This window comes from Serratia nevei, from assembly GCF_024160145.1.
Lineage (GTDB): Bacteria > Pseudomonadota > Gammaproteobacteria > Enterobacterales > Enterobacteriaceae > Serratia > Serratia nevei_A.
On sequence record NZ_JAMYWQ010000027.1, the window covers coordinates 1 to 56803 of the forward strand.

The window sequence follows — 56803 nt, forward strand, 5'->3', positions numbered from 1 at the left end:
GGTGTGGTGAAATTGATAATGCCAAGAGCCTGGGAAAGTTCCATTTTAAGGGTCCATGACGATGCCATGGACCCTTTGTACAGCAACCACAGGATCGGTCAATTGATCCTTAAACGATCGGCATTACCCCCTGGGGTGCTTTTTTTTTGCCCGGCAGAAGCGGATCAGCCTTTCAGGGCGGCAATACAGGCATCGCGCGGCGCGCTGAGATCGCCTACGCGCACGGTGGACAAGGCGTGGGTTGCGCGCTGGCGGAAGCTGGTGATGGCGGTGTCGCCTTGCACTTCCGGCGGCGCGGTGCAGATGTCATTGAGCGGCAGATTGTTGCCTTGGTTGAGCGCGTGCAACACCGCCGCCGGGTTGTAGATCAGGGCCGCGGAGAGAGCCGATTTGATGCCGGCGGTAAATCCGGCGTTGCCGCCGCCGGCCAGCTTGGGCGCCAGGGCAATCCAGCTGTCGTCCCCCAGCCGGATGCTGTTTTCCACCGCGCTGAACTGCCCGGCCTTGCCCAGCTGCGCCACCACCGGCCGCGCGCCGCGCGCTTCGATATTGTAACCAACCTCCTGTGAATCCAGCGCCATGGCTGAAGCGCTGAAACTGACGGCCAGCAGTACGCCGGCCAACAGGGAAATGGAGCATTTCATGTTCGCTATCCTTATCTCGGTGTCAGGCGCAGCCGCGCCCCGCAATGGTGCTGACTCACTACTATAGCGCGTTGAGGCGGTGAGGAGGGGGGAGGTTGTTACAAAGCGTGGCAGGCTAAAACAGAGGCCCGGCAATCTGCCGGGCCTCTGCTGGTACGGAAGGTTTACACTTCCAGGTAGTTCATGATGCCGTCTGCCGCCTTGCGGCCTTCGGCGATCGCCGTCACCACCAGGTCGGAGCCGCGCACCGCGTCGCCGCCGGCGAAGATTTTCGGGTTGCTGGTCTGGAACGCGTTGTCGCTGCCTTCCGGTGCCAGGATGCGGCCCTGCTTATCGAGCTGCACGTCGTGCGCCGCCAGCCAATCCATGCGGTGCGGGCGGAAACCGAACGCCATCACCACCGCGTCGGCGTCGATCACGTGTTCGGAACCCGGTACCTGCTTCGCCGCCTGACGGCCGTTGGCATCCGGTGCGCCCAGCTGGGTGCGTACCATCTTCACCCCGGCCACGCGGCCGGCGCTGTTCAGTTCGATGCTCAGCGGCTGCAGGTTGAACTGGAAGTCTACCCCTTCTTCCCGAGCGTTCTTCACTTCGCGCTTGGAGCCCGGCATGTTGGCTTCGTCGCGGCGGTAGGCGCAGGTGACCTGCGTCGCGCCCTGGCGCACCGAGGTGCGCACGCAGTCCATGGCGGTATCGCCGCCGCCCAACACCACCACGCGCTTGCCTTCCATGCTGACGTAAGGCTCGTGCTGCTCGGTTTCATACCCCATCAGCTGCTTGGTGTTGGCGATCAGGAACGGCAGCGCGTCGTACACGCCCTGCGCGTCCTCGTTCTCCAGGCCGCCGCGCATTGACTGATAGGTGCCGACGCCGAGGAACACCGCATCGTATTCGTTCAGCAAGGTGTCCATGCTGACGTCTTTGCCCACTTCGGTGTTCAGCTGGAACTCGATGCCCATCTCGCTGAAGATGCCGCGGCGTTTGACCATCACTTCCTTTTCCAGCTTGAAGGCCGGGATACCGAAGGTCAGCAGGCCGCCGATCTCCGGATGACGGTCATATACCACCGCCTTGACGCCGTTGCGGGTCAGCACGTCGGCGCAGGCCAGCCCGGCAGGGCCGGCACCGACGATTGCCACGCGCTTGCCGGTCGGCTGCACGTGCGACATGTCCGGCTTCCAGCCCATCTCGATGGCCTTATCGCTGATGTAGCGCTCGATATTGCCGATGGTGACCGCGCCGAACTCGTCGTTCAGGGTGCAGGAGCCTTCGCACAGGCGATCCTGCGGGCACACGCGGCCGCACACTTCCGGCAGGCTGTTGGTCTGATGCGCCAGGTCTGCCGCTTCCATGATGCGGCCTTCGTTGGCCAGCTTCAGCCAGTTCGGGATGTAGTTGTGCACCGGGCACTTCCACTCGCAATACGGGTTGCCGCAGGACAGACAGCGGTCCGCCTGGGCCTTGGCCTGGGTTTCCGAAAACGGTTCGTAGATCTCGACGAACTCGATTTTGCGGATCTTCAGCGGTTTCTTTGGCGGATCAACACGCTGCAGGTCGATAAATTGATAAACGTTCTGGCTCATTAATGACCTACCTCTTACTGCGCCTGCACCCGCAGCTCGGCTGCGGAACGGCTACGGTGACCCAACAGCGCTTTGACATCGCTGGACTTCGGTTTGACCAGGGCGAACTTCGGTGCCCACTCCGGCCAATTGGCCAGGATCTCTTCCGCGCGGGAAGAGCCGGTCGCCTGCACGTGTTCGGTGATCAGGCCGCGCAGGTGCTCCTCGTGGATCGCCAGCTGATCGACATCCAGCACTTCCACCAGCTCCGGGTTCACGCGTTTGCGGAACTCACCGTCTTCGTCCAGCACGTAGGCGAAGCCGCCGGTCATGCCGGCACCGAAGTTGATGCCGGTTTTACCCAGCACGCAGACGATGCCGCCGGTCATGTATTCGCAGCCGTTGTCGCCGATGCCTTCCACCACGGTGATGGCGCCGGAGTTACGCACCGCGAAGCGTTCGCCCGCGCGGCCGGCGGCGAACAGCTTGCCGCCGGTGGCGCCGTACAGGCAGGTGTTGCCGACGATGCTGGCTTCATGGCTGCGGAAGGCGGAGCCGATCGGCGGACGCACCGCGATGCTGCCGCCGGCCATGCCTTTGCCGACATAGTCGTTGGCGTCGCCGGTCAGGGTCAGCTCGACGCCGCCGGCGTTCCAGACGCCGAAGCTCTGCCCGGCGGTGCCGGAGAAGTGCGCCTTGATCGGATCGGCCGCCATGCCCTGATCGCCGTGCACGTTGGCGATAGCGCCGGACAGCATGGCGCCCACGGAGCGGTCGGTGTTGCGAATGTCGAAGTAGAAGGTTTTACCCTGCTTCGCTTCGATATGCGGCTGCGCCTGCGCCAGCAGCTCTTTGTTCAGCAGGCCCTTGTCGAACGCCGGGTTGCTGCTTTCGGTGCAGTACACCGCTTTGCCCGGGTGCGGCGTGGCGGTTTCCAGCAGCGGCGACAGATCCAGCTTGTTCTGCTTGGCAGAGATGCCGTCCAGCTCGGTCAGGAACTCGGTGCGGCCGATCAGATCCACCAGCTGGCTCACGCCCAGCTGCGCCATGATCTCGCGGGTTTCACGCGCGATAAACTGGAAGTAATTCGTCACGCGTTCCGGCAGGCCGTGGTAGTGATCGCGGCGCAGCTTGTCGTCCTGAGTCGCGACGCCGGTCGCGCAGTTGTTGAGGTGGCAGATACGCAGGTATTTACAGCCCAGCGCCACCATCGGCCCGGTGCCGAAGCCGAAGCTTTCCGCGCCCAGGATCGCCGCCTTGACGATGTCCACGCCGGTTTTCAGGCCGCCGTCCACCTGCAGGCGGATCTTGTGGCGCAGGCCGTTGGCCACCAGCGCCTGCTGGGTTTCCACCAGGCCCAGCTCCCACGGACAGCCGGCGTATTTCACCGAGGAGAGCGGGCTGGCGCCGGTGCCGCCGTCGTAACCGGCGATGGTGATGAGATCGGCATAGGCTTTCGCCACGCCGGTGGCGATGGTGCCGACGCCCGGTTCGGACACCAGTTTCACCGAGATCACCGCCTTCGGGTTGACCTGCTTCAGGTCGAAGATCAGCTGTGCCAGATCTTCGATCGAGTAGATGTCGTGGTGCGGCGGCGGGGAGATCAGGGTCACGCCCGGCACCGAGTAACGCAGTCTGGCGATGTACGGGGTGACCTTGTCGCCCGGCAACTGGCCGCCTTCGCCCGGCTTGGCGCCCTGCGCCACCTTAATCTGGATCACGTCGGCGTTCACCAGGTAGGCCGGCGTCACGCCGAAGCGGCCAGAGGCCACCTGTTTGATGCGCGACACCTTGTTGGTGCGGTAGCGCGCCGGATCTTCGCCGCCTTCGCCGGAGTTGGAGAAGCCGCCGAGGCCGTTCATGGCGATTGCCAGCGACTCGTGCGCTTCCGGGCTCAGGGCGCCGATCGACATCGCCGCGGTGTCGAAGCGTTTGAACAGCGACTCCGCCGGTTCAACCTGATCGACCGGGATCGGTTCACCTTGTGGCGTGATGGCCAGCAGATCGCGCAGCATGGCGACCGGCCGCTCGTTCACCAGCTTGGCGTAGGCCTGATAGTCGCGGTATTCCCCGCTGTGCACCGCTTTTTGCAGCGAGTTCACCACGTCCGGGTTATAGGCGTGGTATTCACCGCCGTGCACGAACTTCAGCAGGCCGCCTTGCTCCAGCGGCTTGCGTTTCAGCCAGGCGCGCTTGGAAAGGTTCTGCAGATCCTGCTGGAAATCGCTGAAGCTGGCGCCGCCGATGCGGCTGACCACGCCCTGGAAGCACAGATCCGCCAGATCGCGGTGCAGGCCGACCGCTTCGAACAGCTTGGAGCAGCGGTAGGAGGCGATGGTCGAGATGCCCATTTTGGACATGATCTTGTACAGGCCTTTGTTGATGCCGTTGCGGTAGTTCAGCATCACGTCGCGGTATTTCTTGTCGATCGCCTGGCTGTCCACCAGCTTGGCCAGGGTTTCATAGGCCAGGTACGGGTAGATGGCGGTCGCGCCGAAGCCGAGCAGCACGGCGAAGTGGTGCGGATCGCGGGCGCTGGCGGTTTCAACGATCAGGTTGGCGTCGCAGCGCAGGCTTTTCTCAACCAGGCGGGTTTGCACGGCGCCAACCGCCATCGGGGCCGGTACCGGCAGGCGGCCGGGCGCGATGGCGCGGTCGGACAGCACCAGCAGCACCGCACCTTCGCGCACCTTGCGTTCCGCTTCGTCGCACAGGGCGCGAATGGTCTGCTCCAGATCCTGTTGTTGCGGGTCGAAGGTCAGATCGAGCGTCTCGGCGCGATAGTATTCGCCTTCCAGCGTGGTGAGCTGTTTGAAATCGGAGTACAGCAGGATCGGCGATTTGAAGCTCAGGCGGTGCGCCTGGCCTTCGGCTTCGCAGAACACGTTCATTTCACGGCCGATGCTGGTGGCCAGCGACATGACGTGCGCTTCGCGCAGCGGATCGATGGGCGGGTTGGTGACCTGCGCGAACTGCTGGCGGAAATAGTCGTAAACGATGCGCGGCCGGCTGGAGAGCACGGCGAACGGGGTATCGTCACCCATCGAACCGGTAGCTTCCTGGCCAATCTCGCCCAGCACGCGGATCACCTGATCCAGCTCTTCGCTGCTGTAGCCGAACTGTTTCTGGTAGGTTTCGAGCTGCGCGTCGTCGAGCTCGCGGCTGCCGACCTGATCGTCCGGCAGATCTTCGAACGGCACCAGGCGTTTGACGTTTTTCTCCATCCACTCTTTATACGGATGGCGGCTTTTCAGATCGTTGTCGGTCTCCGCCGAGTGCAGGATGCGGCCGCTGCGGGTGTCGATCACCATCAGCTCGCCGGGGCCGACGCGGCCTTTTTCCACCACTTCATCCGGCTGATAATCCCAGATGCCGACTTCGGAGGCGCAGGTGATCAGCTTGTCTTTGGTGATCACATAGCGCGCCGGGCGCAGGCCGTTGCGATCGAGGTTACAGGCGGCGTAGCGGCCGTCGGACATCACGATGCCGGCCGGGCCGTCCCACGGCTCCATGTGCATCGAGTTGAAGTCGAAGAAGGCGCGCAGATCGCCGTCCATGTCCGGGTTGTTCTGCCAGGCCGGCGGCACCAGCAGACGCATGGCGCGGATCAGATCCATCCCGCCCGCCAGCAGCAGCTCCAGCATGTTGTCCAGCGAGCTGGAGTCGGAGCCGGTTTCGTTGACGAACGGCGCGGCGGCCTGCAGATCCGGGATCAGCGGCGTTTGGAATTTGTAGGTACGGGCACGCGCCCACTGGCGGTTACCGGTGATGGTGTTGATTTCGCCGTTGTGCGCCAGGTAGCGGAACGGCTGCGCCAGCGGCCAGCGCGGCACGGTGTTGGTGGAGAAGCGCTGGTGGAACAGGCAAATGGCCGATTCCAGGCGCAGGTCCGCCAGATCGAGATAGAAGCGCGGCAGATCCGCAGGCATGCAAAGGCCTTTATAGATCGTCACCAGGTTAGAGAAGCTGCAGACGTAGAAGCTGTTGTCCTGCACGCGTTTCTCGATGCGGCGGCGCGCCACGAACAGGCGGCGTTCCATATCGCGCGGGCGCCAGCCGGCCGGGGCGTTGACGAAGATTTGCTCGATGCGCGGCAGGGAGGAGAGGGCGATTTCACCCAGCACGTCCGGGTTGGTCGGCACTTCACGCCAGCCGACGATCGACAGCGTTTCGTTTTGCAGCTCTTCTTCCACGATACGGCGGCTGAGGCGCGCTTCCTCTTCATCCTGGCTAAGGAACATCATGCCGACGGCGTAGTTCTTGGCCAAACGCCAGCCGCGCTCTTCCGCCACCATGCGGAAGAAGCGATCGGGTTTTTGCAGCAACAGGCCGCAGCCGTCGCCGGTCTTGCCGTCGGCCAGGATCGCGCCGCGGTGCTGCATGCGGGCCAGCGCGTGAATGGCGGTGCGCACCACCTTGTGGCTAGGTTCGCCTTCTATGTGGGCGATCAGGCCGAAACCACAGTTGTCCCTCTCTTGGGATTTATCGTACAACATATCAGTGAACCTCCCCAGGCTCTGCGTGACTCTCACAACCTACTGCGAGGGGGCTTCCCAATTTCAGGCAGAAGTCCAATCAGCAAGTTAACCCCGCCAATCTGCTTTTCCGCCCTCCATCAATGGCCTCTCGTGACGGTCTCACAAGTGGTATAGGACTTGTTTTAAGAGGGAGTCTTAATTACTGCATAAATATGACGAGACGTTTGCCCGTCCAGAAAGCTTCCAGCGGACTTCCAACTTAGCGAGAAAGAATTCGCAGGTCAAATGTGGGCTTAAGATAGATTGTTATCGAATTGATGATGTTTATTTATTTGATAAATAAGTATTTTAATCCATTTTTGCACTATCGTGGGGCAACGACGATCCTCACAGAAGTGTGAGCTGTCTCACTATAGTGCAACCCCTTAATCTCTGCACCATGCTAGTGCGGGGGTTAATGGCGGAGTTTTATTCTATAAGATATTGCTTGCGTAATGTTTATGACTATTTTTCACCGTGTTGTCATATTGCCGCTAACGGTTGCGCGACGATTAGAATAATTCATCAGAATTATACTGAATTGATTTGCATTTATGATGAATAGTTATGCCTGGTGGCGCCTTGCGGGGAAAGCGTTGATCTCTGTCATCGCGGGAAAAGCCGTTTCTTATTAGCATCGCGGCTTTGAACACAGAGAATCACCAAGATTATGCAGTTGCCGCAATTAGTCAATATGTTTGGCACAGATCTCCAGCGCCGCTATGGCGAAAAGATCCATAAACTCACGCTGCACGGCGGATTCAACTGCCCTAACCGCGACGGCACGTTGGGGCGCGGCGGCTGTACGTTCTGCAACGTCGCTTCGTTCGCCGATGAGGCGATGCAGCGGCAAAGTATCGCCGAACAGCTGGCCCAGCAGGCCGCGCGGGTCGACCGGGCGCGGCGCTATCTGGCCTATTTCCAGGCCTATACCAGCACCTATGCGGAGGTCGAACTGTTGGCGTCGATGTATCGGCAGGCGCTTTCGCAGAGCGAGATGGTTGGCCTGTGCGTCGGGACCCGGCCGGACTGCGTGCCGCCCGCCGCGCTGGATCTGCTGACGGGGTATCGCGAGGAGGGTTATGAAGTGTGGCTGGAGCTGGGGCTGCAGACGGCGCACGATAAAACGCTCAAACGCATCAACCGCGGCCATGACTTCCGCTGCTATCAGCAGACCGCACGGCTGGCGCGACAGCGCGGTCTGAAGGTGTGCTGCCATCTGATCGTCGGGCTGCCGGGGGAAACTCAGCGCGATCATCTGCTCACGCTACAGCGGGTGGCTGAGGGCGGCGTAGACGGCATCAAGCTGCATCCGCTGCACGTCGTCACCGGCAGCACCCTGGCGCGGGCGTGGCGCGCCGGGCGTTTGCCCGAACTGGCGCTGGAGGATTACGCCGCCAGCGCCGGGGAGATGATCCGCCACACGCCGGGCGAGGTGGTGTATCACCGCCTGTCCGCCAGCGCCCGCCGGCCCACGCTGCTGGCGCCGCTGTGGTGCGAAAATCGCTGGCGCGGCATGCAGGCGGTGGGCGCTTATCTGCAGCAATACGGCGGGCAGGGCAGCGCGCTGGATGAAAAGCGGCACTACCGCCCTGGAATGCCGCTCTGAAGTGCAATCTTTGCCACACTTCGGCGTTTGCCGCCTTATCTCACCGCTGTTTTACGGTATGATTCAAAAGATTGTGTCTGATGGGAGCCGCTATGAAGCAAATCCGGGTGTTGGCCCAGTACTACGTCGATTTAATGGTGAAACTGGGGTTGGTGCGCTTCTCGCTGCTGCTGGCCTCGGCGCTGGTGGTGCTGGCGATGGTGGTGCAGATGGCGGTGACCATGCTGCTGCGTGGCGAAGTGGAAAGCATCGACGTGGTGCGTTCGATCTTCTTCGGCCTGTTAATCACCCCGTGGGCGGTCTATTTCCTCTCGGTGGTGGTGGAGCAGCTGGAGGAGTCGCGCCAGCGGCTGGCGCGCCTGGTGGACAAGCTGGAGGAGATGCGCCACCGCGATTTGGAGCTCAATCAGCAGCTCAAAGACAATATCAGCCAGCTGAACCAGGAGATCGCCGACCGCATCAAGGCGGAAGAAGAGCGCCTGCAGGTGATGGAAAAGCTGACGGAAGAGATGGAACAGCGTGAACTGGCGCAGATTGAGCTGGGCCAGCAATCGGCGCTGCTGCGCTCCTTCCTCGATGCCTCGCCGGATCTGGTCTACTACCGCAACGAAGACAAAGAGTTTTCCGGCTGCAACCGCGCGATGGAGCTGCTGACCGGCAAGAGCGAGAAGCAGCTGATCGGCCTGACGCCGTACGACGTCTACGGCCGGGAGATTGCCGAAAAGGTCATTGAGACCGACGAGAAGGTGTTCCGTCACAATGTCTCGCTGACCTACGAACAGTGGCTGGTGTATCCCGACGGCCGCAAGGCCTGTTTCGAACTGCGCAAGGTCCCGTTTTACGACCGGGTGGGCAAACGCCACGGGCTGATGGGCTTCGGACGCGATATTACCGAGCGTAAGCGTTACCAGGACGCGCTGGAGAACGCCAGCAGGGAGAAGACCACCTTTATCTCTACCATCAGCCATGAGCTGCGTACGCCGCTTAACGGCATCGTCGGCCTGAGCCGCATCCTGCTCGATACCGAGCTGAACGACGAGCAGCTGAAATACCTGAAGACCATTCACGTCAGCGCCATCACCCTCGGCAATATCTTCAATGACATTATCGAAATGGATAAGCTTGAGCGGCGCAAGGTGCAGCTCGACAACCAGCCGGTGGACTTCACCGGCTTCCTGGCGGATCTGGAAAACCTCTCCGGCCTGTTGGCGCAGCCGAAAGGGCTGCAGTTCATCATGGAGCCGCAAACGCCGCTGCCGCAGCAGATCGTGACCGACGGCACGCGCCTGCGGCAGATTTTGTGGAATCTCATCGGTAACGCGGTGAAATTCACCCAGCAGGGGCAAATCGTGGTGCGCGTGCGGCGCGAGGCGCAGGAGAAGCTGGTGTTCGAGGTGGAAGACTCGGGCATGGGCATTCCGCAGGACGAGCAGGACAAGATCTTCGCCATGTATTACCAGGTGAAAGATCAGCGCGGCGGCCGCCCGGCCACCGGCACCGGCATCGGGCTGGCGGTCTCCAAGCGGCTGGCGCAGAGCATGGGCGGCGACATCACCGTGCGCAGCGAACAGGGGCACGGTTCTTGCTTCACCCTGACCATCCAGGCGCCGGCGGTGCAGGAAGCCGTCAGCGCGGCGCCGGAGGAAGAGGAGCTGCCGTTGCCGGCGCTGCATATCCTGCTGGTGGAGGATATCGAGCTGAACGTGATCGTGGCGCGCTCGGTGCTGGAGAAGTTGGGCAACAGCGTCGAGGTAGCGATGAACGGCCACGACGCGCTGGCGATGTTCAGCCCGGACGATTTCGATCTGGTGCTGCTGGACATCCAGCTGCCGGACATGACCGGGCTGGATATCGCCCGGGCGCTGCGCGAGCGCTACGCCGGGCAGGCGCTGCCGCCGCTGGTGGCCCTGACCGCCAACGTGCTGAAAGACAAAAAAGAGTACCTCGAGGCGGGCATGGACGATGTGCTGAGCAAGCCACTGTCGGTGCCGGCGCTGACCCAGGTCATCAAACACTATTGGGATCATCAACCTTCTCACACTTCAAAGAAAACGGAGCACAAGGCGATGCAGATTAATGAGTCGTTACTCGATACCGCGATGCTGGAACAGTACATGGATCTGGTTGGCCCGCAGCTGATCCACCAGAGCCTGGAGATGTTCGAACAGATGATGCCGGGCTACCTGGCGGTGCTGGACTCCAACATGACGGCGCGCGATCAGAAAGGCATCACCGAGGAAGGGCACAAGATCAAGGGTGCCGCCGGTTCGGTCGGTCTGCGTCACCTGCAGCAGCTGGCGCAACAGATTCAAACGCCGACGCTGCCGGCCTGGTGGGATAACGTGCAGGATTGGGTGGATGAGTTGAAACAAGAGTGGCGCAACGACGTTCAGGTACTGCGGGCTTGGGTAGAGAACGCTGAAAAAAAATGACCCCGACCTAAGCCGGGGTGCGCGAATATTGCGCCAACACCAGGGAAATTGTGAACCTGCGTATTGGTTTCAGTGTTCTGGTCGAGCAGGTTGTAGCGAATTCCTAAACATCATACAGCCAACAACATAGCAAATGTAAGCGCTCTTGTTAGAAGATTCATTAAAATGTGTGATGTAGATTAGTGTTTGTCAACTCCGAGCACGAACCAGTTGACAGCAGCGACGGGAGTAAGAGTGATGAAAAAGGTGGGTGTCGTCCTCAGCGGCAGCGGCGTTTATGACGGTTCGGAGATCCATGAAGCGGTGCTGACGCTGCTGGCGTTGGGCCGTGCCGGCGCGCAGGCGGTGTGCTTTGCGCCCGATAAACCACAATGCCATGTTATTAATCACTTATCAGGTGAGGAGATGGCGGAGTCGCGTAATGTTCTGATCGAATCGGCGCGCATTGCCCGCGGTGCGGTGCAGCCGCTGGCGCTGGCACAGGCCGCGCAGCTGGATGCGCTGATCGTGCCCGGCGGCTTTGGCGCCGCCAAGAACCTCAGCAATTTCGCCGAAGCCGGTGCGGAATGTTGGGTCGATGAAGATTTGGCGCGTCTGACGCGCGAGATGCATAAGGCCAACAAACCAATTGGCCTGATGTGCATCGCGCCGGCGCTGTTGCCGAAGCTGTTGGATCAACAAGCGCGGCTGACCATTGGCAACGATCCGGATCTGGGGGAAGTGATTGACGCCATGGGCGGCGAACCGGTGATTTGCCCGGTGGACGACATCGTGGTGGACAGCGAACACAAGATCGTGACCACGCCGGCCTATATGCTGGCGCCGTCGATCGCGCAGGCGGCCCTCGGCATCGACAAGCTGGTGGCGCGGGTGCTGGAACTGGCTGAATGAGAAAATCGCTCGGCGGATGGCGGCGGCTGCGCCCGTGGTATTGGCTCAAACGCGGTGTCATCGGGGTTATCGGTCTGTGGGTGTTGGGCATTGTGGCCTTCGCCTTCCTGCCGGTGCCGTTTTCCGCCGTGATGGTGGAGCGGCAAGTCAGCGCCTGGCTGCGCGGCGACTTCGGCTACGTCGCCCATTCGGACTGGGTGTCGATGGACGACATCTCGCCGCAAATGGCGCTGGCGGTGATGGCGGCGGAGGATCAGAAGTTTCCCGATCATTGGGGCTTCGACGTGGCGGCCATTGAAAAGGCGCTCAGCCACAACGAGAAGCGCCCGACGCGCATCCGCGGCGCGTCCACGCTGTCGCAGCAAACCGCCAAGAACCTGTTTCTGTGGGATGGCCGCAGCTGGCTACGCAAAGGGCTGGAGGCCGGATTGACGTCGGGCATCGAGCTGGTATGGACCAAGCGGCGCATTCTGACGGTGTATCTGAACATCGTCGAGTTCGGCGACGGGGTGTTCGGCGTGGAAGAGGCTTCACAACGCTTTTTCCATAAGCCGGCCAAACGGCTGAGCGCGGCCGAAGCGGCGATGTTGGCGGCGGTATTGCCGAATCCGCATCGCTTCAGGGCCGATGCGCCGTCCGGCTATGTGATACAGCGACAGCAGTGGATCATGCGCCAGATGCGGCAGCTGGGCGGGGAAGCGTTTTTAAGCGAGAACAAGCTGGACTAAGCGGGCGGGAACGGCAGGGTGCCGCTCCCGCCGAGCGGATTACTTCACATAGGTAAAGGCGGTGGTGACGTGTTTCACGCCGCTGACCTGGCTGGCGATCTGCGCCGCCGACTGCCCTTCCTGCTGCGTGACCAGGCCCAGCAAGAACACTTCGCCGTTTTCGGTGGTGACCTTCACGTTGGACGATTTCACCGTATCGCTGGTGAGCAGCTGCGAACGCACCTTGGTGGTGATCCAGGTGTCGGAGGACGCGGTGCTCAGGCTGACCGGCGTGCCCTGACGGATTTCGTTATACACTTCGGTGGTGCCTTCCACGCCCATGGCGATCTGCTTGGCGCGCGCAGTGAGATCGGCATTAGGCGACTGGCCGGTCAACAGCACTTTGCCCTGATAGGCGGTGGCGACCACCCGGGCATCTTTCTTCAACTGCTGGTCTTTGCTCAGGGCGTTTTCTACCCTGGCTTCCAGCGTGCCGTCATCGACCTGGGTTCCTACGCTGCGCGGGTCGGTGGCGGTTTTGGTGGCGACGGCCGCACTGCCGACGACGACGCCGGCGATACAGCCTTGCAACAGCAGGGCGCTGGACAGCACTGCAAATGTGGCTTTCAGCTTCATCTCAGTTCCTTAATCGTCCTGGTGGGGGAATAACGTATTGTCTATCAGGTCGCACAGGCAGTTTACGGTCAGCATATGCATTTCCTGAATGCGCGAGCTGCGGTGCGACGGGATGCGGATCTCGACATCCTGCTGGCCAAGCAACCCGGCCAACTCGCCGCCGTCGTAGCCGGTGAGTGCGACGATGGTCATATCGCGCGTCACGGCTGCCTCGACCGCCTTCACAATATCACGGCTATTGCCGCGGGTGGAAATCGCCAGCAGCACGTCGCCGGTGTGCCCGAGCGCGCGCACCTGCTTGGCGTACACTTCATCGTGCAGCCGATCGTTGCTGATCGCCGTCAGCACCACGTTGTCGGCGTTGAGGGCGATGGCCGGCAGGCTGGGGCGCTCGGTTTCAAAGCGGTTGATCATGCTGGCGGCAAAGTGCTGCGCGTTGGCCGCCGAGGTGCCGTTGCCGCAGCACAGGATTTTGTTGCCGTTGAGTAAGGATTGAACCAGCGTCATCGCAGCGCGGGAAATGGCGTCAGGCAACGCTTCCGCCGCCGCGATCTGGGTTTGGATGCTTTCGGTAAAACAGACTTTAATTCTATCCAGCACGTTGTATTAATCCACTAAGTCAAAGGGCCGGTCTGCGCCGCAAAACCCCGATTAATCCGCATTGAAGGCGTTGGGTATCCATTCTAACTGGCTACCGGTAATGGCCAAAACATCAAAACGGCAAGATGATGTGTCAAAACTGGCGCCGCGCCCCGCCAGCCAGACGGCGGCGGCGTGCAGCAGCCGCTGTTGCTTGCGAGCGGTGACGCTGGCGGCCGCGCTGCCGAAGGCGTCGTTGCGGCGGTAGCGCACTTCGACGAACACCCAGGTGGCGCCGTCGCGCATGATGAGGTCGAGCTCACCGCCGCGCACCGCGACGTTGGCGGCGCAGAAGGTGAGCCCGGCGTGTTCCAGGTGACGGCGGGCCAGCAACTCATAGCCCGCCCCGGAGGCGCGTGGGTTCAAGAGACCGGAACGACCGTACCCTGACGGTATTGCAGCCAAGGCAGCTTGCGGTTGATCACGCAGTTCGGCGACGCGCTCAGCGTGCCGGTGGTGCCGGAAACCTGGAAGCCCGGCAGCTGACGCATTTCAGCAAAGTGGTTGGCCAATGTCCAGGCATCCATCCCCATCGCATACAGGCGTACCAGCGAGTAGTCGTTGCGGAAACGCGCGCTGGCCTGCTGCAACAGCTGAGGGTTTGCGCCCGCCAGCAGCGGGATATCGCTGAACTGCAGGCCTTCCATTTCCAGACGGAAGTCCGGGCCGGCGCCGGCCTGGTAGCTACGCGAGCTGGCGTACATCGCCGGCTTGCCGCGCGAGCTGGTGGCCATGTCGATCATCGGTTTGATCAGCGTCAGCTGAGACTGGGTGGCGACGATATACACCGCGTCGACGCTGCCGCCGGTTGCGGCGGGCACGTCGCTCGGTGGCGCCGGAATGGTCAGCCCGGCGATGGTCACGCTCTGCGGCGCCGGGGCGCTCGATAGCGGCGTGCCGGTCATGCGGATGCCGCCGCTGTTGACCATCTGGCGCAGTTCGCCGGCGGAGCCGATGTCCTGACGCAGCACGGTTTGCCCGCCTTGCTTCTGCCATTCCTGGTTAAAGGCCTTGGCGACGCGATCGCCGAAGGCGCCGCGCGGCACCAGCAGCAGCGGTTGACGCTTCTGCTGTTCCCAGATGTGGCGGGCGGCGTCGCGCGCTTCATCTTCCGGCGACAGGGCGAAGTAACAGATGTTCAGGTTGTCCTTCGGCGTTTCCGGCTGGTTGAGCGCCAGCACGTTCAGCGTGGTGGTGCTGGCGGACAGCTGATCGACGTTCTCTTTCAGCAGCGGGCCGACCACCAGGGTGGCGCCATCCTGCTGCGCCTGGCTCAGCAAGGCGGCCAGCGGCTGGCTGGTGGTGTCGTACACTTTGACCTGCGCGTTGGCGGCCTGCAGCGGCGTTACCGGCGCGCTGGACGGCGCGGCCGGCTGCGCGGCGGTCACGGCAGGCTGGCTCTCTTGCGCCGAAGGGCTGACCGCGCCGTTGGCGTTGATGTCACCCGCGGCGGCCTGATCGGCCGGCGCCGTTGGGGCCGGCGCGCTGGCCGGTTGCGCGGCTTGCGGCTGCGGTGCCGGTGCGTAGCCGCCGTTTTTCGCCGCTTCGAATCCTTGCTGGATAGCGTCGGCGAACACTTTCGCCTGGCCGTTCAACGGCAGCAGCAGGGCAATTTTCGAGGTGGAGGCCTGGGTGAAGTTCAGCACCTGATTCAGGCGAGCGGGCAGCGTTTTGGCCGCCGGGTTTTTCGGATACCGGTTCTGCCAGTCTTTGATGCCGGCCTTCAGCAGATCGGGATCCTGCTTGTTGTCCTGATAGACGCGCAGCAGATCCAGCCAACCTTGCAGCACGTTCTCGTCGGCGTTGATCACCAGGCTGTTCATCTCCTGCGGCGACAGCTGCAGCAGCGCCTGCCAGGTCTGGTCGAGGTTGTCCTGGTGCGGTTTGCCGGTCAGCAACGGCTCCTGAGCGATATAGGCGCGGATCAAGGGCAGCGACGCTTTGCCCTGATTGGCGGCGATCTGCGCCTGGTAATAGCGCACCTTCTGATTCGGCGACAGCGAACCGCTGTCCAGCTGGCCCAGCGTGCTGCGGGCGCTGACGTAGCTCTTGTTGGCGATCTGCAGCTCGGCGGTCAGCAGCTGGCGTTCCGTCTGCAGCACGCCGCTGAGGTTTTTCGGCAGCTGGTTCAACTGGTCGCCGGCCTGCGGCAGTTTTCCTTCACGCAGCAAGGCGCGAATAGCAAGTAATTGCCAGTCAGCCTTGTTATCATCGCTGCTTTGCTGCAACTGCTGCAGGTAGTAATCGGAGCTGGCGCTCGCTTCGTCCTGTATATTGGCGGGCGGCGTTTGCGGGGCCTGACTTGGACAGCCTGCCAGGAAAAGGGCGGCCGCGATGACTGCGGTAAGCCGGACAGGCTTGGAACGCCCTGCTTTGGTACGAACGAATGTTGAGGAAAGCATACTGTATCCAGTGATGTTTTTTTCAAGATGCTCAATATTAAATCGGCAACCCGGATGAAACAATGAATCAACACCAACAATCAGTCATTTCTGCATCAACGCTGTATGTGGTGCCCACTCCCATCGGCAATCTGGGCGATATCACCCACCGCGCGTTAGAGGTACTGAAAAGCGTTGATCTGATCGCGGCGGAAGACACGCGCCATACCGGATTGCTGCTGCAACACTTCGCGATCAACGCGCGTCTGTTCGCGCTGCACGATCACAACGAACAGCAAAAGGCCGATCAGCTGCTGGCGAAACTGCAGGAAGGCCAGAGCATCGCGCTGGTGTCTGACGCCGGCACGCCGCTGATCAACGATCCCGGTTATCACCTGGTGCGCCGCTGCCGCGAGGCCGGCATTCGCGTGGTGCCGCTGCCGGGCGCCTGCGCCGCCACCACCGCGCTGTGCGCCGCGGGCGTCGCTTCCGACCGCTTCTGCTACGAAGGCTTCCTGCCGGCGAAAACCAAGGGGCGCAAGGATACGCTGATGGCGCTGGCGGAGGAACCGCGCACGCTGATTTTCTACGAATCCACTCACCGCCTGCTGGAAAGCCTGCAGGACATGGTCACCGTCTGGGGCCCGCAGCGCTATGTGGTGCTGGCGCGCGAGCTGACTAAAACCTGGGAGTCCATCCACGGCGCGCCGGTGGGGGAGCTGCTGGCGTGGGTGCAGGAAGATGAGGTGCGCCGCCGCGGCGAGATGGTGCTGATCGTCGAAGGCCACAAGGCGCAGGAGGATGCGCTGCCGCTCGAGGCGCTGCGCACGCTGGCGCTGCTGCAAAAAGAGCTGCCGCTGAAAAAGGCGGCGGCGCTGGCGGCGGAGATCCACGGCGTGAAGAAAAATGCGCTGTATAAGCACGCGCTGGAGCAACAACAGCCGTAAAGCGGTTGACCTGCCGCCGCCGCAACGCTACTATCCGCGCCGGAGTTGACCAGACAGTCGCCGCTTCATTGCCGTCCTCTTCGGGGAGACAGATGGAGGGGAGGAAAGTCCGGGCTCCATAGGGCAGGGTGCCAGGTAACGCCTGGGAGGCGCAAGCCTACGACTAGTGCAACAGAGAGCAAACCGCCGATGGCCCGCGCAAGCGGGATCAGGTAAGGGTGAAAGGGTGCGGTAAGAGCGCACCGCGCGGCTGGCAACAGTTCGTGGCACGGTAAACTCCACCCGGAGCAAGGCCAAATAGGGGTTCACATGGTACGGCCCGTACTGAACCCGGGTAGGCTGCTTGAGCCAGTGAGCGATTGCTGGCCTAGAGGAATGACTGTCCACGACAGAACCCGGCTTACCGGTCAACTCCCTCGACAAAAGAAAACCCCGCGCAACGTCAGTTGCGCGGGGTTTTTCGTTTTCCGGCCGACTTACACCGGCAGATCGATCAGCAGCGCGCGCAGCGGCGTCTCGGCGCGGATCGTCAGGCGATTCTCCTCGCGCACGAAGGCGCCGTCGCCGCAGATCAGGCGTTGCTCTTCGTGGCGCTCGCCGGTGGCGGCGAGGGTGCCGTGAATCGACTGCAGATAGGCGCGCGGCCCGTTAATCGTCAGCGTCAGCTGTTCACCCGCTTGCAGGTCGAGATGATGGATCCACACCTGCTGGCGCAGCTGCAGGCTGCCCTGCGCGCCGTCCGGCGAGGCCAGCAGCAGGTTGCCTGCCGTCGGCAGCGTCAGGCGCTGCACCCGCTCGTTGTTGCGTTCCGGGCAGGCATCCAGCCACAGCTGCAGGCGGGTCAGCGGCGTGTCGCTGCTGACGTTCTGCTCGCTGTAGCTCAGGCCCGGCTGGGTGGCCAACAGCAGCGCTTCGCCGGCTTTGGCGCGCGCGGTGTTGCCGTCGCTGTCGCGGTATTCCGCCTCGCCCTGCAGGATCAGGTTCAGGATATCCACGCTGGGATAGGTGCGCGGCTGGAACGACGCGCCCGGCGCCAGCACCTCCTGATTCAGCACCCGCAGCGACGCGTAGCCCATCAGTTTGGGATCGAAGTAGTGACCAAAGGAAAAGGTGTAGCGAGCCTGCAGCCAACCAAAGTCAGCTTGCCCGCATTGTTGTGCTGTTCTGCATGTAATCATGGCAATCGGCTCTCTAAATTCATTATCCAAATGGTAAGCATCTGGACGTCGGATTGTTAGCCAGTTAATCTGGTCGGCATATTCAAATTTCCTGACAGAGGGATGCGATGGCCAGAGATCGGGCGCTCACGCTTGAGGCACTGAGAGTCATGGACGCGATCGACCGGCGCGGCAGCTTCGCCGCGGCCGCCGACGAATTGGGCCGGGTGCCGTCGGCGCTCAGCTACACCATGCAAAAATTGGAAGAAGAATTGGACGTGGTGCTGTTCGACCGTTCGGGCCACCGCACCAAGTTCACCAACGTGGGGCGTATGTTGCTGGAGCGCGGGCGGGTGCTGCTGGAAGCGGCCGACAAGCTGACCACCGACGCCGAGGCGCTGGCGCGCGGTTGGGAAACCCACCTGACTATCGTCAGCGAAGCGCTGTCGCCGCCGAGCCTGCTGTTCCCGCTGGTCGACAAGCTGGCGCTGAAGGCCAACACCCAGGTGTCGATTTTCACCGAGGTGCTGGCGGGCGCCTGGGAGCGGCTGGAACAGGGGCGAGCCGACATCGTGATCGCACCGGACATGCATTTCCGCGCGTCGTCGGAGATCAACACCCGCAAACTGTACAAGGTGATGAGCGTTTACGTCGCCGCGCCGGATCACCCGATCCACCTGGAGCCGGAGCCGCTGTCCGAGGTGACCCGCGTGAAGTACCGCGGCATTGCGGTGGCGGATACCGCCCGCGAGCGCCCGGTGTTGACCGTGCAGCTGCTGGATAAGCAGCAGCGTCTGACGGTGAGCACCATCGAAGACAAGCGTCTGGCGCTGTTGGCCGGGCTGGGGGTGGCGACCATGCCGTATCCGATGGTGGAGAAAGATATCGAGGCCGGGCGGCTGCGCGTGGTGGGGCCGGAATACAGCCGCGAAGCCGATATCATCATGGCCTGGCGGCGCGACAGCATGGGGGAGGCGAAAGCCTGGTTCCTGCGCGAAATTCCGCGCCTGTTCGCGCAGCGTTAACGTCGGTTGGATGACATCCCCTTGCCGGGCGGCAAGGGGATTTTTTTTGCCTTAGCCGAAGCGCCGGTCGCGGCCGTGCGGCTCGTCCAGATCCTGCGCCGGCCCGACGGAAATGATGCCGTACGGGTTGATGGTGGCGTGGCTGCGGTAGTAGTGGTTGCGAATGTGCGGCAGGCTGACCGTCTCGGCGATGCCCGGCATCTGGTAGATGTCGCGCAGGAAGCCGTACAGGTTGAGGTAGTCGCTGATGCGGTGTTTGTCGCACTTGAAGTGGGTGACGTACACCGGATCGAAGCGCACCAGCGTGGTCCACAGACGCAGGTCGGCCTCGGTCAGCCGATCGCCGGTCAGGTAGCGGTGCTGCCCCAGGATTTGTTCCAGGCGCTCCAGCGCGCTAAATACTCCGCTGACCGCTTCGTCATACGCTTCCTGGCTGGTGGCGAAACCGGCTTTGTACACGCCGTTGTTTACCCGATCGTAAATCCACCCGTTCAGCTCATCGATTTTGCCGCGCAGCTCGGCCGGATAATAATCGCCCGCGCGGGCGCCCACGCCGTCAAACGCGCTGTTGAACATGCGGATGATATCGGCGGATTCATTGCTGACGATGGTTTGCCGCTGTTTATCCCACAGCACCGGCACGGTCACGCGCCCGCTGTAGTGCGGATCGGCGCGCAGATAGATCTGGTACAGGAAATCGGCGTGATACAACGGATCGCCGGTGGTTTCAGGAAAATCCTGGCCGAAGGTCCAGCCGTTTTCCAACATCAGCGGGTGCACCACCGAAACCGGGATGATTTGCTCCAGCCCTTTGAGTTTGCGCATCAGCAGCGTGCGGTGTGCCCAGGGGCAGGCGAGGGAAACGTACAGGTGATAACGGCCCGCTTCGGCCTGGAAGCCGCCCGCGCCATGTTCGCCCGGCTGACCGTCGGCGGTCACCCAATTGCGAAACTGAGCGGTTGAACGCTTGAAACGGCCGCCGGTAGATTTCGTGTCATACCAGATGTCTTGCCAAACGCCATCGACGAGTTGTCCCATGGGAATCTCCTTGGTGTCCGAGTGAAAAGCGACAGGGCCCGGCATGCCGGGCCCTGAATGACAGTTTAGATTACCATTTCTTGTTCAGAAGACGGTCGATGCTGAAGCCGCCCGGGCCTGCGACCGCCAGTACGATGAAACCGCCGGCGATGGTCAGGTTTTTCATGAACATCAGCTGGTTTACACCTTCCGCAAAGTCAGTGTGGAACAGCAGTGCGGTCAGGATGGTGAAACCGGCAGTGAACAGCGCCACGGTGCGGGTCAGGAAACCGAACAGGATCGCCAGACCGCCGCCAAACTCCAGCAGGATGGTCAGCGGCAGCAAGAAGCCAGGCACGCCCATCGATTGCATGTACTGTTGGGTACCGGCATAGGCGTCACCCATTTTGCCGTAGCCTGCCACGATAAACAGGATTGGCATCAGAATACGAGCAACCAGCAAACCTGTATCTTCTAATTTTTTCATCATCTACTCCAAAGTGTTTTTGTGCGCCTGTTCGGCGGTAGTCATATCAACGGGCGGAATAACGGGGCTTCTCACCCGGTTCGGCCCATATCGTATTGATGGAGTGAATGTTAAGCGGGAAGTGCTCAGGTTGTTAGCAAGTAATACTGTCGTATTTTTTCAAAAAATATGAACGTTTAGCCTGCTAATAAATTGACCGAAGTCAGCAGGTTGCCCGGCCCCTGGCATTTGAAGCGGGGTTTTGCGGTAAAAACGAGGGCCGAGCAACAGGATGTTTGAAGGAAAAACGCGGGGCTTACTTGGCGGAGAAGGTCTTTTTAAACAGACGGATAGCGCTCCAGGCGCCGAAAGCGCGGCGCGACCAGCGGATCATCTTGCTGGGGTGGCGAATGCCGTACAGCGCCATGACGCTGGAACCGAGCACCAGATAGCGGCGCAGGCCAAACACCGTCTGCCAGCCGCGGTCGATGCGTTCGGTCTTCTCCAGCCACAGAGACTTGTGTTCGGCCAGATCCACGCGCTGTTGCTGGATCTGGCGAATCAGCCTCTCTTTTTTCCATGCCAGGTAGCGGCGGCGGCTCATGGCTCGCGCTCCAGTTCGGCGCGGTCGAGTTCCAGCTGCTTGCGCGTGGCGCCCAGCAACGTGGTGCGGCGGGCCTTGACCAGCGTCCAGATGGTGCCGACCACGGCCAGGAACAGCAGCACGCCGGTGGTGGCGCCCAGCGCCACCAGCCGGTAGACCGGATCGATGGCCCAGAAGATCAGGATCAGCAGGCTCATCAAACCGAAGGCGGTGAACAGCAGCGTCATACCGGCCATGATCAGCAGCTGAATGAGGTTGGCTTTCTCCTCTTCCAGCTCGACCACCGCCAGCCGGACACGGGTTTCCACCATGCCGACCAGGATCGTGATGATGCGCTGACCGATATCCAGGACCCCTTTAGCGGGGCCCTGCGCGCGCACTTGCGGTTGTTCAGCCATGATTAGCGACGCGCGAGCAGCACGCCCAGCACGACGCCGACTGCTGCGCCGATACCGATGCCGGTCCACGGGTTGTCGCGCACGTAGTCGTCGGCCTGGCCGGCGATCTGTTTGGTTTGCGAAGCCAGCTTGTCACCGGCGTCGCTCAGGCGAGCGCGGGTGTCTTTCAGCGCGCCTTCCGCTTTCGAACGCAGCTTCTCCAGCTCGGCTTTCGGCTTGTCGGTGGAGGAGTTCAGCACTTCCTCCAGCGTATCGGCTAAGGACTTCAGTTCAGCGCGTAAGTTTTCTGCATTTGAATCATGTGCCATGTGATTATTCCTTAACGTTTATTTCGACAGACTTTTAACATAGCGGATTTTTTCGCCGGAGCAAAGGGGTGATGACCAGCAGATAACACCAGACATCAATTCCATATGCTTAAGAAATCCCGTGTGATGGGGCTCTCATCGATAAATCCGCTGGTGTAAAAAAATTATTCCGCCTGGGCGCGTTTCAGCTCAGCCTGCGCTTCCGCCAGCTTTTGCTGCTTCTTGGCGACCTTGTCCAGCTTGCCGGTTTGCTGCGCATCTTTCAGCTCCTGCCGGCGCTCGTCGACCTTGCGCTGTTTCTCGGCGATATTTTTCTGGCGTTCGGCCTGCAGGCCGGCTTCGGTACAGTGAGTCTGCACTTCGCTCAGCGCTTTTTTCAGCCCGTCCACACGCTGGGTGTTGCCGTGTTGGGTGGCATAGTCGATTTGCTGTTGGATCTCTTGCGCTTTGGCGGCGCAGCCGCCCTCAGCGGCCGAAGCGAGCGCCGGCAGCGTGCAGAGTGGCAACAGCAGTAACAGTGAGTGGCGTAATTTCATCTTTCAGTTCCTTTTCATGGGATGCCTGAACGGGCATCCGCTTTCCTGACTGCCGAAGGCGGCAGCGCGAGAGGAGGGCGTTCGTCGCCGGCTGAAGTTATCCTTCAGCATAGTCATGAAACTGGCGCGCCCCCAAAGAATCAGCCGTGATTCAGTGCCGGTTGATTGATTATTGAGCTAAGCGATGCGAATGAAAATGAAGATAATGGCAATGAAAGGAAACCCCTTCATCTGAAGGGGGATTATCCCAGATTGAGTGGGGAACGCGCAAATTCGCGTACCCAATGCGATGGTACGGGGGATTCGCTCAACGCGATGTGGTAGCCGGGCGGCAGAATGGTTTGCAGCGCTTCGCGCGCCAGCAACTGCTGCTCCGGTGAATCCAGACGGATGACCAGGCCATCGCCTTCCGGCGTAATGCTTTTGATGCGGATGCCGCGCTCATCCAGGCGCTGGTAGACGTAAAAACCGTCGGGCAGCGACAGCCCTTGCTGGCCGGCGCGAATGCGCAGCTCGCTCTCGGTGCGCACCATGCAGGGCACCAACAGCGTCGCCAACGCCAGCAGGGCGAGCGCGATCATCAGGACGTATTGCCAGCGCGGGCGCTTTGCCGTCACGCCCCTTTCCCCGGGTTCTGGCCGCCGGCGCGTTTCTTGCGCCACAGCACGATCAGCGAGCCGACCAGCCCGACCACCAGCAACACCAGTGGCAACATCATCAGGCAGAACATCAGCTGATCTTCATACTTGCGGAACACCGGGGTTTTCCCCAGCGCGAAGCCCAGCGTCGTCAGGATCAAGACCCACAGCAGGCCGCTCATCCAGTTGAAGAACTGGAAGCGCGCGTTGCTCAGGCCGGACAGGCCGGCGATGGTCGGCAGCAGGGTGCGCACGAAGGCCAGGAAGCGGCCGACCAGCAGGGCGGAAAGCCCGTGGCGGTGGAACAGGTTGTGAGCGCGCTGGTGGTAATGGGCGGGCAGATGAGAAAGCCAGCCTTGCACCGTTCGCGTATTGCCGAGCCATCGGCCCTGGATATAGCTGACCCAGCACCCCAGGCTGGCGGCGACGGTCAGGATAACGATGGTCAATGGGAAGCCCATGGTGCCTTTGGCGATCAGCACGCCGACCAGGATCAGCAGGCTGTCGCCCGGCAGGAAAGCGGCCGGCAACAGGCCGTTTTCCAAAAACAGGATCATGAACAGCAGGATGTAGAGGGTCCACACCAACGAAGGGTTCGCCAGCGTCTCAAAATCCTGCTGCCACAAGGCATGTATCAGTTCTTTAATGATGTCCATCCGGTGTTCCTAAAACGTCATTGTTTATTTTTATCTCAGCGGTGGAGCGGGCGTGGGCTGAAAGCGCGCGGCGATCCTCTGTGCTGATAACGATGAAACGGCGTTGCTTTAAGGTTTCTAAGCGGTGCGACACCGGTCATAGGTGGTAAGTCAGCGTGCCACGGTACTGCATGTTACTTTCTTTCCAGCCGGCCTGTCGGCTCTGTTGCCTGGAGGCGTCCAGCCTCCAGTCGACCTGGGCAAGCCGGTTGCGGGCCGGGGTGTCCTGGCGGGGGAATCGAATTCGGTAGCCCGGCTCTGCGGCCAGGCTATAGACCGGCGCCGGCAGGGAGGACGCGAGCAGCGAACCGGGGAAAGAGTGCGCTCTGGGCAGCAGCAGCGGCAACTTGCCGGGGGCTTTGCGGCGCGCTTCGGCCGGCGCCCGATAGACATGATCATAGGGGGAAAGCGCCGGCTCCGCCAGCAGCGGCAGGCTGCTCAGCACGCTGGGGGTTGGCTTGGGGGACGCCACGCATAGCTGTTGGCCGGAGACCGAACCGGTCCAGCAGAAAACAGCAATCAGCATGGCAAACAACCAGCGCATTTATTCGCGTCCCGCCCCCGTAGCAATGGGTAAAAAAGTGGGCTAACTCTACCAAAATAGCACGATTGGCAACAGGGAAATCTACGTTGCCGACGGTGAAATAGTACACGGCAAACGGCGGTGACGGCATCGATTCAGCGGATTTTACATTACCTGACATAAGCCGACGGTTTTTGACCGCCGTGGCTATTTCGGCTCGTGGCTCACGCCATCCAGATGCACCACCGGGTTTTCGGCGAACAGGTAGCGATCGGCGTTGTATTCGAAGTCGTCGCTGGTGGCGTTGAACAGCATCTGCTTGGTGTTTTCCAGGTGCTGCCACATCGCCAGTTTGGCGGCGTAAGGATCTTTGCGCATCAGCGCCTTGAGGATCTGATCGTGATCGTCGCACCAGCTGGCGATCGAGCGCTCGTCGATATGCTCGTGCAGTTTCTTCCAGTAGGGGTTGTTGACCCGCTGCACCCACATTTTCTCCACGATGGTGGCCATGGCGGTGTTCTGGGTGGCCAGCGCCACCTGCACGTGGAACTTCAGATCCCACTGCGAGTCGCGGAAGCGATCCTCCTTGCGGGCGTGCTCCTGGATCTCCATCAGCTGCACGATATCCTGCTTGGTCACCTGGGTGGCGGCGAATTCGGCGATGTTGCTTTCGATCAGCTGGCGCGCCTGCAGCAGCTCGAACGGGCCGGCGGTGGCGAACTCGATGCTGTCGCCCGGCACCACCAGATGTTTTTGCTGGTTGGACACCACGTGGATCCCGGAGCCCTTGCGTACGTCCACATAGCCTTCCACTTCCAGCATGATGATCGCTTCGCGCACCACGGTGCGGCTGACGTTCATCTCTTCGGCGATGTATCGCTCGGCCGGCAGCTTGTCGCCAACCGGGTAGCGGCCGCTTTCGATACGTTGCTTAAGCTCGGCGGCCAGTTGCTGATACAGGCGTAGGGTTTCAGTGAATTCCATAGTGAATGCTCTATACGGTGCGGTGGGAAGGGGCGCGTGGCCATCGGATTTGTTATACCACTTATTCGGCACCGCTGCCAGAGGAGCAAAAGGCCCGGCGCGGCGGCCGGGCGGCGGGATCAGCTGCGCGCCGGGGCCGGCTGCAGCGCGGCCGGCTGCGCTTCGGCGGCCGGGCGGTTTTGCAGCACCGTCCAGATGACGATGGCGCCGAGAATGTCGAACACCGACAGCGCGGCGAACAGCGGGCTGAAACCGAGGGTGTCCGCCAGGGCGCCGACCACCAGGGCGAACAGCGTGCTGGCGGTCCAGGCCGCCATGCCGGTCAGGCCGTTGGCGGTCGCCACCTCATTGCGGCCAAACACGTCGGAAGAGAGGGTGATCAGTGCGCCGGACAGTGCCTGATGGGCGAAACCGCCGACGCACAGCAGCGCGATAGCCGCGTAAGGGCTGGTGAACAGGCCGATCATGCCGGGGCCAATCATCAACACCGCCCCCATCGTCACCACCAGCTTGCGCGAGACGATCAGATTGACCTTGAAATACTTCTGGAACAGCGGCGGCAGGTAGCCGCCGACGATGCAGCCGAGATCGGCGAACAGCATCGGCATCCAGGCGAACATGGCGATCTCTTTCAGATTAAAGCCGTAGGCCTTGAACATGAACAGTGGGATCCAGGCGTTGAAGGTGCCCCAGGCCGGTTCCGCCAGAAAGCGCGGCAGCGCGATGCCCCAGAACTGGCGGTTGCGCACGATCTGCCAGGCGGACATCTTTTTGGCGTTTGAGGTCTGGTGCTGCGCTTCCTGGCCTTCGAGGATGTAACGGCGCTCTTCCTGGCTCAGTTTCTTCTGATCTTTCGGGTGTTTGTAGAACAGCAGCCAGCAGATGGCCCAGATCAGGCTCAGCACGCCGGTGATGATGAACGCCATTTCCCAGCTGTGCGCCACGATGGCCCATACCACCAGCGGCGGGGCGATCATGCCGCCGATCGACGAACCGACGTTGAAATAGCCGACGGCGATCGAACGTTCTTTGGCCGGAAACCACTCGCTGCTGGCCTTCAGCCCGGCGGGGATCATCGCCGCCTCGGCCATGCCGACCGCGCCGCGCGCCAGCGCCAGGCCGCCCCAGCTGTTGGCCAGCGCGGTGCCCATGCAGAACAGCGCCCACAGAATGGCGAACATGGCGTAGCCGACCTTGGTGCCCAGCACGTCCAGCACATAGCCCGCCACCGGCTGCATCACGGTGTAGCAGGCGGAATAGGCGGCGACGATATAGGAATACTGTTGGGTGGTGATGTGCAGCGTATCTTCCAGCGTCGGCGCCGCCACGGCGATGGCGTTGCGGGTCAGGTAACCCAGCACGGTGCCGACGGTCACCAGCCCGATCATGTACCAGCGTAACCCTTTAATTTTACGCATCCGAAATGTCTCCCCGTTTGAAGGTATGGCCGGCGATGCGGCTGGCGAGACAATAACCTGTCATACAGGTTTAAAAGTTGAGTGATATCACAAAAGGAATTATTCGCCTGAGCGATACTGTCGCCAGTGAAATAGGGCGTTTATGCCGCACATCTGTCGTAAAAACGAGCGAAAAAGGGATTGGAGGACAGCAAAACGGCAGATGGCGGGAAAAATTTGCTGGACGCTTGCTAAAATTGGTGTGATAACTTTTGTGATTCTATCCCTGTGCCGCACGGCAAGTAAGGAGCCCGAGATGGCGACGTTTTTGAGCGAAGATTTCCTGCTGGACAGCGAATTTGCCCGGCGTTTGTACCATGACTACGCGGCGCACCAGCCGATTTTCGATTACCACTGCCATTTGCCGCCGCAGCAGATCGCGGAGAATACCCGTTTCAGCAACCTGTACGATATCTGGCTGCGGGGCGATCACTACAAATGGCGGGCGATGCGCACCAACGGCGTGGCAGAGCGGCTGTGCACCGGCGATGCGGGCGATCGCGAGAAATTCGACGCCTGGGCCGCCACGGTGCCGCACACCATCGGCAACCCGCTCTATCACTGGACGCACCTGGAGCTGCGTCGGCCGTTCGGCATCACGGGAACGCTGCTGTCGCCGAGCACGGCGGATGAGATCTGGCAGCGCGGCAATGCGCTGCTGGCGCAGGATGAGTTTCGCGCGCGCGGCATCATGCGGCAGATGAAGGTGAAAATGGTCGGCACCACCGACGATCCGATTGACGATCTGCGCCACCATCGGGCGATCGCCGACGATCATAGCTTCGATATCAAGGTGTTGCCGAGCTGGCGGCCGGACAAGGCCTTCGCCATCGATGCGCCCGGCTTCAACGACTATCTGCGGCAGCTGGAAGCGGCGGCGGACACCGCCATCGGCCGCTTCAGCACGCTGTGCGACGCCCTGTACAAGCGCATGGATCACTTCGCCGCCCACGGCTGCAAGGTGGCCGACCACGCGCTGGACGTAGTGGTGTTCGGCGAGGCCGATGAAGCGACGCTGGATGCGATCCTGCTGCGTCGCCTGAACGGCGAGCTGCCGACGTGGGAACAGAGCGCGCAGTTCAAAAGCGCGGTGCTGCTGTTCCTGGCCGGCGAATACCGGCGCCGCGGCTGGGTGCAGCAGTATCACATCGGCGCGCTGCGCAATAACAACAGCCGCATGCTGGCCGCCATCGGGCCGGATATTGGCTTCGACTCGATCAACGATCGGCCGCTGGCGGAGCCGCTTTCGCGGCTGCTGGATGCCCAGACGCGGCAGGGCGGCCTGCCGAAAACCATTCTCTATTGCCTCAACCCGCGTGATAACGAAGTGATCGGCACCATGATCGGCAATTTCCAGGGGGAAGGCACACCGGGCAAGATGCAGTTCGGCTCCGGCTGGTGGTTCAACGATCAGAAGGACGGCATGCAGCGCCAAATGACGCAGCTGGCGCAGCTCGGGCTGCTGAGCCGCTTCGTCGGCATGCTGACCGACAGCCGCAGCTTCCTGTCGTATACGCGTCATGAGTACTTCCGTCGCATTCTTTGCCGGATGATCGGCCGCTGGGTGACGGACGGCGAAGCGCCGGCTGATATCGCGCTGCTGGGCGAGATGGTGAAAAACATCTGCTTCGACAACGCCAAAGACTATTTCGCCATTGACCTGGCGTAGCCGTTATCCGGAACCGTTTATGCAAAGTACGATAAAGATTCACGCGCAGGATAACGTGGCGGTGGCGCTGCGCGACCTGGCCGCCGGAGAAACGGTTGAGCTGGCAGGCGCGGCCGTTCCGCTGGCGCAGCCGGTGGCGCGCGGGCACAAGTTTGCGCTCGGCCCGATCGCCGAAGGCGAGGACATCATCAAATATGGCCAGCCGATCGGCCACGCGCTGGTGGCTATCGGCCCCGGGGAGCATATTCATTCGCAAAACGCCAAAACCAACCTGAACGATCTGGACAGCTACCGTTACCAGCCGCAGTTCCCGACGTTGCCGCCGCAGGCGGCGGATCGCGAGGTGCAGCTGTACCGCCGGGCAGGCGGCGACGTGGGGATCCGCAACGAACTGTGGATCGTGCCGACCGTCGGCTGCGTCAACGGTATCGCCCGCCAGATCCAGCAGCGCTTTTTGCAGCAAACGCAGGCGGAGGGGATCGACGGCGTGTATCTGTTCAGCCATCCGTTCGGCTGCTCGCAGCTGGGGCAGGATCATGCCAACACCCGCATCATGCTGCAAAACATGGCGCGCCATCCCAACGCCGGCGCGGTGCTGGTGATTGGGCTGGGCTGCGAGAACAATCAGGTGGATGCCTTTCGCGCCACGCTGGGGATGGCGGACGAGCGACGGCTGCGTTTTATGGTGTGCCAACAGCAGGACGACGAGGTGGAAGCCGGGCTGGCGCTGTTGCACGAGCTGTACCGGGAGATGCGCCACGATCGCCGCGAGCCGGGCCGCCTGAGCGAGCTGAAGTTCGGCCTGGAGTGCGGCGGTTCGGACGGATTGTCGGGCATCACCGCCAACCCGCTGCTGGGGCGCTTTTCCGACTATGTGATCGCCAACGGCGGCACCACGGTGCTGACCGAAGTGCCGGAGATGTTCGGCGCCGAGCGCATTCTGATGAGCCGCTGCCGCGATGGGGAGACCTTCGGCAAAACCGTCGATATGATCAACGATTTCAAACGCTATTTCATCGCCCATCAACAGCCGATATACGAGAATCCGTCGCCGGGCAACAAGGCCGGCGGCATTACCACGCTGGAAGAGAAATCGCTCGGCTGCACCCAGAAAGCGGGCCTGAGCCCGGTGGTGGACGTGTTGAAGTACGGTGAGCGGCTGCACGTGCCGGGGCTGAATCTGCTCAGCGCGCCGGGCAACGATGCGGTGGCGACCAGCGCGCTGGCCGGTGCCGGCTGCCATATGGTGCTGTTCAGCACCGGGCGCGGCACGCCGTACGGCGGCTTTGTACCGACGGTGAAGCTGGCCACCAACAGCGAGCTGGCGGCGAAGAAACCCCATTGGATCGATTTCGACGCCGGCAGCCTGATCCACGGCGTGGCGATGGAGACCTTGCTCGGCCGCTTCGTCGATCTGATCGTCGAGATCGCCAACGGCCGCCCGGCGCGCAATGAAGCCAACGATTTCCGCGAGCTGGCGATCTTCAAAAGCGGGGTGACGCTGTAAGGCTGACAAAAAAGGCGCTCGAAAGAGCGCCTTATCGATGCCGCCAGGTGGGATTAACGCACCTTCAGCGGGTCCTCGTCCGCCAGCCGTTGATCTTCCGCCTGGCAGGCCGCGGCGGTGAACAGCACGTCGGTGGAGGAGTTGAGGGCGGTTTCCGCCGAATCCTGCAGCACGCCGATGATAAAGCCCACCGCCACCACCTGCATCGCCACGTCGTTCGGGATGCCGAACATGTTGCACGCCAGCGGGATCAGCAGCAGTGAGCCGCCGGCCACGCCGGAGGCGCCGCAGGCGCACAGGGCGGCCACCACGCTCAGCAGCAGGGCGGTCGGGACGTCCACCGCGATGCCCAGGGTGTTCACCGCCGCCAGCGTCAGTACGGTGATGGTGATCGCTGCACCGGCCATGTTGATGGTGGCGCCCAGCGGGATGGAAACGGAGTAGGTGTCCTCATTCAGGTTCAGCTTCTTGCACAGCTCCATGTTCACCGGGATGTTGGCGGCGGAGCTGCGGGTGAAGAAGGCGGTCACGCCGCTCTCGCGCAGGCAGGCGAACACCAGCGGATACGGATTGCGGCGGATCTTCCAGTAAACGATCAGCGGGTTGAGCACCAGCGCCACCAGCAGCATGCAGCCGAGCAGCACCATCAGCAGCTGGGCGTAGCCCCACAGCACGCCGAAGCCGGTTTCCGCCAGCGTGGAGGCCACCAGGCCGAAGATGCCGAGCGGCGCACAGCGGATCACCGCACGCACCACCAGCGTAACCGCATGGGACATGTCGTTGATCAGCCCCTTGGTGGTTTCGGAAGCGTGGCGCAGCGCCAGCCCCAGCCCGACGGCCCAAGCCAGAATGCCGATGTAGTTGGCGTTAATCAGCGCATGGAACGGGTTAGCCACCACGCTCAGCAGCAGACCCTTCATCACGTCTACGATGCCGCCCGGCGGGGTGATGTCGGTCGCGCCGGTGGTCAGCGCCAGCGTGGAAGGGAAGATAAAGCTGACGATGACCGCCACCAGCGCCGCGGCGAAGGTGCCCAGCAGGTAGAGGAACAGGATCGGGCGAATGTTGGTTTTCTGCCCCTGTTTATGGTTGGCGATCGAGGCCATCACCAGAATCAGCACCAGCAGCGGCGCAACCGCTTTCAGCGCGCCGACGAACAGGGTGCCGAGCAGGCCGACCGCCGCCGCCGCCGCCGGCGAAACCAGCGCCACCAGAATGCCGGCCACCAGACCGGCCATGATTTGTTTGACCAGGCTACCCTGCGAGATCCTTTGTAGTAGTTTTTGCATAGTGCTTTCTTCCTGATGTTATCTGGCCACCGCGGCGGGAACGTGCGCCGGGCAACTTTATAAGATTCTGTAACTAAGTGTGTTTGCCGAATCAGTATTCAGCAATCGAATGATGTTGGAAAGAGGCGAGGATGAAATTCTAAGCGCGGATCAATACTTGATAACATACTGGTTACATTTGTGTGATCGCAATAACGTTTGGCGTTTGGGGGGAATTGCCAAACAATCGCGGGGCGACTAGCGCCCCGGATAACAGATTGTGGTTATTTCTTCGCCAGGCGATCGTTGCGGCGATTGACCCAGGCATTGATCAGCAGGGTGAGCGTCAGGATGCCCGCCACCACGCCGAGCGACATGCCGATCGGGATGTGGAAGAAGTCGATAATCAGCATCTTGATGCCGATAAACACCAGGATCACCGACAGGCCGTATTTCAGCATCGAGAAACGCTCCGCCACGTTGGCCAGCAGGAAGTACATGGCGCGCAGGCCCATGATGGCGAACAGGTTGGAGGTCAGGACGATGAACGGATCGGTGGTCACGGCGAAGATCGCCGGAATGCTGTCCACCGCGAAGATCACGTCGCTCAGTTCGACCAGGATCAGCACCAGCACCAGCGGGGTGGCGAACAGCAGGCCGTTGCGGCGCACGAAGAAGCGCTCGCCTTCCAGGCTGTCGGTCATGCGCAGGTGGCTGCGCAGCCATTTCACCAGCGGCTTGTCGCCGATCGCCGAGTCATCCTCCTTCGCCAGCGCCATCTTGATACCGGTGAACAGCAGGAAGGCGCCGAACAGATACAGCAGCCACTGGAACTGGCTGACCAGCCAGCTGCCGGCGAAGATCATGATGGTGCGCAGCACGATCGCGCCCAGCACGCCGTAGATCAGCACCCGCCGCTGCAGGTTGGCCGGCACGGCGAAGTAGCTGAACAGCATCAGCCAGACGAACACGTTATCCACCGCCAGCGCTTTTTCGATCAGGTAGCCGGTCAGGAAGGCCAGCGCCTGGGTATCGGCGACGGCGCGCCCGGCGGTTTCATTCAGGTAGTACCAGAAACCGAAATTGAACAGCAGGGAGAGGCTGACCCACACCAGCGACCAGCTGGCGGCCTGCTTCAGGGTCATGGTGTGCGCGCCTTTACGGCCCTGCAACAGGAGGTCGATTGCGAGCATCACGACTATGACGGCGGCGAAGCTGCCCCATAACCACGGTGTGCCAACGGTATTCATCATCAGAGGTATCCTTCAAAAACAAAAACGGCCAACGTCGGAAGACGCCAGCCGCTCTGTGAACGCTGCAAGCAAACCTCGCCTTCCGGCAAGGTCTCACTTACAACGTTGATGAAGGTGGTTACACCTTTGACATCAGGTTGCCCGGTAACCGGATGCTTGCGCATCGTAATGACGATTGACCGGCAATGAAGTTACTCCCCTTTGCAGAGCAGAAAGTAATGCAAAATATCTCGGCGGTCAACGTGAATCGCGTTAGCCGGCCATCGCTTTTTGCGCGCCGAGGCTAACGACGAATCCCTGCAGCAGCAGGCGGCTGAACGGCGTGTCGCTAACCTGTTGTTGTTGCTGTTGATAGCGGGCCTGCTGCTCGGGATGCAGTTCGCCAAGCCACTGCAGATACTGGCTCATCACCGCGCCGTTGAATTCCGGATGGAACTGGGTGGTCAGGGCGTGATCGCCATAGCGCAGGATCTGGTGCGCGTCCTGCTGCGAACGCGCCAGCGTCTGCGCGCCGACGGGTGGCGTCAGCACGCTCTGCGCATGGATAAGATTGGCCTTGAAACGCGGCGGCAGCAGGGTGAGCCGCCGATCGTCGGCTGCGGCGGGCAGCAGTTCGATCTCCAGCGTACCCACCTCCATGCCCTGCGGGTGGTAGCCCACTTCGCCGCCGAGCGCGTAGGCCAGCAGCTGGTGGCCGTAGCAGACGCCGAACAACGGCAGTTTGATCGCCATCGCCTGACGCAGCCATTCGGCGGCTTCCTCGCTCCACGGCAGCTGTTCGGTCACCATCGCCGGCGATCCGGTGATGACTACGCCGCAATAGGCGGCCGGCGGCAACGGCCGTTCGCCGGCGGGCAGATGCACGATGTGTGCACGTTCGGCGTCGATGTTTCCCTGTTGCAGGAACATACCTTCAAAGTTGGCCAGTTCCTGACGAATGGTCTGCGGCGCATCGCCGGTTTGCATCACGAGCAGCGGTTTCATTTCATTCTCCGTCGGCGGGGAAGACGACGCCGGTCTGGCGGCGGATGTCGGTCAGCAGGCGGGCGACGATCAGCGAATTTTCCAGCCCCGGATGTTCCACCTGATGTTTCTCAACCAACTCGGCGAAGGCCAGCGCTTCATACAGCATGGTGTTGATGTGCTGCGGTTGGCTCAGATCCTGGCGGTTGCCGCCGCGCGGCGTCAGCGCCACGCCCTGGCACTCGGAAATCTTGTCGATAATCAGCGTGCCTTCTTCCCCCTGGATCTCGCTGGGGATCGCCGAGTCGCTGACCTTGGAATGGGAGAGCGTAACGTCGAAATCGCCGTAGTTCAGGCAGACGGTGCCGTGGGCGTCCACGCCGGTATCGAGCAGCGTGGCGCAGGCCAGCACCGACTGCGGCGCACCGAACAGCGCTACCGCGCTGGCCAGACAGTAGTAGCCGATGTCCATGATCGAGCCGTTGGAGAACTGCGGGTTAAAGGTGTTGGGGTTCTCGCCGGCGAGATAGCGCGGGTAGCGCGAAGAGTATTGGCAATAGTTGATAAAGGCTTTGCGCAGCCGGCCGACTTTCGGCAACGCCTGCCGCAGCGCCAGGAAGTTCGGCAGATAGGCGCTTTTGAACGCCTCGAACAGCACCACCTGATTTTCCCGCGCGCAGGCCACCAGCCTTTCCGCTTCGCGCAGGTTGGAGGCCAGCGGTTTTTCGCAGATCACGTGCTTTTTATGGCGCAGGAACAGCAGCGATTGCGGGCAATGCAGGGAATTGGGGCTGGCGATATACACCGCGTCGAGGGCATCGGACTGGGCCATCGCCTCGAGCGAGTCGAAAAACTGCGAGACCTGATACTGGGCGCCAAACGCCTGCGCCTGGTCCAGCGAGCGTGAATACACGGCGCTCAGCTTGAGTTTGCCGCTTTCATGGGCGGCATCGATAAAACGTTCCGTAATCCAGTTGGTACCGACGACGGCAAAGCGAATCATGGCGAGCTCCGGTCCAGGCCTAAAAAACGCAGATTATCACGCCCTCACTCGCTATGCATACAGCTCGCCGAACAACGAAAGGTGCGTCAGATACAGCCGGGTATCGAACTCCAGCTGGTGGTAATCCGGCTCCATATGGCAGCACAGGCTGTAGAACGCCTTGTTGTGATCTTTCTCTTTCAGGTGCGCCAGCTCATGCACCACGATCATGCGCAGGAAGGGTTCGGGCGCGACCTTGAACACCGTCGCCACGCGGATTTCCGCCTTGGCCTTCAGCTTGCCGCCCTGCACGCGCGAGATGGCGGTGTGCAGGCCAAGCGCGTGCTTCATGACGTGGATCTTGCTGTCGTAGGCCACCTTGCTCAGCGGCTGGGCGTTGCGCAGATACTGGTTTTTCAGATCGACGGTAAACTGATACAGCGACTTGTCGGTGGTGCAGTCGTGCACCTGCGGATAGCGCTGCAGCAGCACGTCTCCCAGCCGGTTCTGATGGATCAGTTGCTGCACCTGGCTTTGCAGATGCGTTGGGTAGCCTTGCAGGTAGGTCAATTCAGACATTCTTGTTCCGTATCAACGGCCATTCAGCCGGTCATTCTATGCTGTTTTTTCGCTCAAATCCTGGCATACGCAATTTATCCGAAAAAACATTTTACTGACGGGCGTTTTTAGGGGATAAACAGCCCAAATTTTATCAGTCAGGAGGGGCAATGAGCCAACTCGATCTGGGAACACAGCAACTTGAGCTGGAGCGTTATCCCCAACAGGAAGAATCCACCCAACTGCAGGCGTGGGAAGCGGCGGACGAATATCTGCTGCAACAGCTTGAAAACGTAGATATCGGCGGCCGTCCGGTGCTGATTTTCAACGATAACTTCGGCACCCTGGCCTGTGCGCTGCACGCGCATCGCCCTTACAGCGTCAGCGACTCGTACATGAGCCAACTGGCGACGCGCCACAACCTGAAGCTCAACGGATTGGATCCCGAGCAGGTCACGCTGCTGGACAGCCTGGCCGAGCTGCCGGCGGCGCCGGCGGTGGTGTTGATTCGCGTGCCGAAGGCGCTGGCGCTGCTGGAGCAGCAGCTGCGTGCGCTGCGCCACGTCGTGACTGAAGACACGCTGATCGTCGCCGGCGCCAAGGCGCGCGACGTGCATACCTCGACGATGCAGCTGTTTGAAAAGGTGCTGGGCCCGACGCGCACCAGCCTGGCGTGGAAGAAAGCGCGCCTGATCTTCTGCCAGGCGGCGGACATCGTCCCACCGGCGGCGGCGGAAACCACCGACTGGACGCTGGACGGTACCGATTGGCTGATCCACAACCACGCCAACGTCTTCTCGCGCGGCAGCCTGGATATCGGCGCGCGCCTGTTTATGGAACATCTGCCGCGCGGGCTGAACGGCCATATCGTCGATCTGGGCTGCGGTAACGGCGTGATTGGCCTGACGGCGCTGGCGCAAAACCCGGAAGCGCAGGTGACCTTCGTCGATGAATCTTACATGGCGGTGGCCTCCAGCGAGCTGAACGTGGAGCATAACCTGCCGCAAGAGCTGGATCGTTGCCAGTTTGAGGTGAACAACGCGCTGGCGGGCATCGAGCGCGAAAGCGTGCAGGCGGTGCTGTGCAACCCGCCGTTCCACCAGCAGCACGCGATTACCGATCACACCGCCTGGCAGATGTTCTGCGACGCCAAACGCTGCCTGCAGGTGGGCGGCGAGTTGCGCATCGTTGGCAACCGCCACCTCGACTATCACCAGAAGCTCAAGCGTCTGTTCGGCAACTGTACGCTGGTGGCCTCGAACAAGAAGTTCGTGATCTTGAGAGCGGTGAAATCCGGCGCGCGTCGCTGAGTGAATAACAAGGGGCGCCGGGCGCCCCTTTTTTACAGCGCCATCGCCAGCCGCGTACCCTGATCGATCGCGCGGCGGGCGTCCAGCTCGGCGGCCACGTCGGCGCCGCCGATCAGATGCACGGTTTTCCCCATCGCCAGCAGCGGTTGCTGCAGCTCGCGGCGCGGTTCCTGCCCGGCGCAGATGATCACCGTGTCTACCGGCAGACAGCTGTCCTGCTCGGCGCGGGTGATGTGCAGCCCTTCGTCGTCGATCAGCCGATAGCTGACGCTGTTGAGCATCTTCACGCCGCGCATCGCCAGGCTGGCGCGGTGGATCCAACCGGTGGTTTTCCCCAGGCCTTCGCCCACTTTGCTGGTTTTGCGCTGCAGCAGATAGATTTGCCGCGCGGCGCGCGGTGCCTGCGGCCCTTGCGCCGCCAGCCCGCCGCGCTGCTCAAGGCGGCCGTCGATGCCCCATTCGCGGTTGAATTCCGCCTGATCCAGGCTGCTGGGCACGCCGTGCTGGCTGAGGTACTCGGCGGTGTCGAAGCCGATGCCGCCGGCACCGACGATCGCCACCCGCTGGCCGACCGGTTTTTTATCGCGCAGCACGTCCAGATAGCTCAGCACCTTGGCGTGGCCGATGCCGGGGATGTCCGGCGTGCGCGGCACGATGCCGCAGGCGAGGATCACCTCGTCGAATTCGCTTAAATCCGCCGCCTCGACCTTGACGCCCAGCCTGACCGTCACTTCGCGCAGCGCCAGCTGGCGGCGGAAGTAACGCAGGGTTTCATGGAATTCTTCCTTGCCGGGGATCTGCTTGGCGATGTTGAACTGGCCGCCGATCTGATCGGCCGCGTCGAACAGCGTCACCTGATGGCCGCGGCTGGCAGCGGTGGTGGCGAAGGCCAGCCCGGCGGGGCCGGCGCCGATCACCGCCAGCTTTTTCGGTTTCTCCGCCATCGTCAGCGGCATTTCGGTTTCGCGGCAGGCGCGCGGGTTGACCAGGCAGGACGTCAGCTTGCCTTCAAAAATCTGGTCGAGACAGGCCTGGTTGCAGCCGATGCAGGTATTGATCTCGTCGGCGCGCCCTTCGGCGGCTTTTTGCACAAAGGCGGCGTCGGCGAGGAACGGGCGCGCCATCGACACCATGTCGGCGCAGCCGTCCGCCAGCACCTGCTCGGCCACCGCCGGATCGTTGATGCGGTTGGTGGTGATCAGCGGAATGCCGACCTTGCCCATCAGCTTGCGGGTCACCCAGCTGAACCCGGCGCGCGGCACCATGGTAGCGATGGTCGGGATGCGCGCCTCGTGCCAGCCGATGCCGGTGTTGATGATCGTGGCACCCGCCTGTTCGACCGCCAGCGCCAGCTGTTCGATCTCCTGCCAGCTGGAGCCGTCTTCCACCAGATCGAGCATCGACAGCCGGTAGATCAGAATGAATTCCGCGCCCACCGCCTGGCGCACCGCCCGCACGATCTCGACGGCGAAGCGCATGCGGTTGGTGAAGCTGCCGCCCCAGCGGTCGTCGCGCTGGTTGGTGCGCGCCGCCAAAAATTGGTTGATCAGGTAGCCTTCGGACCCCATCACCTCAACGCCGTCGTAGCCGGCCTGTTGCGCCAGCGCCGCGCAGCGGGCGAAGTCGGCGATGGTCTGCTCGATCTCCGCTTCGCTCAGCGCGCTTGGCGCGAAGGGATTGATCGGCGCCTGCAGCGCGGAAGGGCCTACCGGGTGCGGCTGATAGCTGTAGCGGCCGGCATGCAGGATCTGCAGCGCTATCTTGCCGCCTGCGTGATGAACGGCCTCGGTGACCGGCCGATGGTGAGGCAGCTGCGCCTCGTCGTTAAGGGTGGAGCCGCCGCGATACACCACGCCTTTGTCGTTGGGCGCGATGCCGCCGGTGACGATTAGCGCCACGCCGGCGGCGGCGCGCTCGGCATAGAACGCGGCCAGGCGCTGTGGGCCATCGGGCAGCTCTTCCAGGCCGGTATGCATCGATCCCATCAGCACCCGGTTTTTCAGGGTGGTGAAGCCGAGATCCAGCGGCGCCAGCAGGTGAGGGTAATTGCTCATTGCACTCTCCATCGGGTGAAATCGGGGCCCGTTGTTATAATTATGTGAACACAAGTGGTCGGATGAGATAAATCTAGCCGTTGTCGCGCCGCTTGGGAATCTGCGTTGTGCCGAATGTGATAGACGTCATGAATCTCAGACACCGTTTGCATAACGAACAAAAGATCGGTTAACCTTTGCGCGCTGTAAATTCCTTCTCTCTGCGGAGCCATAACCGAAAATGAACAACCACGCCTGTTGATATCGGGTCCCACGCTGTGCGCACCCGCGCCCTGTGGGGATGTTTTGATCTCATTCAGGAGTGCTTATGGCTCATTTTGCGCAGTCCCCTTATTTCGTTTTACATCAACTGACCTGCCAATTTGCTGACGGCGAAACGCTGTTCGGCCCGCTGGATCTCGCGTTCGATCGGTCGCGCTATGGCCTGGTGGGGCGCAACGGCGTCGGCAAAACCCAGCTGCTGCGCCTGATCGCCGGGCGGGATCGGCCGGGCAGCGGGCACGTCGAATCCCATGCCGTATTGGCTTACGTTGCGCAGCAGCCGGAGATCGCGGCGGGCACCACGTTGGCGCAGCTGCTGGGCTACGGTGAAGTCTTCGCCGCGCTGGCGCGCATCGAGCAGGGGCGGCCGCTGGCGGACGACATCGATCGTCTGGAAGGGCGCTGGGATCTCAACGATCGCCTGCAAAGCGCCTTTGCCGCCGCCGGATTGCCGGCCTTCGAGCCGCTGCGAGCCGCAAGCTCACTGAGCGGCGGCGAACGGATGCGCGCGGCGCTGTGCGGCGCTTTGCTGGGGGAGGCGGATTATCTGCTGCTGGACGAACCGACCAACCACCTCGACAGCGCCGGGCGCGCCTGGTTGTATCAGCAGCTGGATCAGTGGCGCGGCGGGCTGCTTGTCGCCAGTCATGACCGGCAGCTGCTGGGGCATATGGAGCGCATCGTCGAACTGACGCCCGGCGCGCTGCGCAGCTACGGCGGCAACTACGACGACTACCGGCGCCAGCGCGACACGGAGCAGCAGGCGGCGCGCGCCGATCTGGAGCATGCGCGCGAGGAGCGCCGCCGCACCCGCGCCCGTCAGCAGAAAGAGCACGACATGAGCCAGCGGCGCTCGGCGCAAACGCTGCGCGTCGTCGATACGCTGAATATCGCCTCCTTCGAGCGGGTGGCCTACAAATCGGCGGCGAAGGAGAGCCTCGGCACGCTGCGCAAACAGCATCAGGATCAGCGCGACAGCCTCGATGCGGCGGTACGCGAGGCCTATCAGCGGGTGGAGGACGAGCAGCCGGTGTTGCTGGCGCTGCCGGGCAGCGAAGTGAGCGCGAACAAGCAGGTGCTGGTGCTCGAGCAGCTGCAGCTGCCGTTCGTCAGCGCGCCGCCGCTGGATCTGCGTATCGACGGCCCGATGCGCGTGGCCTTGACCGGCCCCAACGGCTGCGGCAAATCCACCTTGTTGAAGACCGTTCTCGGTCAGCTGACGGCGCTTTCCGGCTATTGCCATTGCCCACTGTCGACGGCCTACCTCGATCAAACCTTGTCGCAGTTCGACCCGAGTCTGTCGGTGATGGACCATCTGGGGCTGCAGGATTCGCCGCTGGCGGAAGGCGCGTTGCGCACCCGGCTGGCGCAGCTGCAGCTTGGCGCCGATCGCATCGCGCTGCCGCTGGGCTCGCTGAGCGGCGGCGAGCGGCTCAAAGCGGCGCTGGCCTGCGCGCTGTGGCGGCGACAACCGGCGCAGCTGCTGTTGCTGGACGAACCGACCAACCACCTGGATCTTACGTCGTCGCTGGCGATCGAAACCGCCCTGGCGGATTTCCCCGGCGCGATGCTGGTGGTATCGCACGACGAAGACTTCCTGCAGGCGCTGCGGCCGACGCACCGCCTGCACCGGCAGACGGACGGCTGGCGGCTTCAGGCCTGGTAACGCGCGAAGGCGGCCTTAAGGGGCCGCCTTTTTCATCTCAGGCGCGTTAATGCACGCCAGCAGTTGGGTGAAGGCCGAGGCCATCAGCTCTTCCGGCACGCAGGCAAACCCCATCAGCAGGCCGCGCCGGCGGTTGGGCAGCATGTAGTAGCGCGATAGCGGCCGCACCAGCACCCCCTGCGTGGCGGCGGCGGCGGCGATCGCCACGTCGTCGGCCTCGTCCGGCAGGTTGAGGATCAGGTGCAATCCGGCGTTGCTGTTGAATTCGCTGAGCGCCTGTTTGCCGAGGTGCTGTTCGATCAATCCGGTCAGGAAGGCGCGGCGCCGGGCGTACAGCAACCGCATGCGGCGGATATGCGCGGTGTAGTGCCCCGCCTGAATAAACTCCGCCAGCGCGCTCTGGATCAGCAGGTGCCCGCCGCGGTACAGCTCGGCGTGGGCGGTTTTCAGCGCCTGTACCAGCGGCGGCGGCAACACTACATAGCCGAGGCGCAGCGCCGGGTAGAGCGTTTTGCTGAAAGTGCCGATGTAAATCACCGGCGCGTCGGCCTCCAGCCCTTGCAGCGCCGGGATCGGTTGGCCGGAAAAGCGGAATTCGCTGTCGTAGTCGTCCTCGACGATCCAGCCGCCGGCGTTGCGCGCCAGCGCCAGCAGCCGTTGGCGGCGCGCCAGGCTCATCACCGAGCCGAGCGGATACTGGTGCGACGGGGTGACGAAGATCAGCCGCGGCGGGTTGGTCGGCTGCTCCGGCGGCACCAGCCCGGCTTCGTCCACCGCCAGCGGGCAGATGTTCAGCGCATTGATGCGCAGGATATTGCGGATCCCCCAATAGCCTGGCTCTTCTATCCAGGCGTCATCCCCCGGATTGCACAACATGCGCGTCACCAGATCGATCGCCTGATGGATGCCCTCGGTGATCAGGATCTGTTCCGGCGAGCAGCGCACCGAGCGCGCCACCCGTAAATATTCTACCAGCGCATGCTGCAGCTCCGGGCTACCGCCCTGATTGCTGTAGGTCAGCCGCTGCGGCGCCGGGCGGCGGCTGAGCCGCGCCTGGATCTTGCTGAACAGCTGGTGGGGAAAGGCATTGACGTCGGGCACGCCGGGAATGAACGCCCCCCACTGTTTGGGGCTGGCGCTGGCGTGGTGCAGCAGCGTGGCGCCGCGCTCAGACAGTTCGACGCGGCGCGGTTGCCCACTGCCGTCCGCCGGGGCGCCGCCGGTGGAGAGGCAGCTGTCCGGCACCGTGTCGGCGACGAAGGTGCCGCTGCCGGCGCGCGCCGACACGTAACCTTCCGCCAGCAGTTGTTCATAAACGGTTAACACGGTGTTGCGTGACAGGCTGAGCTCCTGCGCCAGATCGCGCGAGGCGGGCAGGCGGCTGGAGGGCGGCAGGCTGCCGTCGAGAATGCTGGTGCGGATCGCGTTGTAAAGCCGCTTGTGCAGCTTGTCATCGGGCTGCTCGCCGAGGCGCTGCAGCAACAGATCACCACTCAATGAGCGCAATTGGATCCCTCAATTATTCGTAACTGGCACTCGATTATAGGGCCACATCCTGTGTAAATAAACGGCATTGTTTCACGAATGTGAACGAAACGTGTAACTGGCACCGACCGGAGAGAGCAGCATGAAAAACGCAGAATTGAACCAACGCCGTCAGGACGCTACCCCGCGCGGAGTGGGCGTGATGTGTGGTTTTTACGCCGAACGCGCAGAGAACGCCACGCTGTGGGATGTGGAAGGCAAAGAAGTGATCGATTTCGCCTCGGGGATCGCCGTGCTGAACACCGGCCACCGTCATCCGAAGGTGATCGCCGCGATTGAAAAGCAGCTGCAGGCCTTCACCCACACCGCCTATCAGATCGTTCCTTACGAAAGCTATGTCTCGCTGGCGGAGCGCATCAACCAGCGCGCGCCGATCGCCGGCCCGTGTAAAACCGCCTTCTTCACCACCGGCGCGGAAGCGGTGGAAAACGCGGTGAAGATCGCCCGTGCTTACACCGGCCGCCCGGGGTTGATTACCTTCGGCGGCGGCTTCCACGGCCGCACCTATATGACCATGGCGCTGACCGGCAAAGTGGCACCTTACAAACTGGGCTTTGGCCCATTCCCCGGCTCGGTGTTCCACGGCCAGTACCCGAACGCGCTGTACGGCGTGACCACCGAAGATGCGATGAACAGCCTGGATCGCCTGTTTAAAGCGGATATCGATCCCAAGCAGGTGGCGGCGATCGTGCTGGAGCCGGTGCAGGGCGAAGGCGGCTTCAACGTGGCGCCGGCCGAGTTCATGCAGGCGCTGCGCGCGCTGTGCGACCAGCATGGCATCCTGCTGATCGCCGACGAAGTGCAGACCGGCTTCGCCCGTACCGGCAAGCTATTCGCCATGGAGCACTACAGCGTTAAACCGGATCTGATCACCATGGCGAAAAGCCTGGCGGGCGGCATGCCGCTGTCGGCGGTGGCGGGCCGCGCCGAGGTGATGGATGCGCCGGCGCCGGGCGGGCTGGGCGGTACCTACGCCGGTAACCCGCTGGCGGTGGCTGCGGCGCACGCGGTGCTGGACGTGATCGACGAAGAGCAGCTGTGCCAGCGCGCCCAGCGCTTGGGGCAGCACCTGGTGGAAGTGTTGCAGCAGGCGGGCAAAACCAGCCCGGCGATCGCCGATGTGCGCGCGCAAGGCTCGATGGTGGCGGTGGAGTTCAACGATCCGGCTACCGGCAAGCCTTCGGCGGAGATCACCCGTCAGGTGCAGCAGAAGGCGATGGAGGAAGGGCTGTTGCTGCTGAGCTGCGGCGTGAACGGCAACGTGATCCGCTTCCTGTACCCGCTGACCATCCCGGACGATCAGTTCACCAAGGCGATGGGCATCCTGTCTCGCGCGCTGGCCCACTAAGGAGCGAACGGCATGAAATTGAACAATCCCGAGCTGCTGCGCAGCCAGTGTCTGATCAACGGCGAATGGTGCGATGCCCTGAGCGGCAAGCGCGAAGCGGTGATCAACCCGGCCACCGGCGCCGAACTGGCCAGCATTCCGCTGGTCAGCGAAGAGGAAACCCAGCAGGCGATCGCGGCGGCGCAGCGGGCGCAAAACGAGTGGAAACAGCTGACCGCCAGGCAGCGTTCCGCGCTGCTGTTGGCCTGGGCCGACAAGGTGCTGGCCGCCCAGGAAGATCTGGCGCAGCTGATGACCGCCGAGCAGGGCAAATCGCTGGCGGAAGCGCGCGGCGAAGTGGCCTATGCCGCGTCGTTCATCACCTGGTTCGCCGAAGAGGCCAAGCGGGTGGACGGCGCGGTATTGCAGGCGCCGCAGGCTTCGCAGCGGCTGGTGGTGGTGAAGCAGCCGATCGGCGTGTGCGCGGCCATCACCCCGTGGAACTTCCCGGCGGCGATGATCACCCGCAAGGTGGCGCCGGCGCTGGCGGCCGGTTGCGCCATCATCGTCAAACCGGCCGAGCAAACGCCGTTGACCGCGCTGGCGCTGGCCAAGCTGGCGCAGGACGCCGGTATTCCCGCCGGCGTGTTGCAGGTGGTGACCGGCGAAGCGGCGCAGGTGGGCAAGGTACTGTGCGACAGCCCGGTGGTGCGCAAGCTGAGCTTTACCGGTTCGACCGAGGTCGGCCGCATCCTGATGGCGCAGTGCGCGCCGAGCATCAAGAAACTGTCGCTGGAGCTGGGCGGTAACGCGCCGGTCATCGTGTTCGACGACGCCAATCTGGACGCGGCGGTGGCGGGCATCATGGCCTCCAAGTTCCGCAACAGCGGCCAGACCTGCGTGTGCGCCAACCGCATCTACGTGCAGGACGGCATCTACGAGCGGCTGGCGGAGAAACTGGTGGCGGCGGTCGAGCAGCTGAAAGTCGGCGACGGCAGCCAGGAAGGCACTACCCAGGGGCCGCTGATCGACAGCGATGCGGTAGCGAAGGTGCAGAGCCATATCGATGACGCGCTGATCAAAGGGGCGCAGATCGCCACCGGCGGCCAGCCGCATGCGCTCGGCGGCACCTTCTTCCAGCCGACGGTGGTGACCGGCGTGACGCAGAAGATGCGCTTCGCCAAAGAAGAGACCTTCGGACCGGTGGCGCCGCTGTTCCGCTTCCATGACGAGGCGGAAGCCATCGCCATGGCCAACGACACCGAATTCGGCCTGGCCGCCTACCTGTTCACGCAGAACGCAGCGCGCCAGTGGCGCGTGCCGGAAGCGCTGGAGTACGGCATGGTCGGCATCAACACCGGGCTGATTTCCAACGAAGTGGCGCCGTTCGGCGGCGTGAAACAGTCAGGGCTCGGGCGTGAAGGATCGCGCTACGGGATAGAAGAATATCTGGAGCTGAAATACCTGTGTATCGATGTGAGCTGTTGAACGTCAGGACGTTAACCCATCCCGGCGGCCAGCGTCGCCGGGCGATAAAGGATGATGCATGTCTGATAATATCTCTGTTTCTCCGGCGCTTGCCGCCGGGGTGCGAGCACCTGCACCCGCCAAATCGTTAAGTTTCCTTGAAGGGGTGGCGATGATCGTCGGCACCAACATCGGCGCCGGGGTGCTCTCCATCGCCTACGCCTCCAGCAAGGCCGGTTTCCTGCCGCTGCTGTTCTGGCTGGTGCTGGTGGGGAGTCTGACCACCATCACCATGCTGTACGTCGCCGAATCCACGCTGCGCACCCGCGCGCATCTGCAGCTGAGCGGGCTGGCGAAGCGCTACGTCGGCGGCCTGGGCGCCTGGCTGATGTTCGCTTCGGTGTGCGTCAACAGCGTCGGGGCGCTTACCGCCTACATGACCGGCAGCGGCAAGCTGCTGCAATCGCTGTTCGGCATCTCGCCGGCGCTGGGCAGCCTGCTGTTCTTCGTGCCCGCCGCCGGCGTGCTGTACCTCGGTTTGAAAGCGATCGGCCGCGGCGAGAAGTTCATCAGCATCGGCATGGTGGTGATGCTGACCGCGCTGGTGGCGGCGACGCTGCTGAAAGACACCACCCAGATGCGCAACCTGCTGGACGGCGACTGGCGCTATATGGTGCCGGTGTTCAACGTGGTGGTGTTCTGCTTCTCGGCGCAGTACATCGTGCCGGAAATGGCGCGTGGCTTTGCCGACAAGCCTGAGCAACTGCCGAAGGCGATCATCGTCGGCATGGTGGTGACCTTCATTTTGCTGGCGGCGGTGCCGATGTCGGTGATCGCGCTCAGCGGGCTGGATGACATCTCCGACGTGGCCACCATCTCCTGGGGCCAGGCGCTGGGGCAGTGGGCGTTCTTCTCCGCCAACATCTTCGCGCTGTGCGCGATGCTGACCTCGTACTGGGGATTGGGCGGCAGCTTCCTGACCAATATTTTCGACCAGTTCCGGCTGGGCAACGACGAACTGCCACTGCGCCGCTTCGGCGTGCTGCTGCTGGTAGTGGTGCCGCCGTTCGTGCTGGCTTACAGCGGGCTGGTGTCGTTCGTCAACGCGCTCTACTTCGCCGGGGTGTTCAGCGGGGTGATCCTGTCGATCATGCCGATGCTGATCCTGCGTGGCGCACGCAAACAGGGCGACCAGACCCCACGCTGGCAGTGTAACTGGATCACGCATCCGCTGCTGCAGGTCAGCATTGTGTTGCTGTACCTGGGCAGCGCGGTGTACGCCATCGCTTCATTGTTAGGCTATCTGCCCTCTGGATGGTGATTTACCTTCCCTCAAGCAGTGATGTTGTTTCTCGGCATTGAGAACGGCGGCGTCGTGGCCGCCGATTTTTTTCTCAGGCGCGCCGCTTGGCCGACAGCGCCAGCCAGGCTTGCACCGACGGGCGTTGCCACTGCTTATGCGCATAGTGGCGCACGCGCTCCGGCACCGGATCGCCGTGCATCACCAGCCGGTTGAGCATCAGCGCCAGATCGGTGTCGGCGATGCACCACTCCCTGAACAGATTGTCCTGCCCGTGGCTCAGCAGCTTTTCCACGGCGGCGAAAAGCTTGCGCGCGGCCTCCTGCGCGGCTTCGGACAACGGCGGGAACTTGCCGTTGTTGAACACCACCTCGGTCGAGCGCTCGGCGCGTATCGGCAGCAGATCGCTGCGCAGCCAAGCCTGGATCTCGCGCGCCTTGGCACGCAGCTTCACGTCGCGCGGGTACACGGCGTGGGCCGGGTGGATGTCTTCCAGGTATTCGGCGATCGCCGAAGATTCCGACAGTTGAAACTCGCCGATCGCCAGCGTCGGCACCCGGCGGGTGAGCGACAGCGCCGCGTAGGCCGCCTCCTTATTCTCTTCCTTCGCCAGATCCACCGGGTGCACGGTGAACGGAATGCCTTTTTCCGTCAGCACGACAAAGGCGGACATGGCGTACGGGCTGAAAAATTCACTGTCGGTGTAAAGCTCGGTGTTCGGTTGAGACATCGGCGGTTCCTCGGGGTTAAGGGGCGAACATTCATCATTGTCGAGGGAAGGCTAAAGATCAATCTGTTAGACCAAAAGTTGTTTGATGGCGCGGCGTACGGCGGCGGTGGCCATCGGCACGAGGTGCTGATGGAGGGGGCGCTGCTCGATATCGACGAGGACGATCTGCAGAAGAGGCTGCTGCGCGCCAGGCAGCTGGCGCATCAGCGGCAAAGCAACGCTGCCTGATCAGCCCAGCGTTTTACGGTAAAACACCACCCGTTCCGTTTCGGCAAAGCCCAGCGCCGCATGCAGGCGTTGGGAGTCCAGGTTGGCGATATCGGTATCCGACGCCAGCTCGCTGCACCCCTGCTGCTTCGCCCACTCCTGCACCTGTGCGATCAAGCGCGCGGCCCAGCCCTGGCGGCGGGCGCGTTCGGCGGTATAAATCCCTTCCAGAAACGCCACCGGCGACGATTCGCAGCCGTTGACGTAATCGTAGCGCAGCGCGACCTCGGCAAAGGCGACGAAAGCGCCATCCAACCCTCGCGCCATAAACGCGGTGTGGTGCGGTGAAGCCAACGTTTCGCGCATTTCCGCGCGGTGCTCTTCAGGCGAGCTGGACGGCCACAGCGCCGTGCGCAGCGCCAGCCAGGCGTCGAGGTTGTCGTGGTCGCAGATGACGATCATGCGGGGTCCTTATGAGTCGGAATTAATCAGGAATGCCGAAAGAGAAGTGTGGCACGGCAGCGGGAAACAAAAAAGCCACCCCGGACAGGATGGCTTGTAAGGCTGTGAAAACAGCTAAAATTTGGTGGCCCCTGTTGGGTTTGAACCAACGACCAAGCGATTATGAGTCGCCTGCTCTAACCACTGAGCTAAGGGGCCAAGCCGCGAGATTATAGGGAATCCTTAAGCATCGGTCTACTGTTACCGGCCCGTATGTTGCTTTTCTGTGCAGTTATAGCCTGTTGTAATTGCTGGCGGATTTTGCGATAACCGCAGTAAATCCCTGTAATGGACTCACGACACTCATGGAACTTCTGGCGCCCAACCTGCGGGTGGTGTTTTGCGGCATCAACCCCGGCCTTTCTTCCGCCCATCAGGGCTACCCTTTCGCCAACGGCAGCAATCGCTTCTGGAAGGTGATCCATCAGGCCGGCTTTACCGAGCGCCAGTTGGCGCCGGAGCAGTGGCAGCGGCTGAAGGACAACGGCTGCGGCATCACCGCGCTGGTGGCGCGCCCGACGGTGGCGGCCAGCGAGCTGTCGCGCGACGAGCTGCGCAGTGGCGGCGAGGTGCTGCAAGAGAAGATCCTGCGCTATCAGCCGCGCGCGCTGGCGATTTTAGGCAAGCAGGCGTTTACCACCGCCTTCGGGGTGAAAAACGCGCCCTGGGGCAAGCAGGCGCTGATGCTGGGGCAGACCGAGGTGTGGGTATTGCCCAACCCCAGCGGATTGAACCGCGCCACGCTGGAGCAGCTTACCGCCAGCTATCGCGAGTTGTTCCTGGCGTTGCAATGAGGCGGCGGGGCGTATTCAGGGCATAAAAAAACCCCGGCAGGCCGGGGTTTTTGTTTTTGGTGCGGCAGCCGGACTTAGTCGTCCAGGAAGCTGCGCAGCACTTCGGAGCGGCTTGGGTGGCGCAGCTTGCGCAGCGCCTTGGCTTCGATCTGACGAATACGTTCACGGGTAACGTCAAACTGCTTGCCTACCTCTTCCAGCGTGTGGTCGGTGTTCATGTCGATGCCGAAACGCATGCGCAGCACTTTCGCTTCGCGCGCGGTCAGGCCGGCCAGCACGTCGTGAGTGGCGGAACGCAAGCTTTCCGAGGTCGCGGAGTCCAGCGGCAGCTCGAGGGTGGTATCCTCGATGAAGTCGCCCAGATGCGAATCTTCGTCGTCGCCGATCGGCGTCTCCATCGAGATGGGCTCTTTGGCGATCTTCAGCACCTTGCGGATCTTGTCTTCCGGCATCAGCATGCGCTCGGCCAGCTCTTCCGGCGTCGGCTCGCGGCCCATCTCTTGCAGCATCTGGCGCGAAATACGGTTGAGCTTGTTGATGGTCTCAATCATATGTACCGGAATACGGATGGTGCGCGCCTGGTCGGCGATGGAGCGGGTGATAGCCTGACGGATCCACCAGGTGGCGTACGTCGAGAACTTGTAGCCGCGGCGGTATTCGAACTTGTCTACCGCTTTCATCAGGCCGATGTTGCCTTCCTGGATCAGATCCAGGAATTGCAGGCCGCGGTTGGTGTATTTCTTGGCGATAGAAATAACCAGACGCAGGTTGGCCTCAACCATCTCTTTCTTCGCGCGGCGGGCTTTCGCTTCACCGATCGACATGCGACGGTTGATGTCTTTGACCTGCTCGATGGTCAGGCCGGTTTCTTCTTCGATCTGACGCAGTTTCTGCAGGCTGCGCTGCACGTCCTCAGTCACGTCTTTCAGCTTTTCCGACCAGGGCTTGGCCATCGCCAGTGCGGCTTCGAACCAGGAGTCGCTGGTTTCGTTGCCTGCGAACAGAGTAACGAAGTTTTTCTTCGGCATTTTGCACTGTTCAACGCACAGCTTCATGATGATGCGTTCCTGGGTGCGAACGCGGTCCATCATGGTGCGCATGCTGTTGACCAGGAAGTCGAACTGTTTCGGCACCAGGCGGAACTGCTTGAACACTTCAGACAGCTTCAGGATCTCGTCCGCGGCGCTGGCGTGGCTGCGGCCGTTCTTCTTGATCACCAGACGCGTCGCTTCATACTGATCGCGCAGCTCGGCGAACTTCTGACGCGCCAGCTCAGGATCGATGCTGTTGTCGTCTTCGGTGTCGTCGTCTTCGGCGTCCTCATCTTCGTCGTCGTCGTCTTGCTCTTCGCTCGACAGTTCAGAACCGATGTGGGTAGCGGTGGGGGCGATGTCCTCTTCCGCGTTAGGATCGACGAAGCCGGTGATCAGATCGGACAGGCGCGCTTCGCCCGCTTCGACGCGATCATACTGCTCAAGCAGGTAGGTAATGGCTTCCGGGTATTCGGCAACCGAGCACTGCACCTGGTTGATGCCGTCTTCGATGCGCTTGGCGATGTCGATTTCGCCTTCGCGCGTCAGCAGTTCGACGGTACCCATTTCGCGCATGTACATGCGCACCGGGTCGGTGGTGCGGCCGATTTCGGATTCCACGCTGGACAGAACCTGTGCGGCGGCTTCTTCCGCATCTTCGTCCGTGCTGTTCGAGTTTTCGGCGAGCAGCAGGTCATCGGCGTCCGGTGCTTCTTCCATCACCTGGATGCCCATGTCGTTAATCATCTGGATGATGTCTTCGATCTGATCGGAGTCGACGATATCTTCCGGCAGATGGTCATTGACCTCAGCATAGGTCAGATAGCCTTGCTCCTTACCACGGGTGACAAGTAGCTTCAGCTGTGACTGCGGGTTTTGCTCCATAAGACGGTATCCACACTTCAGAGTATTTAGGTTGGTGTCGGTCGGCGAAACCGCCAACAATAGCATTTGGGGCGTTTTCGTTATCGCCGCGGCCCACTATGGCGGCACTGTGCAGGGCTCTGCCCTCGCAATTATCGGCACTTAAGCCGTTTGGTATTCAGTTTCTCTTTCCTGCTCTTGACTCGTTGATCATACGAACTTCTTCTCGCTCTGAAGGGGTCAAGCCCTGCGTACGGGAGAGTGCCAGTAACTCTTCTAACCGTTGTTCGAGCACAGAGTCGAACATATGATTCAGGGAGTCCAGAAAGGTTCTTTCTGCAATCTCTGTATCTGATATATCGTTCCAGGCAGACAAAGTTTCAAGGTTAGCGCTGAACTTTGTATCCCGGTATTCTTCCAGGATCTGGCCCGTTTTTATTCCAGGTTGAGCCAGGCAAAGGTCCACCAGCTCGCTGAATAGCGGTAAACCTGGCAGTTTGGCGTGTTGTAACCCTTCAAGAGAAGGTACAAGTGTAGCCAACTGCGGATTTTGCACCAGTAACCCTATTAGTATACGCATGGTTGTGCGTTTTAGCTGGGGCGCCTGATAAGGATTCGCATTTTCAACCTGCTTGGGCATCAGCTTGTCGAGCTGGCTGTCGTCCAGCAGCCCCAGCTTGTTGCCGAGCTCCTGACGCAGGTACAAGCGCAACGTTTCGCCCGGCACCTGAGTAATCAGCGGCAGCGCCAGCGTGCTCAGCTTGGCGCGTCCGTCCGGGCTGCTCAGATCCACCTGCGGCAGCAGGCTTTCGAACAGGAACGTGGACAGCAGCTGCGCCTGCTCCATTCGCTGTTCGAAGGCTTCTTTGCCTTCCTTGCGCACCAGGGTGTCCGGATCTTCGCCGTCGGGCAAAAACATGAACCGCAGCTGGCGCCCGTCGTTCAGGTACGGCAGCGCGGTTTCCAGCGCTCGCCAGGCCGCTTCGCGGCCGGCGCGGTCGCCGTCGTAACAGCAGACGACGTTGTCGGTGGCGCGGAACAGCAGCTGAATGTGTTCAGCCGTCGTCGAGGTTCCGAGCGAGGCGACGGCATAATCGATGCCGAATTGCGCCAACGCCACCACGTCCATATACCCTTCCACCACCAGCAGCCGCTGCAGGGTAGGGTGGTTCTGCTGTGCTTCATACAGGCCGTACAGCTGGCGGCCCTTATGGAAAACTTCGGTTTCCGGCGAGTTCAGGTACTTCGGCATGCCGTCGCCCAATACGCGGCCGCCGAAGGCGATCACGCGTCCGCGCTTGTCGCGGATGGGGAACATCACCCGTTCGCGGAAACGGTCGTACGAACGCCCCTGATCGTTAGTCACCAGCATGCCGGCATCGTTCAATGCGCGGCGTGAGTCGGCATCGCGGCCGAAACGCTTCAGGGCGTTGTCCCATCCCGCCGGCGCGAAACCGATGGCGAAATGGCGAATAACGTCGTCACTTAATCCGCGCTGTTGCAAATAGCTGCGCGCCGGTGCCCCGGAGGACTGCTGCAGTGACTGTTGGTAGAATGCGCTGAGTTGTTCCATCAGTTGGTACAGGCTCTGGCGCTGATGGCGTTCGATCTGGGTTGGCCCGGTGCCCGCCTCGTAAGGCACTTCCAGCCCGTGCATGGTCGCCAGTTCTTCGATGGTTTCGACAAACTCGAGTCGGTCGTAATTCATCAAAAAGTCGACGGCGTTGCCGTGCGCACCACACCCGAAACAGTGATAAAACTGCTTTTCGCCATTAACGGTAAATGAAGGCGTCTTTTCGTGGTGGAACGGACAGCACGCGTGGTAGTTCTTGCCTTGCTTCTTGAGCTTCACGCGAGCGTCGATCAGATCGACGATGTCGGTGCGAGCCAGCAAGTCATTGATAAATACGCGCGGAATTCGTCCAGCCATAAGCCCTTACTTCATTAGCCTATAAACGAGAACAAGCCGCGCATTCCTTTCGGAAAGCACGGCCTTCGTATGCAACTACTCGGTCTGCGCGATTTTGAAAATCAGAAATTCACGCGGTGGGGTTGCCCCCGAAGAATTAATACAGACGAGTGCGGCGTGCGTTTTCGCGAGCCAGTTTCTTCGCGTGACGTTTCACAGCAGAAGCTTTAGCGCGTTTACGTTCGGTAGTTGGTTTTTCATAAAACTCACGACGACGAACTTCAGCTAAAACACCCGCTTTTTCGCAAGAGCGTTTGAAACGACGCAGAGCAACGTCAAATGGCTCGTTTTCACGTACTTTAATTACCGGCATGTGCCTCTCACCTCAATAAAATTCGGTTTGCTGCTGGCCAAGCGCCAGCCTTTTCAAAATGGTGCGGAATTTTACTCCAATGGATGCTGCTTTGTAAAGCACCACCGCAAATTGAAACCCGCGTCGCTCTGCCGCAACGTGCGCAATTTTGCACCGGGCGCTGATTATAGACTAATCAGAAAAAAATGCTCGTGTTTAATCGCCTGGGCATTTTCTGGATGAATCATCGACATAGGCGCGAGCCGGTGACAAGATGCGCCGCACCGGCGGTAAATGCGGCGGAATGTGGTAGACTGGCGGCCGCACGTGAATGATGGGAAATGTAATGCGAGTACTGGGTATAGAAACGTCCTGCGATGAAACCGGAATTGCAGTGTATGACGATCAAACCGGTTTGTTGGCCAACCAATTATACAGCCAGGTGAAGCTGCACGCCGACTACGGTGGCGTGGTGCCGGAACTGGCCTCCCGCGATCACGTGCGTAAAACCGTGCCGCTGATTCAGGCGGCGCTGAAAGAGGCCAACCTGACCCCGGCCGACATCGACGGCGTGGCCTACACCGCCGGGCCGGGCCTGGTGGGGGCGCTGCTGGTCGGCGCGACCGTGGGGCGCGCGCTGGCGTTCGCCTGGAACGTGCCGGCTGTGCCGGTGCACCATATGGAAGGCCACCTGCTGGCGCCGATGCTGGAAGATAACCCGCCGGCGTTCCCGTTCGTCGCGCTGCTGGTTTCCGGCGGCCATACTCAGCTGATCAGCGTCACCGGTATCGGTGAGTATGAACTGCTGGGTGAATCGATCGACGACGCGGCCGGCGAAGCGTTCGACAAAACCGCCAAGCTGCTCGGTCTGGATTACCCCGGCGGGCCGATGCTGTCGAAGATGGCGCAGCAGGGCACGGCGGGCCGTTTCACCTTTCCGCGGCCGATGACCGATCGTCCGGGGCTGGACTTCAGCTTCTCCGGGCTGAAAACCTTCGCCGCCAACACCATTCGCTCCAACGGCAACGACGATCAGACGCGTGCCGACATCGCCCGCGCCTTCGAGGATGCGGTGGTGGATACGCTGGCAATCAAGTGCAAACGCGCGCTGGAGCAAACCGGTTTCAAACGCCTGGTGATGGCCGGCGGCGTGAGCGCCAACCGCACGTTGCGCGCCAAGCTGGCGGAGATGATGCACAAGCGCGGTGGGGAGGTGTTCTATGCCCGCCCGGAATTTTGCACCGACAACGGCGCGATGATCGCCTATGCCGGCATGGTGCGCCTGAAGAGCGGCGCCAGCCCGGAACTGAGCGTTTCGGTGCGGCCGCGCTGGCCGCTGGCAGAGCTGCCTGCGGTATAACGCGGTACGGTTTCCAGCCTGTTGTGCAGAAGGCTCCCTGAATGGGAGCCTTCTGTTTTTTCAGGCAGGAAATTCAGCGCATTAAGCGATACGCCAGCCTTTGGTACGATGGCGTTGGGTAATAAAGTGCGCGTAGCGGCCCCCCAAAGCGTCGAGTTGAGCATGGGTGCCGCGTTCGGCGATCTCGCCGTTCTCCAGCACCAGGATTTGGTCGGCCATGGCGATGGTAGACAGCTGGTGAGCGATGACGATCAGCGTCTTCTTGCCGCGCAGGCGGGCGAGGGTGTCGGCAATGATCGCCTGGTTTTCCGGATCCAGAGCGGCGGTGGCTTCATCAACCAACAAAATCGGGGCATCTTTCAGGAGCGCACGGGCGATAGCAATGCGCTGGCGTTCACCGCCGGAGAGCCGGGCGCCGCCTTCCCCTACCTGCGTATCGAGCCCCTGCGGCAGGCGCTGAATGATTTCCGCGGCGCCGGCCTGTTCGACGGCCGTCATCAGTTCTTCCTCGCTCGCCGATGGTTTGCCGAGGCGAATATTGTCGGCAATGCTGCCCTGGAACAGGTAGGTATTTTGGAAGATTTGGCTGATCTGATCCGTCAGCTGTGTCGCAGGGATCCGGCGTATGTCGGCGCCGCCGAGCATGATGGCGCCGTCCGTGACATCAAAGAAACGGGCGAGCAGACGTATCAGGCTGGTTTTGCCTGAGCCGGAAGCCCCAACCAGTGCGGTCATGGTGCCCGGTGCCGCCTTAAAAGAGATCTCCCGCAATACCGGCGCTTGTTCCGGCGCATAGCGGAACGAAACGTGACGAACGTCTAACGAGCCGTCGCGCGGCTGTTGCGCCTGATGCGTTTCAGGCAAAGGTTCAACGGCCAGAATATCATTGACGGCATCCAACTGGCCGCGCGCGCTGCGCAGGGCTTCGGCATAGCCGGCGACGTCCAGTAACGGATCGATGAAGCGGCCGACCAGCATCAGCGCGATCACGGTGCCGATCGCGCTGCCGATGGCGGCGGGATTGCCCAGCATGGGGCTGAGCAGGGCGGCTGCGGTGATAAACAAAGCGGCAAAGGTCAGTTGTACTGCCCAGGAATTGAGCACAACGGACGCCGTAGAGATGTAAATCAGCCGCTTCCCTGATTGATGCTGCCGATCGATGGCGTGCTCCAGGAAGCGGGTGCCGCCATTTTCGCCGTTAAAGGCGCGCAGAACCGACTGCGCCTGGGCAAATTCCACCATACGTTGGCTGGTCTGGGCGGATGCCTGATGGAAGGCTTCGTCGGCCTGGACGCCAAGGCGCGTCGACAGTATGAAGATGCCGGCGATCGGCAGCAGCGCCGCCAATGCGAGCACTCCCATCTGCCATTGCAACAGACAAAGGGCTGCCACCAGCACCAGCGGCGTGACCAGCCCGCTGATGATCGGGGTAAATAAATGCGCGGGGAGTTGCGCCACTTGCATCACCCCTTGCGAAACGACGTGGCTGAGCCGGGCGGTGTTCGCGGGGGTAAACCATCCGATTGGGAGGGTAGCGACATGATCGCCAATGCGCTGGCGCGCGGTTAGCAACAGTGAGGAGCCCACGTTCATCCCGGAGAAATCGACGTGTTTGCGCAGCAGCCAGCTCACCAGCACACCGACCGAAAGCACCGCCAGCCACCCGGCGGCCGAGGCAAGTTCTCCCAGCAGCAGATGGCTGACGATCGGCGCCAGGGTGGCCACCGTCAAACCGCAACAGATGCCATACAGAACGGCCATGGCGATATAACGACGGAATATGGAGGCATCATCGCCCAGCAACCGCATAAATGTTTTTAACATGTTTCAGCCCTCCTGATTCAGGGTGTTTTCGTAGCCGCCCGCCGCCCAGAGCTTGGCATAGCGGCCTTTGCCGGCCAGCAGCTCGCTGTGGCTGCCCTGTTCGCGAATTTGCCCCTCTTCAAGGACGACGATGCGATCGGCGTACATGATGGTGTCCAAGCGGTGGGCTATCACCAGCAGCGTGCGTTCTTTGGCAAAAGCGGACAGCGCTTCCTGGATGAGACACTCATTTTCTGCGTCAGCGGCGGCGGTGGCTTCGTCGAGCACCAGAATCGGCGGATTCAGCAATACCGCGCGAGCTATGCTGATGCGCTGCTGTTCCCCGCCGGAGAGCTGCGCATCTTCGCCGAACACGGCGTCGTAGCCACGCGGCAGACCGAGAATGTGTTCGTGGATATTGGCGGCTCTGGCGGCGGCTTCGATTTCTTGCATGCTGGCATTCGGGCGGCCAAGCGCAATGTTATCGCGCAGGCTGGCGTGGATCAGCTGGACATCCTGCAGCACGAAGCCGATATGGCGATACAGCGTGGCGCTGTCCAACTGCCGCAGATCGACCCCGCCGAGCGTGATACGGCCTTCGCAGGGATCGAAGAAACGCAACAGCAAGCGTGCCAGCGTCGATTTGCCCGCGCCGGATGCGCCGACGATGGCGGTGACGCTGCCGGGTTTCAAGCTGAGGTTGATATCGGAAAGCACGCGGTTTTCGTCGTGGTAGCCATACCCGACGCGTTCGAAGCGGATCTCGGTATCCTGCGGCGACGTCGGCCGTTCGGTTTGTGTTAACAAGGGCGTATCCAGCAGTGCCTGGATGCGCTCCGCCGCGCCGGTGGCGTTGCGCAGGCCGTGGGTAATGAACCCCATCAACAGCAACGGGGCAGAAATGCCCGGCGCGATCAGGGCGAACGGCAAGACGTTTACTGGCGTCAGCCAGCCCAGCGCCACGAACAAAGTGCCAAAAACCAACACCACGCCGAGCACGGTCACCGGCGCGACGATGGCGTTGGCTAACGCGACCGTCTTGACGACCGGGCTCATGGCGCGCGTGAAAAGCTGGGTGAAGGAGGAGATGGCTTCACGGTAGCTGCTGTGGGCTTTGCCGCTGCCGCTGAAGGTTTTGATCACCGGAATGCCGTTAACGAATTCAGCAACGGCGTTATTGATGCGGCCCAATCCTTTGACGAACTCGCCCATATGCGGCGCTGCTGCTTTCTGGGCTGCGCCGAAGATGATGAAAAACAGAACGAAGGGAATGATCGAGACGATCGCCATGCGCCAGTCCATCACGAACATGTAGATAACGGAAATCAACATGGCGCCGAGGGTACGCC

At 61.8% G+C, this 56803-nt stretch carries 49 protein-coding genes, 1 tRNA gene, 1 other RNA gene and 1 pseudogene (1 of these 52 cut by a window edge); 18 read left to right on the forward strand and 34 right to left on the reverse strand.

Annotation, left to right across the window (positions count from 1 at the left end):
- Positions 1-164: 164 nt before the first annotated feature.
- The 3 genes from M6G53_RS17610 to gltB form a co-directional block, all read right to left on the reverse strand.
- Positions 165-644 (reverse strand): hypothetical protein, encoded by a 480-nt coding sequence (locus M6G53_RS17610; protein ID WP_253333367.1) that lies wholly within the window; start codon positions 642-644, stop codon positions 165-167.
- A gap of 164 nt (positions 645-808) precedes the next feature.
- Positions 809-2227, reverse strand: coding sequence for a glutamate synthase small subunit (locus tag M6G53_RS17615; RefSeq protein WP_253333369.1), 1419 nt, complete (start codon positions 2225-2227; stop codon positions 809-811).
- A gap of 14 nt (positions 2228-2241) precedes the next feature.
- A complete protein-coding gene (gltB, locus tag M6G53_RS17620; protein WP_253333372.1) occupies positions 2242-6702 on the reverse strand; it encodes a glutamate synthase large subunit in 4461 nt (1486 codons plus the stop codon).
- A 691-nt stretch (positions 6703-7393) separates the two neighbouring features.
- Here gltB and mnmL point away from each other — a divergent pair.
- The 4 genes from mnmL to mtgA all read left to right on the forward strand — a co-directional run bounded on the left by mnmL (position 7394) and on the right by mtgA (position 12383).
- Complete coding sequence (gene mnmL / locus M6G53_RS17625) at positions 7394-8332, forward strand: tRNA modification radical SAM protein MnmL/YtqA (RefSeq protein WP_253333374.1); 939 nt, start codon at positions 7394-7396, stop codon at positions 8330-8332.
- 92 nt (positions 8333-8424) lie between these two features.
- Complete coding sequence (gene arcB / locus M6G53_RS17630; protein ID WP_253333376.1) at positions 8425-10764, forward strand: aerobic respiration two-component sensor histidine kinase ArcB; 2340 nt, start codon at positions 8425-8427, stop codon at positions 10762-10764.
- Positions 10765-11001: 237 nt separating this feature from the next.
- The gene (gene elbB, locus M6G53_RS17635) at positions 11002-11655 is read left to right on the forward strand and encodes an isoprenoid biosynthesis glyoxalase ElbB (protein ID WP_253333378.1); all 654 of its coding nucleotides are present in this window, start codon (positions 11002-11004) and stop codon (positions 11653-11655) included.
- Positions 11652-12383, forward strand: a complete 732-nt coding sequence (mtgA, locus tag M6G53_RS17640) for a monofunctional biosynthetic peptidoglycan transglycosylase (protein ID WP_253333380.1) — start codon at positions 11652-11654, stop codon at positions 12381-12383. Before elbB ends, mtgA begins: the two co-directional genes overlap by 4 nt.
- A gap of 39 nt (positions 12384-12422) precedes the next feature.
- Here the strand turns inward: mtgA and dolP are convergent, their stop codons facing one another.
- Genes dolP through M6G53_RS17660 form a run of 4 tightly spaced genes read right to left on the reverse strand, consistent with a single transcriptional unit; the run spans position 12423 to position 16039 of the window.
- Positions 12423-12998, reverse strand: a complete 576-nt coding sequence (gene dolP, locus M6G53_RS17645) for a division/outer membrane stress-associated lipid-binding lipoprotein (protein WP_219228777.1) — start codon at positions 12996-12998, stop codon at positions 12423-12425.
- A gap of 9 nt (positions 12999-13007) precedes the next feature.
- Positions 13008-13598, reverse strand: coding sequence for a DnaA initiator-associating protein DiaA (gene diaA / locus M6G53_RS17650; RefSeq protein WP_004937103.1), 591 nt, complete (start codon positions 13596-13598; stop codon positions 13008-13010).
- A 51-nt stretch (positions 13599-13649) separates the two neighbouring features.
- Positions 13650-14003, reverse strand: coding sequence for a YraN family protein (locus M6G53_RS17655; protein WP_088776049.1), 354 nt, complete (start codon positions 14001-14003; stop codon positions 13650-13652).
- Positions 14000-16039, reverse strand: coding sequence for a penicillin-binding protein activator (locus M6G53_RS17660; RefSeq protein ID WP_253333382.1), 2040 nt, complete (start codon positions 16037-16039; stop codon positions 14000-14002). The genes M6G53_RS17655 and M6G53_RS17660 overlap by 4 nt, the downstream gene beginning before the upstream one ends.
- Positions 16040-16101: 62 nt before the next feature.
- Between M6G53_RS17660 and rsmI the strand changes: the two genes are divergently transcribed.
- Together rsmI and rnpB are read left to right on the forward strand one after the other, a co-directional pair.
- Complete coding sequence (rsmI, locus tag M6G53_RS17665) at positions 16102-16965, forward strand: 16S rRNA (cytidine(1402)-2'-O)-methyltransferase (protein ID WP_004937108.1); 864 nt, start codon at positions 16102-16104, stop codon at positions 16963-16965.
- Positions 16966-17006: 41 nt separating this feature from the next.
- Positions 17007-17384: RNase P RNA component class A (gene rnpB, locus M6G53_RS17670), an RNA gene on the forward strand.
- A 57-nt stretch (positions 17385-17441) separates the two neighbouring features.
- Here rnpB and M6G53_RS17675 read toward each other — a convergent pair.
- On the reverse strand, positions 17442-18143 hold the full coding sequence (locus M6G53_RS17675; RefSeq protein WP_253333384.1) for a pirin family protein: 702 nt from the start codon (positions 18141-18143) through the stop codon (positions 17442-17444).
- A gap of 107 nt (positions 18144-18250) precedes the next feature.
- Between M6G53_RS17675 and M6G53_RS17680 the strand changes: the two genes are divergently transcribed.
- Positions 18251-19147 carry a LysR family transcriptional regulator gene (locus M6G53_RS17680; protein WP_025304355.1) on the forward strand — a complete coding sequence of 299 codons (897 nt, stop codon included), beginning with the start codon at positions 18251-18253 and terminating at the stop codon, positions 19145-19147.
- Positions 19148-19198: 51 nt separating this feature from the next.
- Here M6G53_RS17680 and M6G53_RS17685 read toward each other — a convergent pair whose 3' ends face one another.
- The 11 genes from M6G53_RS17685 to M6G53_RS17735 form a co-directional block, all read right to left on the reverse strand.
- Complete coding sequence (locus M6G53_RS17685) at positions 19199-20185, reverse strand: glutathione S-transferase family protein (protein ID WP_253333386.1); 987 nt, start codon at positions 20183-20185, stop codon at positions 19199-19201.
- A 70-nt stretch (positions 20186-20255) separates the two neighbouring features.
- Positions 20256-20651: a DoxX family protein gene (locus M6G53_RS17690; RefSeq protein WP_004937119.1), complete on the reverse strand. Its 396-nt coding sequence runs from the start codon at positions 20649-20651 to the stop codon at positions 20256-20258.
- A gap of 295 nt (positions 20652-20946) precedes the next feature.
- Entirely contained in the window at positions 20947-21234 is a 288-nt protein-coding gene (locus M6G53_RS17695) for a YqjK-like family protein (RefSeq protein ID WP_253333387.1), read from the reverse strand.
- Positions 21231-21632 carry a phage holin family protein gene (locus M6G53_RS17700; RefSeq protein WP_015379160.1) on the reverse strand — a complete coding sequence of 134 codons (402 nt, stop codon included), beginning with the start codon at positions 21630-21632 and terminating at the stop codon, positions 21231-21233. The genes M6G53_RS17695 and M6G53_RS17700 overlap by 4 nt, the downstream gene beginning before the upstream one ends.
- A gap of 2 nt (positions 21633-21634) precedes the next feature.
- Positions 21635-21940: an ElaB/YgaM/YqjD family protein gene (locus M6G53_RS17705; protein WP_253333389.1), complete on the reverse strand. Its 306-nt coding sequence runs from the start codon at positions 21938-21940 to the stop codon at positions 21635-21637.
- A gap of 164 nt (positions 21941-22104) precedes the next feature.
- Positions 22105-22476 carry a DUF1090 domain-containing protein gene (locus tag M6G53_RS17710; RefSeq protein WP_253333391.1) on the reverse strand — a complete coding sequence of 124 codons (372 nt, stop codon included), beginning with the start codon at positions 22474-22476 and terminating at the stop codon, positions 22105-22107.
- A 242-nt stretch (positions 22477-22718) separates the two neighbouring features.
- A complete protein-coding gene (gene mzrA / locus M6G53_RS17715) occupies positions 22719-23093 on the reverse strand; it encodes an EnvZ/OmpR regulon moderator MzrA (RefSeq protein ID WP_366519504.1) in 375 nt (124 codons plus the stop codon).
- Positions 23090-23770 (reverse strand): DedA family protein, encoded by a 681-nt coding sequence (locus M6G53_RS17720; RefSeq protein ID WP_253333393.1) that lies wholly within the window; start codon positions 23768-23770, stop codon positions 23090-23092. The genes mzrA and M6G53_RS17720 overlap by 4 nt, the downstream gene beginning before the upstream one ends.
- Positions 23771-23906: 136 nt before the next feature.
- Entirely contained in the window at positions 23907-24353 is a 447-nt protein-coding gene (locus M6G53_RS17725; RefSeq protein ID WP_253333395.1) for a hypothetical protein, read from the reverse strand.
- Positions 24354-24539: 186 nt separating this feature from the next.
- Positions 24540-25316 (reverse strand): transcriptional regulator ExuR, encoded by a 777-nt coding sequence (exuR, locus tag M6G53_RS17730; protein ID WP_253333397.1) that lies wholly within the window; start codon positions 25314-25316, stop codon positions 24540-24542.
- Between the two features lie 119 nt (positions 25317-25435).
- Positions 25436-26734: an MFS transporter gene (locus M6G53_RS17735; RefSeq protein ID WP_253333399.1), complete on the reverse strand. Its 1299-nt coding sequence runs from the start codon at positions 26732-26734 to the stop codon at positions 25436-25438.
- Between the two features lie 77 nt (positions 26735-26811).
- Between M6G53_RS17735 and M6G53_RS17740 the strand changes: the two genes are divergently transcribed.
- Genes M6G53_RS17740 through M6G53_RS17750 form a run of 3 tightly spaced genes read left to right on the forward strand, consistent with a single transcriptional unit; the run spans position 26812 to position 29949 of the window.
- Positions 26812-26979, forward strand: a complete 168-nt coding sequence (locus tag M6G53_RS17740) for a hypothetical protein (protein WP_253333401.1) — start codon at positions 26812-26814, stop codon at positions 26977-26979.
- Between the two features lie 50 nt (positions 26980-27029).
- Positions 27030-28442: a glucuronate isomerase gene (gene uxaC, locus M6G53_RS17745; protein ID WP_253333403.1), complete on the forward strand. Its 1413-nt coding sequence runs from the start codon at positions 27030-27032 to the stop codon at positions 28440-28442.
- A gap of 19 nt (positions 28443-28461) precedes the next feature.
- A complete protein-coding gene (locus M6G53_RS17750; RefSeq protein ID WP_253333405.1) occupies positions 28462-29949 on the forward strand; it encodes a UxaA family hydrolase in 1488 nt (495 codons plus the stop codon).
- A gap of 53 nt (positions 29950-30002) precedes the next feature.
- Here M6G53_RS17750 and sstT read toward each other — a convergent pair whose 3' ends face one another.
- From sstT to M6G53_RS17775, 5 genes are all read right to left on the reverse strand, one after another.
- On the reverse strand, positions 30003-31238 hold the full coding sequence (gene sstT, locus M6G53_RS17755; protein ID WP_253333407.1) for a serine/threonine transporter SstT: 1236 nt from the start codon (positions 31236-31238) through the stop codon (positions 30003-30005).
- 263 nt (positions 31239-31501) lie between these two features.
- Positions 31502-32470 carry a TerC family protein gene (locus tag M6G53_RS17760; RefSeq protein WP_301286248.1) on the reverse strand — a complete coding sequence of 323 codons (969 nt, stop codon included), beginning with the start codon at positions 32468-32470 and terminating at the stop codon, positions 31502-31504.
- Positions 32471-32722: 252 nt separating this feature from the next.
- The gene (locus M6G53_RS17765; RefSeq protein WP_253333409.1) at positions 32723-33454 is read right to left on the reverse strand and encodes a glutamine amidotransferase; all 732 of its coding nucleotides are present in this window, start codon (positions 33452-33454) and stop codon (positions 32723-32725) included.
- Position 33455: 1 nt separating this feature from the next.
- Positions 33456-34436, reverse strand: coding sequence for a Gfo/Idh/MocA family protein (locus tag M6G53_RS17770; protein ID WP_253333411.1), 981 nt, complete (start codon positions 34434-34436; stop codon positions 33456-33458).
- A gap of 51 nt (positions 34437-34487) precedes the next feature.
- Positions 34488-34994, reverse strand: a complete 507-nt coding sequence (locus tag M6G53_RS17775; RefSeq protein WP_004937154.1) for a M48 metallopeptidase family protein — start codon at positions 34992-34994, stop codon at positions 34488-34490.
- A 149-nt stretch (positions 34995-35143) separates the two neighbouring features.
- On the opposite strand from M6G53_RS17775, the gene rlmG reads away from it, so the two are divergent.
- Entirely contained in the window at positions 35144-36283 is a 1140-nt protein-coding gene (rlmG, locus tag M6G53_RS17780) for a 23S rRNA (guanine(1835)-N(2))-methyltransferase RlmG (RefSeq protein WP_015379148.1), read from the forward strand.
- A gap of 32 nt (positions 36284-36315) precedes the next feature.
- Here the strand turns inward: rlmG and M6G53_RS17785 are convergent, their stop codons facing one another.
- Positions 36316-38337, reverse strand: a complete 2022-nt coding sequence (locus M6G53_RS17785; RefSeq protein ID WP_253333413.1) for an oxidoreductase — start codon at positions 38335-38337, stop codon at positions 36316-36318.
- A gap of 307 nt (positions 38338-38644) precedes the next feature.
- Here M6G53_RS17785 and M6G53_RS17790 point away from each other — a divergent pair, with 307 nt between their 5' ends.
- A complete protein-coding gene (locus M6G53_RS17790; RefSeq protein WP_253333415.1) occupies positions 38645-40264 on the forward strand; it encodes an ABC-F family ATP-binding cassette domain-containing protein in 1620 nt (539 codons plus the stop codon).
- A 15-nt stretch (positions 40265-40279) separates the two neighbouring features.
- Here M6G53_RS17790 and pdxR read toward each other — a convergent pair whose 3' ends face one another.
- The gene (gene pdxR, locus M6G53_RS17795) at positions 40280-41770 is read right to left on the reverse strand and encodes a MocR-like pyridoxine biosynthesis transcription factor PdxR (RefSeq protein WP_253333417.1); all 1491 of its coding nucleotides are present in this window, start codon (positions 41768-41770) and stop codon (positions 40280-40282) included.
- A 121-nt stretch (positions 41771-41891) separates the two neighbouring features.
- Between pdxR and M6G53_RS17800 the strand changes: the two genes are divergently transcribed.
- Genes M6G53_RS17800 through M6G53_RS17810 form a run of 3 tightly spaced genes read left to right on the forward strand, consistent with a single transcriptional unit; the run spans position 41892 to position 45924 of the window.
- Entirely contained in the window at positions 41892-43157 is a 1266-nt protein-coding gene (locus M6G53_RS17800; protein WP_253333419.1) for a 4-aminobutyrate--2-oxoglutarate transaminase, read from the forward strand.
- A 12-nt stretch (positions 43158-43169) separates the two neighbouring features.
- Positions 43170-44624, forward strand: coding sequence for an NAD-dependent succinate-semialdehyde dehydrogenase (locus tag M6G53_RS17805; protein WP_253333421.1), 1455 nt, complete (start codon positions 43170-43172; stop codon positions 44622-44624).
- A 58-nt stretch (positions 44625-44682) separates the two neighbouring features.
- Positions 44683-45924: an aromatic amino acid transport family protein gene (locus tag M6G53_RS17810; RefSeq protein ID WP_253333424.1), complete on the forward strand. Its 1242-nt coding sequence runs from the start codon at positions 44683-44685 to the stop codon at positions 45922-45924.
- A gap of 73 nt (positions 45925-45997) precedes the next feature.
- Here the strand turns inward: M6G53_RS17810 and yfcF are convergent, their stop codons facing one another.
- The gene (gene yfcF, locus M6G53_RS17815) at positions 45998-46633 is read right to left on the reverse strand and encodes a glutathione transferase (protein ID WP_253333426.1); all 636 of its coding nucleotides are present in this window, start codon (positions 46631-46633) and stop codon (positions 45998-46000) included.
- A 117-nt stretch (positions 46634-46750) separates the two neighbouring features.
- Between yfcF and M6G53_RS17820 the strand changes: the two are divergent.
- Positions 46751-46861: pseudogene (locus tag M6G53_RS17820) on the forward strand (HPP family protein); the annotation flags it as partial.
- On the opposite strand, the gene aac(6') reads toward M6G53_RS17820, so the two are convergent.
- Positions 46862-47302, reverse strand: coding sequence for an aminoglycoside 6'-N-acetyltransferase (aac(6'), locus tag M6G53_RS17825; RefSeq protein ID WP_253333428.1), 441 nt, complete (start codon positions 47300-47302; stop codon positions 46862-46864). It lies immediately after the preceding pseudogene.
- Between the two features lie 122 nt (positions 47303-47424).
- A tRNA-Ile gene (locus M6G53_RS17830) sits at positions 47425-47500 on the reverse strand.
- 146 nt (positions 47501-47646) lie between these two features.
- Here M6G53_RS17830 and mug point away from each other — a divergent pair.
- Positions 47647-48135, forward strand: coding sequence for a G/U mismatch-specific DNA glycosylase (mug, locus tag M6G53_RS17835; RefSeq protein ID WP_253333431.1), 489 nt, complete (start codon positions 47647-47649; stop codon positions 48133-48135).
- Positions 48136-48209: 74 nt separating this feature from the next.
- On the opposite strand, the gene rpoD is transcribed toward mug, so the two are convergent.
- The 3 genes from rpoD to rpsU all read right to left on the reverse strand — a co-directional run bounded on the left by rpoD (position 48210) and on the right by rpsU (position 52312).
- Entirely contained in the window at positions 48210-50051 is a 1842-nt protein-coding gene (gene rpoD, locus M6G53_RS17840) for an RNA polymerase sigma factor RpoD (protein WP_253333432.1), read from the reverse strand.
- A 157-nt stretch (positions 50052-50208) separates the two neighbouring features.
- Positions 50209-51960, reverse strand: coding sequence for a DNA primase (gene dnaG, locus M6G53_RS17845; protein WP_253333434.1), 1752 nt, complete (start codon positions 51958-51960; stop codon positions 50209-50211).
- A gap of 136 nt (positions 51961-52096) precedes the next feature.
- Positions 52097-52312, reverse strand: a complete 216-nt coding sequence (gene rpsU / locus M6G53_RS17850) for a 30S ribosomal protein S21 (protein ID WP_001144069.1) — start codon at positions 52310-52312, stop codon at positions 52097-52099.
- 325 nt (positions 52313-52637) lie between these two features.
- Between rpsU and tsaD the strand changes: the two genes are divergently transcribed.
- Positions 52638-53651 carry a tRNA (adenosine(37)-N6)-threonylcarbamoyltransferase complex transferase subunit TsaD gene (gene tsaD, locus M6G53_RS17855; RefSeq protein WP_049198481.1) on the forward strand — a complete coding sequence of 338 codons (1014 nt, stop codon included), beginning with the start codon at positions 52638-52640 and terminating at the stop codon, positions 53649-53651.
- Positions 53652-53732: 81 nt separating this feature from the next.
- On the opposite strand, the gene M6G53_RS17860 is transcribed toward tsaD, so the two are convergent.
- Both M6G53_RS17860 and M6G53_RS17865 read right to left on the reverse strand, forming a co-directional pair.
- A complete protein-coding gene (locus tag M6G53_RS17860; RefSeq protein ID WP_253333436.1) occupies positions 53733-55475 on the reverse strand; it encodes an ABC transporter ATP-binding protein in 1743 nt (580 codons plus the stop codon).
- Between the two features lie 3 nt (positions 55476-55478).
- Positions 55479-56803, reverse strand: partial view of an ABC transporter ATP-binding protein gene (locus M6G53_RS17865; protein WP_253333438.1) — the 3' portion only. 451 nt of this gene lie beyond the right edge of the window; the window shows 1325 of its 1776 coding nt (coding positions 452-1776); its start codon lies beyond the right edge, outside the window; the stop codon is at positions 55479-55481.

Excerpts from the sequence above, each read along its gene's own strand:
- mnmL (WP_253333374.1), top strand. The coding sequence starts at position 7,394 with ATGCAGTTGCCGCAATTAGTCAATATGTTTGGCACAGATCTCCAGCGC.
- elbB (WP_253333378.1), top strand. The coding sequence starts at position 11,002 with ATGAAAAAGGTGGGTGTCGTCCTCAGCGGCAGCGGCGTTTATGACGGT.
- M6G53_RS17710 (WP_253333391.1), bottom strand. The coding sequence starts at position 22,476 with ATGAAATTACGCCACTCACTGTTACTGCTGTTGCCACTCTGCACGCTG.
- M6G53_RS17760 (WP_301286248.1), bottom strand. The coding sequence starts at position 32,470 with ATGATGAATACCGTTGGCACACCGTGGTTATGGGGCAGCTTCGCCGCC.
- tsaD (WP_049198481.1), top strand. The coding sequence starts at position 52,638 with ATGCGAGTACTGGGTATAGAAACGTCCTGCGATGAAACCGGAATTGCA.
- dnaG (WP_253333434.1), bottom strand. The coding sequence starts at position 51,960 with ATGGCTGGACGAATTCCGCGCGTATTTATCAATGACTTGCTGGCTCGC.
- M6G53_RS17735 (WP_253333399.1), bottom strand. The coding sequence starts at position 26,734 with ATGCGTAAAATTAAAGGGTTACGCTGGTACATGATCGGGCTGGTGACC.
- M6G53_RS17790 (WP_253333415.1), top strand. The coding sequence starts at position 38,645 with ATGGCTCATTTTGCGCAGTCCCCTTATTTCGTTTTACATCAACTGACC.
- M6G53_RS17770 (WP_253333411.1), bottom strand. The coding sequence starts at position 34,436 with ATGATTCGCTTTGCCGTCGTCGGTACCAACTGGATTACGGAACGTTTT.
- M6G53_RS17700 (WP_015379160.1), bottom strand. The coding sequence starts at position 21,632 with ATGGCTGAACAACCGCAAGTGCGCGCGCAGGGCCCCGCTAAAGGGGTC.
- M6G53_RS17775 (WP_004937154.1), bottom strand. The coding sequence starts at position 34,994 with ATGTCTGAATTGACCTACCTGCAAGGCTACCCAACGCATCTGCAAAGC.
- mtgA (WP_253333380.1), top strand. The coding sequence starts at position 11,652 with ATGAGAAAATCGCTCGGCGGATGGCGGCGGCTGCGCCCGTGGTATTGG.
- M6G53_RS17805 (WP_253333421.1), top strand. The coding sequence starts at position 43,170 with ATGAAATTGAACAATCCCGAGCTGCTGCGCAGCCAGTGTCTGATCAAC.
- M6G53_RS17705 (WP_253333389.1), bottom strand. The coding sequence starts at position 21,940 with ATGGCACATGATTCAAATGCAGAAAACTTACGCGCTGAACTGAAGTCC.
- rlmG (WP_015379148.1), top strand. The coding sequence starts at position 35,144 with ATGAGCCAACTCGATCTGGGAACACAGCAACTTGAGCTGGAGCGTTAT.
- M6G53_RS17720 (WP_253333393.1), bottom strand. The coding sequence starts at position 23,770 with ATGGACATCATTAAAGAACTGATACATGCCTTGTGGCAGCAGGATTTT.
- M6G53_RS17660 (WP_253333382.1), bottom strand. The coding sequence starts at position 16,039 with ATGCTTTCCTCAACATTCGTTCGTACCAAAGCAGGGCGTTCCAAGCCT.
- arcB (WP_253333376.1), top strand. The coding sequence starts at position 8,425 with ATGAAGCAAATCCGGGTGTTGGCCCAGTACTACGTCGATTTAATGGTG.
- exuR (WP_253333397.1), bottom strand. The coding sequence starts at position 25,316 with ATGGAATTCACTGAAACCCTACGCCTGTATCAGCAACTGGCCGCCGAG.
- M6G53_RS17695 (WP_253333387.1), bottom strand. The coding sequence starts at position 21,234 with ATGAGCCGCCGCCGCTACCTGGCATGGAAAAAAGAGAGGCTGATTCGC.
- rsmI (WP_004937108.1), top strand. The coding sequence starts at position 16,102 with ATGAATCAACACCAACAATCAGTCATTTCTGCATCAACGCTGTATGTG.
- M6G53_RS17810 (WP_253333424.1), top strand. The coding sequence starts at position 44,683 with ATGTCTGATAATATCTCTGTTTCTCCGGCGCTTGCCGCCGGGGTGCGA.
- sstT (WP_253333407.1), bottom strand. The coding sequence starts at position 31,238 with ATGCAAAAACTACTACAAAGGATCTCGCAGGGTAGCCTGGTCAAACAA.
- M6G53_RS17860 (WP_253333436.1), bottom strand. The coding sequence starts at position 55,475 with ATGTTAAAAACATTTATGCGGTTGCTGGGCGATGATGCCTCCATATTC.
- M6G53_RS17680 (WP_025304355.1), top strand. The coding sequence starts at position 18,251 with ATGGCCAGAGATCGGGCGCTCACGCTTGAGGCACTGAGAGTCATGGAC.
- M6G53_RS17765 (WP_253333409.1), bottom strand. The coding sequence starts at position 33,454 with ATGAAACCGCTGCTCGTGATGCAAACCGGCGATGCGCCGCAGACCATT.
- M6G53_RS17690 (WP_004937119.1), bottom strand. The coding sequence starts at position 20,651 with ATGAAAAAATTAGAAGATACAGGTTTGCTGGTTGCTCGTATTCTGATG.
- rpoD (WP_253333432.1), bottom strand. The coding sequence starts at position 50,051 with ATGGAGCAAAACCCGCAGTCACAGCTGAAGCTACTTGTCACCCGTGGT.
- M6G53_RS17785 (WP_253333413.1), bottom strand. The coding sequence starts at position 38,337 with ATGAGCAATTACCCTCACCTGCTGGCGCCGCTGGATCTCGGCTTCACC.
- M6G53_RS17685 (WP_253333386.1), bottom strand. The coding sequence starts at position 20,185 with ATGGGACAACTCGTCGATGGCGTTTGGCAAGACATCTGGTATGACACG.
- M6G53_RS17675 (WP_253333384.1), bottom strand. The coding sequence starts at position 18,143 with ATGATTACATGCAGAACAGCACAACAATGCGGGCAAGCTGACTTTGGT.
- M6G53_RS17750 (WP_253333405.1), top strand. The coding sequence starts at position 28,462 with ATGCAAAGTACGATAAAGATTCACGCGCAGGATAACGTGGCGGTGGCG.
- rpsU (WP_001144069.1), bottom strand. The coding sequence starts at position 52,312 with ATGCCGGTAATTAAAGTACGTGAAAACGAGCCATTTGACGTTGCTCTG.
- gltB (WP_253333372.1), bottom strand. The coding sequence starts at position 6,702 with ATGTTGTACGATAAATCCCAAGAGAGGGACAACTGTGGTTTCGGCCTG.
- mug (WP_253333431.1), top strand. The coding sequence starts at position 47,647 with ATGGAACTTCTGGCGCCCAACCTGCGGGTGGTGTTTTGCGGCATCAAC.
- yfcF (WP_253333426.1), bottom strand. The coding sequence starts at position 46,633 with ATGTCTCAACCGAACACCGAGCTTTACACCGACAGTGAATTTTTCAGC.
- M6G53_RS17615 (WP_253333369.1), bottom strand. The coding sequence starts at position 2,227 with ATGAGCCAGAACGTTTATCAATTTATCGACCTGCAGCGTGTTGATCCG.
- dolP (WP_219228777.1), bottom strand. The coding sequence starts at position 12,998 with ATGAAGCTGAAAGCCACATTTGCAGTGCTGTCCAGCGCCCTGCTGTTG.
- uxaC (WP_253333403.1), top strand. The coding sequence starts at position 27,030 with ATGGCGACGTTTTTGAGCGAAGATTTCCTGCTGGACAGCGAATTTGCC.
- M6G53_RS17610 (WP_253333367.1), bottom strand. The coding sequence starts at position 644 with ATGAAATGCTCCATTTCCCTGTTGGCCGGCGTACTGCTGGCCGTCAGT.
- M6G53_RS17725 (WP_253333395.1), bottom strand. The coding sequence starts at position 24,353 with ATGCGCTGGTTGTTTGCCATGCTGATTGCTGTTTTCTGCTGGACCGGT.
- M6G53_RS17800 (WP_253333419.1), top strand. The coding sequence starts at position 41,892 with ATGAAAAACGCAGAATTGAACCAACGCCGTCAGGACGCTACCCCGCGC.